Origin of the sequence: Brachyspira hampsonii (assembly GCF_002214805.1) — a bacterium.
Classification (GTDB): domain Bacteria; phylum Spirochaetota; class Brachyspiria; order Brachyspirales; family Brachyspiraceae; genus Brachyspira; species Brachyspira hampsonii.
In genome coordinates this window covers 634385-692055 of the sequence record NZ_CP019914.1, presented here as the reverse complement: position 1 = coordinate 692055, position 57671 = coordinate 634385, and the positions used below count along the sequence as shown (strand labels likewise).

Here is a 57671-nt window from a genome sequence, read left to right as displayed (position 1 = left end):
TTCTCCAAAGCATCATTTTCTTTTTCATTTCTTCCAAGCAGAAGTTTAACATTTTTATTCATTCTTATATGTCTTCCTATAGCTAAATACTGCATAAGCTCTATATTAAGTATATCTTTCCCATTATTAGAAATTAAATCATTATATCTTCTGGCATATCCTTTATCCACTATAGAACATCCGGCACCTGCAGGTATAGGGTAGTCTGTTATGCCAAACTCTTCTGCCAATTTCATCTGTACATTTCTGCTTCTTCCGTATATATCATAAAGATTTTCTCTGTTTATAAGTCCTTCTTCTTCAGCTTTAGTTATAGGTAAAAGTTTAGCAGATAAGGGTCTCAATAATTTTCCTTCAAGTCCGCTTTCTTTTATAGCATTTATCAAGTCCTGAGATTTCTGACTCATAGGTCTTTGTCCTTTTACTTCTCCTGTCGCTATAAAATCAAATCCTTCATCTTCCATTATTTTTTTAGCAGTTTTAAGCATTAATATATGACAGTCTAAACATGGGTTAATTGCACTTCCATAGCCGTATTTAGGATTTAAAAACATATCTAAATAAACATCTTTCAATGATACAAATCTTATTGGTATATTAAGAAAATCTGCAGCTTTTTTAGCAGGATCTTCACTATATATTTCAAGTAATTCTTCTTTTATGACAGAATATTCCAATCCCGTAACAAATCTTAAAGCAAGCACATCAATATTTTCTCTTTTTAATATGGCTCCTACAAGTGTACTATCTAAGCCTCCGGATAACAGTAAAATAGCTTTTGCCTTTTTATCGCTCATCAAATTTTCCTTTATTATAAATTTAATTATTATTTAATTTTTATAATATACTAAAATGATTTTATTTTGTCAATGTTTTATTTAATAATTAAAATTATTTAAAAGTTATTTTATCAACTTTTCCCGCCGCAAAAGCTGCAAATACTGTAATATATGCATTTTTATATTTACACAAAATAAATAGTAAAAAAATTCACTATATTAGATTTTTTTCAAAAGCACCTGACAGGATTGTATATGAAATTTTCATTATTTATCAATTATAAAAATAATGTTTTCTATGTTGTATAATTTGCTATTTTAGTACATAAATATGTAGTCTTTTATATGCTGACACCATATATCTACTTCGTCGGCACTCAATTAATAAATAAAATTAGTTTTGAAACAATTATAATAGATTATTAAAAACAAATTAATATTATATAGTAAAATTTTATTTACAAATACTTGAAGTTTTATTTATATTATATTATAATATATATTCATTATTGCTAAAGCTAAACTAGCTTAAAAATAGCTTACAAGTTTTTTTGTTAGCTATTAGCTGCTCGTTTATATATTTAAAAATTTAATATGTATTTTTTATAAGCAATAATAGAAAATAATTTTATTAAGGATAATACTTTCAGTACTTACTCTTTTTATACAAATATTTTAATACTTCCCTCTATAAAATCGTATTATTTTCTTTTCAATTTTTTAAATCTAATAAATATTTTTTTATTTTTAAGGATAAATTAAAATGGATATAATAATAATAATAGTGTTAATACTTTTAAATGGTATTTTTGCCATGTCAGAAATAGCAGTAATTTCTGCAAGAAAATCTTCATTAATGAAAGACAGCAAAGAAGGAAATAAAGGTGCAAAAACAGCATTAACTTTAGCAGATAATCCCGATAAATTTTTATCTACAATACAAATAGGTATAACTTTAATAGGTATATTAACAGGTATTTACTCAGGCGATACTGTTGCTAAAGAGCTTGCCAATTTACTTATCAAAATAAATGTTCCTTCATCTTATTCTTCTGTAATAGCTCAGGTATTAGTGGTGGCATTAGTAACATATCTTACATTAATATTCGGAGAACTAGTACCTAAAAGAATAGGAATGGTAATGCCTGAAAGAATAGCAAAAGTTGTTGCGGCTCCTATGACAATACTTTCTAAGATAGGTGCTCCATTTGTATGGGTGTTATCCAATAGTGCATTATTAGTTTCGAGAGTTTTAGGAATAAAAGATGATAAAACTCCTATAACTGAAGAAGAAATAAAATCTATGATAGAAGAGGGAAGACAAGGCGGAGAAGTTAAGGAGATAGAACAGGATATTATAGAGAGAGCTTTCTTTTTGGGAGACAGAAAAATAGAGTCTATAATGACGCATAGAAATGATATAGTATTTTTAGATGTTAATATGAGTAACGAAGAGATAAAAAAAATAGTATCAAAACATTCTTTTTCTGCTTATCCTGTTGCAGATAAAAATTTGGATAATATTTTGGGGGTTGTAAGGGTAACTGATATATTTGATAAACTCAATACATCAAAAGCTAAAATAGAAAAATTTGTGAAGAAAGCCAATTATTTTCATAATAATATGGAAGTTTATTTGGTTCTTGAAGATATGAAAAAGAATAATACAAAAATAGGGCTTGTATCAGATGAGTTTGGAAATATAGATGGAATGATTACTCAAAGCGATATATTTGAGGCTTTAGTAGGTTCTGTAACCGAGGGAAAAGACAGTAAAGATATTAGAAAAAGAAAGAATGGCGGTTGGTTTGTAGACGGGCAATGTCCAATGTATGATTTCTTAGAGTATTTTGAAATAGAAGATGAAAATGCTTCCAATCATTATAATACTATAAGCGGTTTAATATTAGAATTATTACAGCATGTGCCTAGAGAGGGCGAATCTTTAGAATGGAAAAATTTAAATTTAGAAATAGTTGATATGGACGGTGCCAGAATAGACAAGGTTATAGTAAATAAAATAGAAAATACTGATAAAGATAATAACTTGGAAAATAAATAGTATTAGAAATATTGAATAAAAATATTTGCTCGAGACTGGACTTGAACCAGCACGGTGTTACCCGACAGCACCTCAAGCTGTTGTGTCTACCTATTCCACCACCCGAGCTTAAATATTAAATATTAACGAAGACAATTATATATTAAATTGTTATTTTGTCAAATATTTTCAATTTTGTATTTAAAAAAATATTTTTTAATATATATTTATATTATTGTTTTATTTTATTATATAAGGAATATAAATGAAATACATATCAAATTTACATACACATACTATATACTGCGACGGTAAAAATACGGTTGAAGAAAATATACAATATGCTATAGATAAAGAATTAATCAGTTTAGGTTTTTCAGGGCATTCTCATTTTTATATAGATGATACTTCTATGTCTGAAGAAAATACTATTAAATATTTAAATAATATAAAAAAAGCAAAAGATATTTATAAAGATAAAATACAGATTTATTTGGGAATAGAAGGCGATTATTATTCAAATTTAAATAAGGATACTGATAAAGAAATGGGACTTGATTATAGAATAGGTTCTGTACATTATATTGATGATAGTCATAATTCGTACTTTCCTATAGATATGTCAAGAGATACTTTTAATGAAACTATAAATCATTTTGGCAGTATTAAAGAAGTTATTTTTAGATATTATGATAATGTTATAAAGATGATAGAAAATCAGAAACCTGATATTATAGGGCATTTAGATTTGGTAAAAAAATATAATTTGAATAAAGAATATTTTACAGAAGAAGAAGATTGGTATATAGAAAAGACAGATGAAGTTATAGATGTTATTGAAAAGAGTAAATCTATAGTCGAAATAAATACTAAACTAATGAACAAAAATAATTTGAATGCACATTATCCTAATAAAAGAATTATAAAAAAATTATTAGAGAAGAATATACCTATTACTATAAATTCAGATGCTCATCAATGTAATAATATAGATAATTTTTATTTTGAAACTGCTGATGAACTAAATAAACTCGGTGTGAAATCTATAAAAATGTTAATAGATAATGAGTTTAAAGATATTGATATAAGTAAATTAGGGGAGAATATATAATAATAATTTATATAAGTAACTATTTAGATACTAGATTCGTTAAAGCTTTAACTTAGTTTAATTATAAAAGTCATAGTAGATAAAATTCTTATTAAATTATTGATATCATCACCGCACGGTAAACAAAATTTTTAATATAAAATAATTAAAAATTAAAATTTAAATTATAAATATATATATTTATTTAACGTGCGTTAAATAAATCAAAAAGCATAATAAAATTTGGGTGGGCATGCTTTTATAAATTGACTAAAAAAATTAATAAAAACTTTTATATGCATTTAAAATTAAAAAGTATAATGGGTGGGTTTTTAAAAAGAACTTTATATATTGAAATCTATTTACATACCCCGCCCTTTATTATTTAAAGCTTTAATTGAAATTCTAATTTAAATAATTTCACAGTTTAATTAGAAAAAGCACACCTGCCCAAGTCTTTTTTTGATTCGTAAATTTTTATTAATTTCCAATACCAAGCCTTTTAACGGCTTCAGATATATGATCTATGCCTATTATCTTTATATCACCCGGATTTTTAATTTCTTTTACAGCTCTCTTAGATATGTATACTTCCTTAAGAGAGAATTTCTGCATCTCTTTTATCCTTCTTTCTATAAATCTAACCGGTCTTACTTCTCCAGAAAGCCCCAATTCTCCAATATAAGCAGTAGTTCTCTGAATTGATATTCCGGACATACTAGAAGCTATTGCCATTGCTATCGCTAAATCGCTTGCAGTTTCTTTGACATTGAGTCCGTTTGCTATGTTTATGTATACATCTTGATTTGAAAGATTTAAATGTGCTCTTTTTTCTAATATCGCTATTATTATTAGGAGTCTGTACTGATCATAACCTATGGTAAGCCTTCTAGGATATCCAAATGCACTGCTTCCTACTAATGCCTCTTGCTCTACGCAAAATACTCTGCTTCCTTCTATGACAGGAGTTATAACATTTCCAGCAAATACTGATTCATTAACTCCTCTTGTGAATACTCTTGAAGGATCTTTAGCTTCCATTAATCCTTTTTCTGCCATCTCAAATATTCCAACCTCATCAACAGCACCGTAACGATTTTTCACCGCTCTTAATATTCTGTATATTCCTTTATCATCGCCCTCAAAATATAATACGCAGTCTACAATATGTTCTAGTATTTTAGGTCCTGCTATAGTACCTTCTTTTGTGATATGACCTACTAAAAATATTGTTATATTTTTTAATTTTGCAGTCTGCATCAAAGCCCAAGCACAGTTTTTTATTTGTGCTGGTGAGCCTGCTATGCTATTTGTAGAAGGACTGTATATTGTCTGTATAGAGTCTATTATAGCAAGAGATGGAGTGTCATCTAATAAAGTATTTATTATATTATCGCAATTCGATTCTGAAGATATTAAAAAGTCAGAATCTTCTAATGTTAGTCTGTCTGCTCTTAATTTTATTTGTTCAAGAGATTCTTCGCCTGTGAAATAATAAACCTTTTCATTTTTAGCAATATTAGATGCAGTTTGAAGTAGTAGGGTAGATTTACCTATTCCCGGCTCTCCGCCTATTAATATAACGCTTCCCTGTACTATTCCTCCGCCTAATACTCTGTTAAGTTCATCTATATTTGTTGATATTCTAGTTCTATCATTAGTTTTTATTTTTTTTAGCGGAGTCAATGATGCCTTATCAGTATTAGCTGATGTTGAAGTTCTTTCTCTTATGGATTTATTAGTGTCCTGAGACGGCTCTGTAAAAGGTTTTAAGCTATTCCAAGAACCGCATGAAGGACATTTCCCCATCCAATTAATTGTGCTTTCTCCACAATTATCGCATACGAATATAGTGTTATTTTTTTTAGCCATATTTTTGTTAATTTTATTCATTTTGTTTATAAAAACTGCTAGTATTATTATATATACTATCAGTTTTTATCATAATTTTTTATCTGTCGTCGATGAGAATAGATATCTCACAAAGTAATCATTTAACACATTAATATCTTTTGTTTTTTTCATAATTTTATTATAACAAAAGAGTGTAAATTGTCAAAGCGAAAAATAATTATAAAGCGTTAAAATTATTCTGATTTGCTGTTAAACTTCTCAAAAATTTTCTGTCTTCTTTTCTTGTCGGAACTCCATAACATAAGCCCAAATACTATAACTGCAGCAGGAAGCATAACTATATTTATTACTCTTACAAAAAGCTTAACGGTTTCAGGCACTTGATAAGGAGGATTAAATACTGCCCCTTTTCTTCTTATGCTCATTAGTCCGCTGTCTCCTGCCATATAATCAACTAAATTCATTAGGAATATTTTATTAGCAGTATAAGCACTGTTTTTAGCCATTTCATAAGAACCAACAACTATAACTCTTCCGCTTGTAGTAGAGTTTATTCTGTTTATACCGCTGTTAATATTATTTTGAGCATTTGTTGAAGAAGGTATATCTTTTCCAGCAAATGCACTATTCATTTTTCCTTCAAAAGAAGCTGCTAAAAGTCTTTTTGATAATCTGCTTGAATCCTGAGGCATTCCTGTCATAGAAGATGCAAAGTTTTCTGTTTCAACCCAGCTTTTATCACTAGTATAAATCAGAGGTGTTATTTTTATATCTGTATTATTTGTATTTGTTATAATTTCTGATGATATCGGTGTAAGGAGAAGATTAATACTCTTAGTTATATCATTTTTGGCATTTATATTTTCAGAAGCTATCAAAGGTATATAATACATTTTTTGTTCCGGCATACCTTGCTGTAATTGAGCCTTATATGCATTATCATCAAATATCATATTTTCTGCTACAGTAAATCCGTAATTATTAAGTATTTCATTAAGTCTGTTTGTAACAGGTATAAGTTTAGGACCGTACATCTGAGCAGCCGGATCATCTTGATTTATTTGTACACCGTTTAGCATAAATAATACAGGCTTTCCTCTCATAATAAACTGATCCAATTTATATAATTCATAATCGCTGAATGCAGTTTTACTTCCTGCTATAATCAATGCATCTATACTAGAAGGTATATCATTCAATGCGATATCAACAGCTTCAAAATTATAATTCCCTTGTATTTCTGATACATACTCACTTACACTATCATAAGCATCATTAGGATTTCCTCCGAATTGAGGCGGTATTGTTATATAATTAGCTTCTTCATGTCCTTGTACATATCCTATAGTTGCTTTAAGTCCAAGCATACTGTCTATATTTTTTGAAATTTCATTTTTTATTTCATCGAAAGCTCCATACAATATGTATGATGTTGAAAGCTGTCTTATATCATCTCCATTTTCTAAAACTAATGAAAAATAAGCACTCCCTTTATTTGCCACTATATTTCCATTAGGATCTTTTATATCGTCCCATTCTATTTTTTTAACATTAAGTTTTTTTAATAATTCTTCATTTTCAGGGCTAGGGTTGGACATATCTACATTTATAAATCTTACTTTATTCATTAAATCTATATTAGCATCAGCAACAGCCTTCATAATAGAGTCTGGTATAAGTTCAAATGCCCCTATAGGAAGAAGATCGTATATCTCTTTTGATGATACATAATAAACATTCAAATTATTTTCTAATCTTGCTAATCTGTCATTTTTATCCATCATTTTTCTTATTGTTGTATCTATATTGTATTCCAAACCTTCAGTGGATTGTACGAATGGTATTGTTTCTATGGAATCCCCATATATGAAAGAAAGTCCCATATATGCCACTTTAGTTTGAGTTTGATCTTTTTCTAATACGCTTATTTGAGTAGGGTTTATTCTGTACTGATTGGCTAAATCTGAATGTTTTGATGCATCTATCACTTCAAAGCTAATATTTTTTCCGCCTGCTGCTTTATATCCTTCAAATAAATCTTTTATATACTTTTCATAGGTAGAAAATGGCGGCGGTAAATTGGGTGTAACAAAAAATTTTACACTCATAGGCTCTTTTAAATTTTTAACTAAATTTTTACTTTCTTTACTCAAAGAATAAACTTTGTCTTTGGTTAAATCTATCATTGGAGTAAATTGATTCGCTATTGCATTTATTAATATTATAATTACAACTATTAATGAAAATGTTATTATTCTGTCTTTTTTCTTTGTCATATATTACCTGCATATAAAAATGATAAAATTATAATATTCTGACTGCATTTATAAATCAGAAATAATGAAAATTTTCTGTACATTATATATTTAATAATGCTATTTGTCAAAATATATAACTTATAAACCAAAAAAAATATTTTTCGTAATAATTTTTAAATCACCGCTTGACATTTTTTATTTGTATGCTATAATAATTTTCACTTGCCTAGTTAGCTCAGTTGGTAGAGCAAAGGACTGAAAATCCTTGTGTCTAGGGTTCGATTCCCTGACTAGGCACATCCCCCCCAAATATAATAAATCTATTAAAATACTATTTAACTTCTTAATAAATAATAATGGCAAATAATATGAATATAGAAAAAGAAATGAGTAATTATATTAATCCGCTTTATGAGGATAATCATATAATAGCAGCAGTAAAGCCCCCTAATATACCTACACAAGGCGATATAACAGGTGATGTTTCTTTTTTTGAGAATGTTAAAGATTATATAAAAATAAAGTACAATAAAAAAGGAAATGTATTTTTAGGACTTGTGCATAGATTGGACAGACCTGTGTCAGGAGTAATAGTATTTGCCAAAACTTCAAAGGCTGCTTCAAGATTAAGCGAAGCTATAAGAGATAGAAAATTTGAAAAGACTTATTATGCCGTTGTTAATGGTATACTATTGGAAAAAGAAGGTAAGCTTGAAAATTATCTCATTAAGAAAACGAATAAATTGGGTAATATAGCTCAGGTTGTTTTTGAAAATACAAAAAATGCCAAAATAGCCAAATTAAGATATAATGTTGTAAAAGAGGATATAATAAAAAATTTAAGTTTGTTAAAAATAGAATTAGAAACAGGCAGATTCCATCAGATAAGAGTTCAGCTTGCTAATATAGGTCATGCTATATACGGCGATAGGAAGTACAGAAGTTATATAAAGTATGATAGAAATGATGTACCTTTGGCTTTATTTGCTAAAAGTCTTAAATTTCCTCATCCAACGAAAGATGAAGAAATATATGTTGAAGCGGATTTACCATTATATAATCCTTGGAATATATTTAATTAATGAAAAAAAAATATATTTTCTACTTGACAAAAAATTAATAATATAGTATTATATACAAACATTTGAAAGAATGTGAAAATAATCGGGCCAATAGCTCAGTCGGTAGAGCATCGCCCTTTTAAGGCGGTTGTCGAAGGTTCGAACCCTTCTTGGCTCATATTAAGCTGAAGTTCTTTAAATATATGCCGGTGTGGTGAAGAGGTTTAACACACAGGATTTTCATTCCTGCACTCGCGGGTTCGAAACCCGTCACCGGTTCATTGTTGCCGTACTGATAATTAGTACGGCTTTTTTGTTTTTTATTAGCAATAATAAGAAAATAATAATTCTAAAATACTAGAAAACCTAATATAAAAATTATAAGCGTATAGTAAATTCATTTGCTATAGATTTTTAACGAACAATTTTTATTAGCAATAATAATAAATAATAATTTTAAAATACTAGAAAGCCTAATATAAAAATTGTGAGCATATAGCAAATTCATTTGCTATACATTTTTAGCGAACAATTTTTATTAGCAATAATAATAAATAATAATTTTAAAATAATAAAGCAGAATATTTTAAATATTCTGCTTTATTTTATATTACTTAGTATTAATTATTATACATAAGCTCTTTTTTAGTAAGCACCTGCCTTAAACCATCTTTAGCCTGAGAATTACCGCCGTCATAGCTTAAAGCATTTCTATAACTTTCTTCGGCATTATCAAGTTCATTCATTCTGTAATAACATTTACCTAAAACTAAGTTAATGTCAAACATATCCCTTTTTGATTCCGCCAAGTTTAAAGCTTCATTATAGGCGTATATAGCTTCATTATATTGAAGTCTTCTATAAGAAAATGCTCCGTAAAGCATGTAATTTTCAACACCAGGAGACATCTCTACTAATTGTCTGTAATAGGCTGAAGCATCATTATAAGATCGTATTTCTTCCATCATTGTTGCCAATGTTATCCAAGCATTTTCTCTTACTAATGTAGTATTGTTTTCATCATTAGCAGCTATGAGTAATGATTCTTTTGATTTTTCATAATTTTTTGTTTTATAATAAAGCATTCCTGCTCTGTATATACTTTCTCTGTCTTTAGGGTATTTAGAAAGAGTATAATTATAATAATTTAGTGCCTCATTATTATTACCTATGCTTTCATAATAAATAGCTAATGTTCTGCTAGGGAAGGCATTTCCTACATCTTCAGCTATAGATTCTTTTAATAATCTTATTCCTTTATCGGAGTTTCCATAATATAATTCCAATTCTCCGAGTCTAGGCATAAATATTGCATTATTAGTTTCTATCTTGTATATTTCCTGATAGTATTTTAAAGATGACATAAAATCTTTTTGTCTGTATGTTATATCTCCAAGTCTTTCCAATGCAGTTTTATATAAATCATCTTCATTGTTAGCCATTATGATTTTTTTATAATTTGATTCTGCTTCTTTTAACATGCTTCCTTTGTAGTAGGCATTAGCAAGCAGCCCTATAGCTTCATAAGTATTGGTATAATCTTTCATTTTTACCAATTTTAAATAATATTTTATAGCCCTGTCATAAGCATTTTCTTTTTCATATAATTCACCCAATGCAAGTATCGTATCCACATCATTAGGATTCTGTTCTAATATCTGCTCATATACTTTTTTTATACCATCATAATCTTCAACCTGCTCATATATTTTTACAAGTCTTTTTATAGAATCAGGCTTTGTATCTGAATTAACTAAACTTTTCAAATACATTTCTATAGCACTGTCAGTATCTCCTGATATTACATATATGTCTCCTAATATTGTAGCCGCTTTATCAGCATATTCGCCTTTGCTTCTTCTAACTAATTTAGTTAAAGTATCATAAGCAACACTTTGGAAACCTTCATTAAGTGCTATTAATCCTACATAAAATAAAGCCTCATCATTTTCTTCTAAATTTAAAACTCTCTCATAATATCCTTTAGCCAAACGAGGGAGATCTCTTTCCATATAAAATCTTCCCAATGTGAGAAGACTAGGTATGTAATTGCTGTTTATTGATAATGAAGTTTCTAAAGATACTAAAGCTTCATCATACATTTCTTTTTTAAGATATGATATTCCTAAATTATGTTTTAACTGCTCATCTAAATATAATGAATTTGTCATAGTATTAAATATTTTTATAGCATTATCATAATCTTTTGTTTCATTATATATTTTTCCTAGAAGTATATTAGCTTCATATTCTTTTTTAGGATCTATTGTGTTTCTTATTTCTTTTTTCAATATAGATTTGGCTTTATTATAATCTTTATTATTATAATATTCTTTAGCCAAAGTATAATCATCTACGATTTGAGAATTTAATCTTACTTTTCCCTGTATTATTGCTACATTTAAAGATATTATAGCTATTAAACCTAATGCCCCTATAGATAATATAAAAACTATCATTTGAATGTTTTTATATTTGGCCAATCTTTTATTGTATGTCTTTTTCTTGTATACCATCTAAAATCCCATTTACAAATTTATAAGAATCTTTATCACTAAAAATTTTAGAAATTTCTACAGCCTCATCTATTACTACAGATTTAGGTATATCTTTCAAAAATATTAGTGAGTATATTGACATTCTAATAATTGATTTATCTACATATTGTATTCTTTTTATATCCCAATTATTAGAATATTTTTCTATTAAATTATCTATTCTTTCTAGATTATTTATAGTTCCTTCTACCAAAGTTTTAGTGAATGCGAATATATTTTCAGGTATTTTTTTATCATAATCAAAATTAAGAATTTCATCTATATTTTCTTTTCTATCATTAATTTCATAGGAATATAAAGACATAACAGCATATATTCTAGCCTGTCTTCTTGCTCCGTAAGATGATAAATCCAAATCTTTGATATTTTCTTTATTTTTAGATTTTATTATCATTTTTTTCTTAACAGCTTTTCTAGGGAGAGCTTCAGTATTTTCAGTATCATTGTTATTATTTATATCTTTTTCTTCAGACATACACAAACCTGTTGATAATATTTCTTTTTTATATTTTCGGAATATATATCATAAAAATAATTTGCATATAAAAAAGGCTATGATTTATAATCATAGCCTAAAAATATAATAATTATAAATTATAATACATCTAATTCTTTTTTTATTTTAGCATACACTTCTTCAGGAGTGCCTATACTTTCTATTTTTATTATTTTTGCTTTATCTTTATAATACTCTAATACAGGCTTGCTCTGATTTTCAAACACTTTTAACCTATTTTTAATTGTTTCTTCATTATCATCAGCACGGCCTCTTTTCAATAGTCTGTCTATGATTACTTCTTCTGAAACATATATATCTATTACAGCAGATATTTTATAGTTAAGACTTTCTAATATATTTGACAATTCTTTAGCTTGTTCTATAGTTCTAGGGAATCCGTCAAGCATAAATCCGTTTTTACAGTCATCTTTTTTTATTCTGTCTTTAAGCATATCAATTACTAAACTATCAGGTACCAATTCCCCTTTATCCATATATGATTTAGCTGTTTTTCCTAATTCAGTACCATTTGCAATATTATCTCTTAACATATCCCCTGTGGCAATATGTGATATATGATATTCTTTTTCTATTAAGGCAGATTGAGTTCCCTTTCCAACTCCGGGAGCTCCTATAAAAATTATATTAAGCATATTATAACTCCTAAAATTATATATTATTAGTAGTATAGTAAATAATAATGTTTTGTCAAATGTAATTGAAAATTTTATTAATTTTTATATATTTGCTGCTACCACCGCCATGCATACATAAAATTAACTCCGCTGTAATCAGCATTAAATGAAAGTTCCTCAACGGCAAAATTACTCTCATTTATCCAAAGCATATAATATACTCCGGCAGTTAAAGCAAAAGCCCCTGTTATTACCATTCCGGCTATATATATATTCATAGCAGTATTATAATTATTTAAATTTACAGGCGGTCTATTAACTTCGTTTTTATATTGATTATAATAATTAACCATAGTAGAATCTAATACTTCTCCGGCATATATATATGTTCCAACGGTGAATATTGCACTTGCTATAGTCAGTCCTAAAAATATTTTTGTATTTCTTTCATAATTTTTAAATATTCTATCCGCCAAAGTAGGCTCATGATATTTTTTCATATTAGGTGTAAGAACTAGAGAATTAGTACTATTTACCGTAAATGTTCCATAATAATCTATGTAATTTGTGTTTGTTATTTTTATAGAATATGTTCCGAAACCGAAATATCTATTTATTACATTAGTAGGTGTTTCTTTTATTCCATTAATAATTACAGAACTTTCTTCTTCTCCGGGTATATTTATCTGTACCCTTGCTCTTTTACTTAATTCTTTTAATTTGAAATTAAGAAGTATGTTTTCATTAGGTTTTTCAAATGAAAGCATAGTATCTATAGTTTCATAATATTCTTTTTTTATTGTGAATCTATGATTATTAGTTGTTAATGCCGGCACATATAATGTTTGTCCGCTTTTTCCTATCAATACATCATCAACATATACAAAAGCATCTTCCGGACTTACATCTATTGCTATAACTCCTGTTTTATCAATATAACTTATTCTATTGGCTATATCTAAGGCATAATTAGGTATTTGCTCATCAATTTTTGCCTCCGGTATTGTTATAGAATAGGATGTTATTTTTCTATCCTTAATATATGCTATGTATGTTACAATATTTATATTTGGTCTATCGTATTTTACCGATCCGAATACAGCTATATCAGAATCTCTTGTAAATATATATTTTTTTATATCATCTCCGAAATATTCATAATAAGTTTTACCTATATCTACTTTTTGAATAAAATCATTGGTGCCTTTTAATATTACATTGCTTCCATTATGTTCAAATATCATTTCATTAGTTTCTAGGAAAAAGCCTTCAGTTTCAGGTGTGATTAATTGAACATTGCTTCTGACATCTCCCCAATTAGTATAAGTTGTAGTTTCATAATTTGTAATAATAGCTATATTGCTTCCTTCATTTCGGCTGGTATAAGTTATGTTTGTAAATTGAAATACTTTGTAATCGTAGGCTCTTTCAAAATCTACAGGTGTAATTGTATAATTAGTTTCTGACTGAAGTCTTAATGTTTTATTGTATTCTATTTGATTTGCAACTGCATCAGCTACTGCAAAACATAAATAGTTATAATTTGTATTATCCCCTAAATTAGTATATATAAATACATCTATTTTTACATTTTCTTTAGTAGTATAGTAAGGTTTCACTTTTTCTATTGTAATGGGTTTTCCGCCGAAAGGATATAGTGGAATATATAGTAAAATAGCTGCGATTATTAATGTTATAATTTTTTTTATATGCATACCTAAAATTCATTTTTTATTTTATCGGTCATTTTATATCAAAAAACATCTTTTATCAATATTTTTTATTTTTTTATTAACTGATAATAAAAAATAATTAATAGCTATTGTAATTATAATTATTATAATACTAGTTTTCACTTTATAGTGTAATTTATATGTTTTGTAATGTAATTTTTATTTATATATAATGTTATATTTGATGATTTTTTTTTATTTATTTATTAATAATTAAATAAAATATCTTGACAATTTTTATTGTTTCGTATATATTTAATTAGTTAAAAAATTACTATTTACAATAATTACGGAGCGTCATTATGGATATATCTAAAAGAATTCAGAGATTAAAGGTTTCCCCTGTTAGAAAATTGAACCCTTATGCTGAAGATGCTGTGAAAAGAGGTATAAAAATATATCATCTTAATGTAGGTCAGCCTGATATTGAAACACCAAAAATATTTTTTGAAGCGGTTTCTAAATTTCGTGAAAAAACTCTTAAATATGAACATTCAAGAGGTATGAAGCCTCTTATAAATAAAATTCAAGCATACTATGATAAATTAGGTGTTCATTATGAAGAAGAAGATATAGTAATTACTAGCGGAGGTTCTGAGGCTATATCTTTTGCTATGCTTGCTATATTTGATGAGGGTGATGAAATATTAGTATCTGAACCTTTATATGCTAATTATAAAAGCTTTTATGATATTTATGATATAAAATATAATGCTGTAAGAACTTATGCTGAAGACGGTTTCCATCTTCCTAGCCGTGAAGAGATAGAAAAACATATTACTCCTAAAACTAAAGCATTTATGCTTGCCAATCCTTCTAACCCTACAGGGGTTGTATATACTAAAAGAGAATTAGATGATATTGCTTATATTGCTAAGAAATATGATTTATATATTATAAGCGATGAAGTATATAGAGAATTTGTTTATGGAGATAGAAAAGCAATAAGTTTCAGTACTTATAAAGATTTAGAAGATCATGTTATTATAATTGACTCTATATCAAAAAGATTCTCAGCATGCGGAGCTAGGGTAGGCTGTCTTATAAGTAAAAATAAAAAGTTAATGACTGCTATATTTAGAGAATGTCAGGCTAGATTATGTCTTCCTACATTGGATATGATAGGTGCTGCAGCTTTATATGATTTGCCTGATGATTATTTTGATGAAGCTTTAAAAGAATACGATTATAGAAGAAAAATTATATTTGAAGAGCTTGCTACTATGGAGGGCGTTGTTACTCATGAGCCTGAGGGGGCTTTTTATGTTCTTGCCAAACTTCCTGTAAAAAATGCTGAAAACTTTATTATATGGCTTTTAAAAGATTTTAATATAAATAATGAGACTGTAATGTTTGCACCCGCGGAAGGCTTTTATGTTACTGAAGGATTAGGAAAAAATGAGGTTAGAATTTCCTATGCTTTAGATTCTCAAGATTTAAAGAAATCAATGCATATACTTAGAGAAGCGTTGATTAAATATAGGGAAATAGATAAATAATAGTCTTATAAATATTAAGAGAATTAAAAGGGGCTGTAATTTATCTTATGGCTCCTTTATTTTTTTATATAGCATATATTAAAATATTACTTATTGTTAGTAAATAATTTTTTATATCATTAAAATTTATTTACTATGTATATAACAAATTGGAGTTTATCATGTATCTATCTAAAAGAGTACAGCAGCTTAAAGCTTCTCCTATAAGAAGGTTAAATGTTTATGCTGAGGAAGCTGCTAAAAGAGGAATAAAAATACATCATCTTAATATAGGGCAGCCTGATATAGAGACTCCCAAGGTATTTTTTGATGCCATCGCTAACTGCAATATGAAAACGGTTAAATATGAACATTCAAGAGGAACAAAAGAGTTAATCAGAAAAATTCAAGCATATTATGAAAGATTGGGACTTCATTATGAAGAAGATGAAATAATAATAACTAATGGCGGAAGTGAGGCGATACTTCTTAGTTTGATTGCCATATTTGATGAAGGCGATGAAATGTTGGTATCAGAACCTTATTATGCTAATTACAATAGCTTTTATGATATACTTAATATAAAAAGAAATATTATTAGAACTTATGCTGAAGATGGATTTCATTTGCCTAGCCGAGAGATAATAGAAAAAAGTATTACAAAAAAAACTAAGGGGTATTTATTTTCAAATCCTTCAAATCCTACTGGGGTTGTATCTACAAAAAGAGAATTAGATGATATAGCATATTTGGCTAAAAAACATGATTTTTTTGTTATAAGTGATGAAGTATATAGAGAATTTGTTTATGGGGATAAAAAGGCTATAAGTTTCGGCAGTTATAATGATATAGCTGAGAATGTTATTATAATAGATTCTATATCAAAAAGATTTTCTGCATGCGGGGCTAGGATAGGGTGTATAATTAGTAAGAATAAGGAGTTTATGGAGGCTATTTTTAAAGAATGTCAGGCTAGATTATCAGTACCTACGCTTGAAATGATAGGGGCATCTGCTTTATATGATTTGCCTGCTGATTATTTTGAATCTTCAAGAAAAGAATATGATAACAGAAGAAAGATTCTTTTTGAGGAGCTTACAAAAATGGACGGTGTGTTTATGAGAGAGCCTGAAGGGGCTTTTTATGTTCTTGCTAAACTTCCTGTTAAAGATGCTGAGGATTTTGCTATTTGGCTTCTTAAAGATTTCAATATTGATAATGAAACTGTTATGTTTGCTCCGGCAGAAGGTTTTTATGCTACTGCTGGATTGGGAAAGAGTGAGGTAAGAATGTGTTATGTGCTTGATTCAAAAGATTTAAAAAAGGCTATGAAGATTCTAAAAGAAGGTTTGATTAAATATAAAAGAGAAGTAGAAAAGTAAATAATTATTTTATTATTAAAAATGATGGGCTGTAATTAATTTTATAGCCCATCTTTATAATTATTAAATTTTTTCTATATCAGAATATTTATTTACTATATCAGCAGCTTTTTCTATATTATCTATACTATCTTTATTTATTAAGAATTCCCGCCCTATATTTAAGCATATCCAATCTAGTCTTGCTCTTTCATTTAAATCTTCAATACCTGAAATATCTTTATTTTTAGCAAGTCCCAAAGTTCTTCTTATAAATACGCATCCTGCAAAACCTATGGAGTCTTTAAATATTTTATTTAATACAGTTTTTATATATTCTTCAGAATGTTTTTCTCCTTCAGGATAATTCCAATATAGAGGCTTTGTTTCTTTTAAATGTTTTTTCCATAATATTTCAAATTTGTCTAAAGTTCCTGTAAGCATATATTTGGCGGTATCAAAAAGCCATTTTCTAAATTCTTTTGACTTTGTTCCCAATCTTTTTTGATGATATTCCTGAGATATATATGCTATAAAGAAATTAGCCATAGCCTTTCCTATATCAAAACCAATAGGTCCGTAAAATGCAAACTCAGGATCTATAACATAAGTTTCTTCTTCATTACCCATAAAACTTCCTAAGTGAAAATCACCATGAAGCAAAGCCTCCGCTCTAGTCATAAATGCATATTTCATCTCAGCAGCAGCTATTTTTAATTTGGAATCTCTTTGAAATTTTTTGACTTCATCTAAATTCAATTTTTCATGATAAATATTAGTTTCATTTTCTTCAAAAGGATGAGTAAAAACAAAATCTTCAGTTAAGCTGCATAATTCAGGGTTCATATATTCAGCAACAAGATTCTTTTTTGTTTTAGTATCCAAATAATAGTCTGAAGTATAAAATAGAGTTTTTGAAAGAAAATCTGTTAAATGTTCGGCTGCTTTTGGAAATTTTTTTCCATTTATTATTTCTCCTCTAAGAACTTTATGTTTATTTAAGTTCTGCATTATTACAACGCACATATCTTCAGAAAAATAATGTACTTTAGGCACTAAATTAGGACATAATTTATGCTGTTCTTTGAGTGCTTTAATTTCTATTTTCATTCTATCTTTTTCCAAAGGATAGCTTTCACCAACACATCTTAAAAAAGGAACTGACTGTTTTAATATTACGGTTTCCTTATCATTTTTTTTATTTGTTATGCTGTAAACATAATTTAAATTACCGTCTCCAATTTCTTTTATTTCTAAATCATCAAAACTTGAAAATATATTTTTTAATTCGTCTATAGTTTTTACATAATCTATTATTGTATTAATATTTAATTGTTCATAAGCCATATTGCTGCCTCCAATTAATTAAAAGCATTTTTTAAATTTTCTATATAAGGAGCTTTAATTATACCTTTTTCCGTGATAAAGCCTGTTATAAGTTCATGAGGTGTAACATCGAAAGCAGGATTTCTTACTTTTATATTTAAAGGTGCTGTTTGAATACCGGCAAAATTTATAATTTCTTTTGCATCTCTTTCTTCTATGACTATGTCGTCGCCTGTTTTTGTATTCAAATCAAAAGTAGTGGAAGGACAAGCTATATAAAAAGGTATATTAAAGTGTTTTGCTAATATTGCTACTCCCATAGTGCCTATTTTATTTGCAGCATCTCCATTTTCAGCTACTCTGTCGCATCCTACTATTACTAAATCAATAAGACCTTTAGACATTATAAAAGCCGCCATATTATCGCATATCAAAGTAACATCTATTCCAGCTTCTTGCAATTCAAAACTCGTTAATCTAGCCCCTTGAAGCAATGGTCTTGTTTCATCAGCATATACTCTTATTTTTTTACCTTTTTGATGAGCTATATACATAGGGGCAAGGGCGGTACCTATTCCGCTTACAGCTAATCTTCCGGCATTACAGTGAGTAAGTATTCCGGAATTTTCTTTTAAAAGCTCATTTCCATATTCTCCTATTTTCTGGCATATATCTACATCTTCAGAATTTATTTTTTTAGCTTCTGTTTCTAGTATATTGTACAACTCTAATGATGTTTTATTATTTTTATCTTTTATTGTATTTAGCATTCTATTTAAAGCATAGCTTAAATTGACAGCGGTAGGTCTTGATGAGTTCAAATATTCTGCTCTTTTTTGAACAAAGTTTATAAAATCATTAGCTTGTAAATTAGTTTTATTTTTTAAATCTATGAGTAAAGAATAAGCAGCCGCCACTCCTATAGCAGGGGCACCTCTTACTTTTAATTCTTTTATAGCATTATAAGCTTCCTCTTCATTAGATAATTTTATTTCTTTAACCGTTACAGGTATTAATGTTTGATCTAATATATACAGTTCATCTCCTGTCCATCTTACAGTTGGTATATTATTATGCATAAAACTTCTCCGATTATTTTACTAAAATAAGTATAATAAAATGATCAGCAAAATTCAATAAATTATTATAAAATAATTATTTTAAGAATAGTATTATTATTCGTAATATTATATAGTGAAATCTTTAGGATCATCAAAATATTTTATTAAACTAAACATCATTAAACTTTTCATGGTAGGTTTAATAGATTCATCTAAATTTGTCATAAATAATTTTACTTTTAGAGATTGAAGATTTTTATAAAGCTTAAGTATTTTAGCTATTCCCGCACTGTTAATTTCTTTAACATTTTTCATATCTAATACTACTACAGGCATTCTTATATTGCATGCTTCATTAGAATCTTCTGTAAAAGATTTTATTTCTTCGGGAGCAGATAGGTTAGCTTCCATAACTATAGATATGTATTCATTATTAAATTCTATAGCCAAAGCAATACCTCATTTTAAGATAAATATTCGTAAAAAGAATGTGGGCAGGGAGGGATTCGCACCCCCGTAGACTCACGTCGGCAGATTTACAGTCTGCTGCCATTGACTGCTCGGCCACCTACCCATATTAATTTGAAAACGTAAAAACATAATAGCATATATAAATAAAAATGTCAATAGCTGATATTAATATTTTTTTCAATATATAAAAATATTAAGTATCTTTTTATTATAGAATGATGTATAATTTTTGTATATCGTTTCTATAAATGGAGATAAAATGAAGAAAATTGGTTTTGTATTAATTATTAATATAATGATGATTTTATTATCCTGCAGTTCTTCTCAATATAAATTGGAAAAGAAATCAGGCGGCAATAATACTTTTGAAACCGCTCAGAAAATTAATAAAGATGGTATAATAGGACAGCTGGAAGGCGATAATACGGATTATTATTATTTTACTTTTGACGGAAAGGCAAGCATTATAGATTTTTATGTTTCAAATTCTACATATTCTCCTGTTATAATGACTATATATGATTATAATACTAATATTATAAAAGTAATAAATGAACCTGATGAAATACCATATACTGATACAAATTCTATTAAAAATGATATTGATACTAATGAAACAGTAATAAGCAATAATAATCAAAATAAAAAAGAAGAAGAAATGATATATACTACTCAAGTTATGAAAAATATATATTTTGAAACTTCTCAAAATAATACTGAAGAAAATAAGTATTACATATCAATATCTCCTAAAGACACTGTAAAAGAAAATCTTGATTACATGTTTATAATTAAAAAAAGAGATTATAAAGAAAGCGATGAGAAAGAGCCTAATGATAAAATTTCTGCATCTCAGATTATAGATGTTAATAGTGAAAACAGACTATATACAATAGAAGGATACTATAGCCAAATTTATAATCCTACCTTAAAAACAGGTGATTTGAAAAATATGGAAGTAGATGCCTATAAAATAACTAATAGTTCTTTTAATACATATTCAATTTCCATAGAACTTTCAGGAGTTCCTGCCATAGATGCAAGCATAAGATTATATGATCAGAAAGGAAATTGGATAACCATGAAAGATATTAACAATACAGGAGATGGGGAAATAGTTGATAAACTTATACTTTATCCTTATATGTCATATTATTTTATATTGGCTTCTACTAATGATGTTAATAATATACCATACAGAGTAAGCATTATAGCTAAGCCTTATGATAAATATACAGAACATGAACCTAATAATAAATATTCAGAGGCTCAAACTATAGAGTTTAATCAAACATACAAAGGAGCTATAGATTATTCTTATGACAGAGATTATTACAGTTTCAGCATACCTATTAAGTCAAGTGTTAAACTTTCTTATTTTCTGATAGATTCTCAGGCTATTAATATAAGTATTTCTAATGATATATTGGGTAAAATTGTTACTATGCCGCAGACAGATGATGAGTATGAGATAAGTTTATCTCAGGGAAGGTATTATCTTATATTTGAAAGAGATTTGACTAAAGAAGGCTGGAAGAAAGGAATTTCAAAGGCTAGAAACTATGAATTTAATATGAGCATATCAAATGAGATAAGCGGTGATTATAATTACGGATATGATTTCTATAATAATACAAATACTTATGAAACAGATTATTATAATTATAGTAATAATTATTTAAATGATAATAATATTCCTGAAGAACAGTTTGAAGAGAATTTGGAAAGTAATTTCAATAATACTAATAATGTTATAATTATAAGACCGGAAGATTATAATTCTGAATATTATTATTACAGTAATGAAGAAGAAACCAACAATGCTGAAAATACTAATGAAAATATATACAGGTATAATGATGATTATTATTATGATAATAGTCAGGATAATACATATTATTATGAAGATAACACATATTATGAAGATAGTACATATTATAATAATAATGGCTTTTAAATATTCATTTGCTATTGATAAAGAATATGTTTTATAATATACTACCTTTTAAGTGTAAAATTGTTTTATAAACATGTAAAATATATTGTTATAGAAGATTTATTATGAAGAATTTTTTTAAGAAAAAAGAAAAAACTGAAACATCATCAGAACAAGAAAATAATCAGAAAAAAAGAAGATTTAAAAAGAGATATATACCTCTAATACTTCTTTTTTTGATTGTTATAGGTATTGCAGGAGCTAGAATATATTTTAATAATGAAAGAATGAAAAATCTTATTGAAAATATAGTGTATTCTGCTACTGATAGAAAATTGGAAATAGGTGATTTCAAATACGGATTATTATTTCCAAAAATAGAGATGAGCAATGTCATTCTTTATAATTCAGCTAATTTTAATAATGAGGAAAATATAAAGATAGATAATTTTAGATTAAAATTTTCTCTTTTTTCTTTATTCTTTTTGAAGCTTCATGTTCAGGATTTAACTATAGATAATTTATATGTTTATATGTTTACAGATGAAAGCGGAAATTGGAATTTGCCGGATATGCCTCCGTCTGAGCCTAAAGTAGAAGATACTAATAAAGAGCCTTTCGATTTCAGCAAACTTGATTTTTTAAAATTAAAAGCTGATGTAGAAAATATCAGAATAAATAATTTAGCATTTAAAGCAGACAGTAAATCATTTTTAACTAATGTACCTAATAATGGACTTATAGCGAGTTTAAGTAATTATAATCTTCATTTAGATTTGCATACAAAAAGATTCTCATTGTCTCAAGTAATGGGAATATCTGCACCGGAGGCTTTAAAAGATATTTATTTAAAAAGTTTCATAAGCAATAGTTTGGCTTATAATGACAGCAGTATTTTCTTTAATGATAATCCTTTATTTAATTTAGATGTTTCCTATCCTAAGAATGAAGATGGTACAGAAAATAAAGATGAAATAATAATAACATTCGATTTTGAAATAGATGATCCTAATTTCAGCTATAACGGCAAAAAACGAGATGATATGCAGTTTGCGGCACATTTTCTTGCTAGATACAATATAAGAAATCAGAGTGTATCTATAGAGAATTTATCTTCAGAGCTTTTAAATGATGAGATATTAAAAGTTATAGCATCTGCCAATCAAATATTCAGCGGAAATATAGGTGTTAATTTAGATACTTTATATGCAAGACTTAATTTAGATAAAATAAATAGTTTAGCATCTATGTTTGTACCTTCTTTAGGTATTAGTATGAGCGGTATGGTTAATGTTGATGCTGATAAAAGCAGCGGTAATATAAATAATTTAACTAATACAATAAATTTTGTATTGGATAAAATAAATTTCTCTATGGGAGACACTATAGCAGTTAATAATCTTAATTCAAAAACAAAATTGAATTTTACTTTTAATCCTAATAACATTTCAAATGAAGATATAAAATTGGAGCATAACACTACTATTGATAGAGTAACTGCATTAAAATTGTATAGATTAAATAATACAGATATATCATTAAGACTTTTATCATCTTTGAATGGAGCATTAGGAGTTGTTCCGGCTATTAATGATCCTAATAAAAAAAGCGATACAGTTCTTTATATTGATAATGTATCTTCAAAATATATTAATTCTGATATAAAGGTTAATGGAGCTGTAAAATTCGATGATCCTACAGATTTGAATATAAGTGTAACATCATTGCCTATTGCTAATTTTTCAGGAGGGCTTGCAAGAGGTTCGCTTAATTTAGATGTTCATGTTTTTGGAGAGATGATAAATGATATAAATACTACAGTAAACGGCATCATAAGAAATTTCTCTTATAATTTAAGCGGGGAAGTTTCTTCTACAGCTACAGCTAAACTTAATGTTCTTGCCAATGCAGATCTGATTAGTCAGGATGTTAAGGTTTCAGAGCTTAATTTAGATTTGGATAATTTTCTTAATTTTAGATCCAATCTTGATTTAGAAGGTTTAGGATTAAAAAGAGGTTTTGTTAATATATCAACTTTTAGAATAGCTCCTTATGCTATGAAAAATTGGCTGTCTACTAAATTTGCTGAGATTCTTGACAGTCTGCCTTTTGAAGATGATATAAAAATGACTAGTGCTTTGGGATATGATTTGTCATTAGAGGATAAATTTGCAACAGTTACAAATTTCAGTACATTTTATGTAACAGAAAAGCAATATAAACTTCAAGATGTTACTATGAAAATAGACACCGATGTTAGTTTCGGAGATAATTTATATGCTAATATTAGACAGTTTAATTTGCAAAGTCCTGCTAATAAATTATTAGTGTATGTTGATGGATACTTTACTCCAATTATAAAAAATGCTAATTTAAATTATGAATTAGGTTTAGACACTGATGCCCTTTATCTTCCTTTTGGAATAGAAATAGGCGGATTATTCAATGTTAATGGTAATTTGAGAAATAATATAGCAGATGGTATTTTTAAAACAGATAAATTCTTTGCTAATATGGATTCTCCTGATAAAATGTCAATAGTATTGAGAGGATTAACTTCAAATATAGACTATCATTTTGATTTGACTCCTACAGATAATGAGGTAGTTGCTACAGCCACCAGATATACGCCTCTTATAGAGCAAATTCCAAATGTATTTTTTGAGCAATTAAGAGTATATTTAAAAATACCTCCGTTTATAGATGACAGTATTAGAATAAGAGATTTTTCTTCTTCTGTTAAAGTTCAGGGACATGGACTTACTATACAGGATTTGAAATCATCTTTATATATAGGCGGTGAAAAATTTGATGATAATTTATTTTTAACTTCAATATCAAATAATACAGCACCAAGAAGGGGAGCTATACATTTGCCTTGGCTTAATGTAGATTTGGGAAGCTTCAATACAAGCACTATTAAATATGATATGCGTGTTTTAGCTAGTGATATAAACTTTAAATACCTGCTTGCTCCTGAAAATAGAGAAAAAATTAATGATGAAAAATTATTGGTTAATCTTACAGCGGATATAGCCGGAGTTGGTGTAAGTCCTTTAAATAATATAAAACCTACTACATTTTTTGTAGGTATAAGCAAAATGTCTACAGAGTTTTCTAAATTCTTGATAGAGATGATAAGACCTATTAACCCCGGTATATCTACAGTCGAAAACATAGTACAATTCGGTTATGATCCTAATTCAGTGGAGTTTAGTATATCTGCAAATAAAGTGTTTACTACATTCTATTTTAGAGATCAAAACTTAGATAAGCCTAATCAGCAGAAGCAGCAGCTTATAGCATTTGAAGGCGATAAATTCGGACTTGAGCCTATGCCTTTCTCTGATGTTATTTCATATTTAGAGGGCGGAAATTAATAATATAGAAAATAGAGAGGAGATATTTGTTTTATGAGATTGTATAATATGATATTTGTTTTACTTATTGCGGTATTTATTGCAAGCTGTTCAAAACTTATAGTGGTGCAGGAGCCTGAGATGAGAGTGCTTGGAGGAAAAACTTTAATAGAAGCTCAGGTTTTGGGAAGATACAGACAGATAGATGAAAGTGCATACCAAATATCTACTCTTTCAAGCGATGAAGATTTAAATCTTATAATGGTAAGTACAAATGTTTCTGATGAATTAGCTCAGGGATATAAAGAAGCTTTAATAAGAAGCATGTTCAATCAAGATGAAATAAACTTGTATAAAACTAATTATTATATAGGTGAAAATAACGGCGGATATTTATCTTATATAGCATTTGATGTTTCAAAACCAAAAACTGCATACAGTGATGAGAGAATAAAATATATAAAAGAAATAATGGAAAAAGAAAATACCGACAGAAGAACTATAGCAGAATATTTAATATTATCAGATCCTAAACTAAGTATGGCTAATATCAAAGAAGTTGAAACTGCTTTATATAGAAGAAATGTACAGAAACTTATAGAGAACTCATATTATCAGCTTCCAGACAGCAGCTGGACTGTTTACAGCAATGAGAATACTAATAGCTAAAATATTATAGTTTAATATAATAAAAGAGCAGGCATAAAGATAATACCTGCTCTTTTTTATTTCATATTGTTTTTTATTTACTTTTTATTTTTTTCTGTTTCTATATAAGAAGCAAAATTATTCAATATAGATTTTATATTTTTATACATTTTAGCATCTTCTTGATATTTTAGAGTTTCTTTTGTTTTAGCATCTATTTCTTTTAGATTTGCTAAATAATTATTAAAATATTCATCTATAGTTTTATTGTATTTAGATACCACATTTTCTTCCTCATAAGCTTTAATAACTTTTTTAGAAAGTGTTTTTTTCCAATTTCCTGAGAAAGACATAAAACCTGATAATATAAATACAACACTAGGAAGAAATGATAAAGATACCCCTATAATATTTATTATTTTCATTGAGCTGTTTTTTAATAACTCAAATGAAGGTAAAATACCAATAGCCGCATTTACTAAATTAGTTTTTATTTTATTTGGCTCTTTACTATTAAAATCTTCTTTTGTAAGAGCGAGCATATTATATAATTGTGTATCAAGATTTAAGTTTATACTGTTGCATAATACTTTTATATCATCTTTTTTTCTATATACATTATTATCATCAATAGATTGAATTATTCTGTCTATATTGAGGGTATTTTTATATATTTCATTAAATGATTCTTTAACTGATATTTTTATTTTATTTAAATTAACTTCTAATTTATCATTTTCTTGGAAATCATTTTTGTTGTCTATTATTTCTGTAATGAAATTAATATTTGTTAATATTTTGTTATAGTAAGCATATTTTACATTTTCAGCAAAGTCATCTTTAATCTGCTTAACTAAATTAGTGTTGTTAATTGAAAATGGGAAAAATCTTTTTCTTAGTAAAGAAAAATCTATTTTCTTTATATTATTAGAAGACTCTATGAAATCTTTTAATGCTTTAAATTTTTTATCAATAACACTGTCTAATTCATTTTCATCAAATATATTCGCTTTGGAGAATATTACAGATATATTGCTGAAATCATCTATGAAATTTGCTAAGGCATTTATATTTGTAATATCTTCCTGAGAAAATGCATTTATATCGCATAGATATATAAACATGTTTTGATTATTGTATATTCTTGTATTAAGAAGATTTTCCTTATACTCAATAATTCTAAACAGTTTGGAATCATCATTCAAATAATATTCATCATTATTCGTTTCTTCAGAATAAGGATTCGTGTCAATATTTTTGTCAAATATTGCATTTATAAATGAAGTTTTTCCGGAACTGTATCTCCCATAAACAACAATATCAAAAGTTTCGCTGATTTTATTATAAATATCAGAAGTCAGTTCAGATATTTTATCATTATTCTTTTTATCCGTCGCACTTATTTCTTCATTTAACTTATCTATGATGACTTGTATATTAATAAGATTCTCGTAAAGATATGGATTTTCACTTTCAAAAGAATTCTTCTTATACTTTGTAAGCTCATCAATAGTAAGTCCTGTATTTTCTGCAAGCTTATCCAAAAGGTCAAGAGTTATATTATTTGCATTTCTTTCTAATCTTGAAATATAATCCTGACGCACACCTAACATTTTAGCGAATTGGCTTTGTGTTAGCTTCAAAATTTTTTCTCTAATATCTTTTAAATTAAAATCAATCATATTTTTTCTGTTTTTCTCTGTTATTTTTATTTTTTATTATTATAAACAATATCATTTAGAATTTCAAGGGTTTTTATGTATGATTTGTACGATATGTATTCTTATGTATGTATTTAAAATAAATATAGCATTTTTAATGAAATTTTTAAGTTTAAAAAAGTTAAAAAATCTAATTGTTTAAAGTTATTTTATTTATGTCATTGATAATTAATTAAATTATTCTAATTTAATATAGATATTTTATATATCCTATATAGGTATATACATAACTATTTCATATAGTTTTTAATATGTTTTTATACATAACTAATTGATTTGTTTCTATATTTGTATATAATTGTATTTAGATAATTAAATAAAATTATATAGGATACTATATGGAGAATAATGATTTTATATCTAAAGAATTTGAATGTAGAAATGATATGGTGAAAGATGTCAAAGAGATTTATCCTATTGTAGATTATTTTAAGACTATAGATGATAAGATTGAAATAGAAAATCAGAATGGAAAAAGAGTCAATGCTAAGTCTTTTGTGAGAATATCTGCTATTAATATAAAATATGGAGATAGATTTATACTGTATGTTTACGGAGATGAGAGAGAAAATAATATTAAAAATATAGAGGAGTTTTTGTGCAAAAATAAATTTTATACTTTAGAAAAAATAGAAGAATTAGAAAAAGAAAAAGAAAGATTAAGAAAGGAAGAAGAAGCTGAACATAATAGATATATAGAAAAAGAAATATTATCTTTAACACCTGATGACAAAAAAGAAATAGTAAAAATTAATATAGAAGAAAAAATAAAACTCCTAAAAGAAAAAAGGGATTCTCTGCATTTGGAAAGTCTAAATTCGGATAATAATATTTTGTATATTAAAGATAATGATAAAACTGAAATTGTTGATGTTATTAATAATAATATATACGATATAATAAAGTGTTTATCATCGCATTATGAAATACCCATAAAGGAAAGCAGAACAAAGAATTTTATTTCATATCTAGTAAGTGTAGTAAAAGGAAAAGATATGAAATTTTTTGATATATATATGTTTTTTAATGACATAAAAAAATATTTAGCTAATCAGTTTTATAAATTATTTATAGAAGAAAAACTTATAGGTATAGAAGATTTGCATGAAGAATATGATACTATAATCATTAATAATTTTGTTGATGAAGCTATAAAGACTTTAGATTATGTTCTTGAAGATAAAAGGAAATCAGCAGATTATTCTATTAATATTTATATGATAGATAATATAGCAATGGCAAATATTAATTCAAATAGTAATATGTATAGAGTAATAAATATAGTACAGACTATAGGAAAGATTTATGGAATAAAAGAAAGTATTATAGATAATATTATTGAGAGGATAAGAGGCGATTATGAACCTTCTTTATGTATTAATAATAAATCTAATATAGAAGAATATAGTGATAATCTAAAAGAGTTTAAAGATTATTTGCAAAAAGAATTTGAGAGCATTTATGTTGCTGTAGTTTCAGGAAAAAATAATGATGATTCTAGTATAGATTATCAGAATATAGTTAGACTTGCAAGGAGGATTTGATAAAAATGAAGTTTGCTGTTATAGGAGATTTGCATGGAAAAAATTGCTGGAAAAAACTTATTGAAGGAAGATTTGATAAGTTTGATAAGATAGTTTTTATGGGAGATTACAGCGATGACAGTTGGGTTACTTTTACAGATGAGGAAATAGTTAATAATTTAAAAGATGTAATAGAGTTTAAAAAGAATCATAATGATAAAATTGTTCTTCTTATAGGAAATCATGACTTTCAGTATATAGTGGGATATCCTACAGCTAGCAGATATAGAAAGAGTTATGCTGAAGAAATGCATGAAATATTTAATAATAATTCAGATATTTTTAGTCCTATACATATAGAAAATAATTATATATTTACTCATGCAGGAATTACAAATGGATGGATTGAATATATAAAGCATAAATATGATATAAAAGATATTAATATTGATAATGTTTATGATATAGTGAATATAGTTTATAAAAATGATAAAGATGACTGCAATATAGCTTCTTTCAGGAGGGGAGGAGGCAGTAAATTTGCGGGAATATTATGGGCTGATACAGGAGATTTATATGAGGATGCATGGATAGGATATAATCAGGTTGTAGGACATAATAGAGTAAAAGCGGGAAGTGTCATAAAAAAAGATAATTATGTTGTTTATATGTCAGATCATTTTGATACTGAGCAGGATAAATTATTGGTATTAGATATATAATTTTGTTATATAAGAGGAGTTAATTTATGTTTCCTGATAAGCCGCCTTTTCATTATAGATGCAGAAACTGCGGATATTTTTTTACTTTAGATGAAAAATTGAATGCACCTTCAGAGCTTTCTCTTATATCACTTGATTTTAAAGATATAGAAAAAGATGAAAATGGAGAGAAAATAGTTAAAATTGATTCAGAATCCAAAAAAGAATCTTTCATACAAAAACTTTTTAAAAAACTTTCTCCCAAGTGTCCAAAATGTCCAAAATGCCATGAACATGCTATTGTAAGTATTGATTATATGCTGCATAAGTAATTGACTTTTATTACTATATAAGATATTATTAACATATTATTTTTTTATATTAATATTTTTATGAAAAATATATTTATATTTGCACTATCAATTATTATACTTTTTATATTTGCCTTTACTTTTATAAAGGTTAAAGAGAATTATAATATTAGTTTTGAATATGCAGATAATGTTTATAACATCTCAAATGACAATACGATTTTGCAAAAAAATATAACAGAAAAGCCTTCAAATGATATATTTCATTTAGCCGATATAAACTCTCCTGATATTGCAAAACCTATTTTAAATAAAATAAATGAACATAGTAATTGTATAAGTATTATTATAGATGACAGCGGAAATACTTTAGATAATTCTGAAAGATATTTTTCTTTAGCCAATGAATATAATATAACTTTTGCTGTTCTTCCTGATTCTTATCATAGTACAGATTTTTCTTATGCGGCATATAGTAATAATGTTAATGTTATTTTGCATATACCCATGGAAGGCAGCGATTATTTTGGAGAAAAGACTTTAATAAGAAAGGCAATGAATGAAGATGAAGTATTTAAACTATTAGATTATTCATTTTCAAAGGTGCCTTATGCAAAGGGAATGAATAATCATACAGGTTCGCTTGCAAGCTGTGATGAGAGCATAGTTTCTTATATGCTTAATTATGCTAAGAATAATGATAAATATTTTATAGATTCTTATACGGTGTCCGGCAGTTTGATATATGATATGGCTTTAAAATATGGACTAAAGACAGCTAGGAGATCTGTATTTTTGGATAATGAAAGAGATTATTCTTATATAATGAAGCAATGGAGGGAGTTAATAAAAATGTCTAAAGAGTACGGCATAGCGATTGGAATAGGGCATTATCAAAGCGAAGAAACATTAAAAATTTTAGAAGATAATTTACCGCTTTTAGAATATGACGGAATTATATCTGTGAATATAGCAGATATATTGAATTAAAAAAATTAAATAAAAATTAGGGGAAATGAATAATGATTGCGTATAAAAATAATATATTGATGTGCGAAAATATTGATATTAGGGATATTGCTGAAGTTTATGGTACTCCTTTTTATATTTATTCAAAGAATGATATTTTAAGTAAAATAAGGTTTTTAAAGGAAGTATTTTTACCTTTAAATGATGCTTTGATAGTTTATGCTGTTAAGGCAGAAAATAATTTATCTATATTAAAAATTATGGCTGAAGAGGGTATAGGTGCTGATGTTGTATCTATAGGAGAGACTTTGAAATATATAAAGGCTGGAGGAAAGGCTGAGAATATAGTATTTTCTGGAGTTGCCAAAACAGAGGAAGAGATAAGAAAATCAATAGAGCTTAATATAAAACGTTTTAATATAGAATCCATTCCTGAAGCTGTAAGAATTAATAATATAGCTAAGGAGCTTAAAAAAAGAGTGAAATGTTCTATAAGAGTTAATCCTAATGTTGATGCTCATACTCATGAGAAGATTACTACAGGAGTTACCGGAAATAAATTTGGCATAAGTATAAAAACTATAAAAGAGAATTCTGAATTATTAAAATCTTTGGATAATATAGAAATAGAATCATTATCAATGCATATAGGCTCACAAATGATAGATTCCGATCCTTTTTACAAAGCAATTTCAGTAATGAAAGATTTAATAGGCGAAGTTAATAGTATAGGATTTAATATTACAGATGTTGATATAGGCGGAGGATACGGAGTAAGATATAATAGGGCTAATTCAGGATTTGATTTTGATAAATTTAAATCTAAAAGCATTAGTTTATTGAAAGAAATGAATTTAAGAGTTACAACAGAGCCGGGAAGGTATTTTGTGGCAGAATCAGGTGCTTTAATAATGAAAGTTGAATATATTAAAGAAGAACTTGGAAGAAAATATGTTATATTAAACGGCGGTATGAATGATTATGTAAGGGCAGCTATGTATGATGCTTATAATGAAATATATCCTTTAGTTAAAAAAGATAATATTTCAAATTATGACTTCGTAGGTCCTATATGCGAAAGTTCAGATTTTTTTGCTTATGATAGGAAATGCAGTGTTTTAGAGCAGGGTGATTATGTGGCTTTACTTGATGCCGGAGCTTATGGGTTTAGTATGTCAAGCAATTATAATTCAAGACTTCTTGTACCTCAGGTTATGATTGATGATAAAAAACATTATATCATAAGAAAAAGACAGACTTTTGATGATATGATAAAAGATGAAATAATATAATTTATTTAATATGTCAGAATTATATAAAAATAGTTTTGACATATTAATAATCATTTTTAACATTATAATATCTTTTTATATATTAGTAAGAAATAGTTTTATTTTCATTTGTTTTATTAAATTATAATACATTTTATAATATTTTTTAATTGCACTTAATATTTATTTTGATTTATTTAAATATTAATTGCAGACTGTATTAAAAATACTGTAATAATAATTAATTTTCTTGTAAGCAAAGAAAAATCATAATTACTATAAAAATAGTATTAAAATATTTAGATGAAATTATAAGTATATTAATTTTTATTAAAGATATTCTCTTTTTTGCAGTATCCGCAAAGAAACTCTTTAAACTTATGTACAGTATCTTTGCTCATAGCATGTTCTATTAAGCATGCTTCTTCATCAGCTATTTTTTCATCTACATTTAATACTTTTGTAAGGAAGTAGTAGAATATGGCATGTCTTTCAGCAATATCTTTTCCTATAGCTCTGCCGCTTTCTGTAAGTTCTATATCTCCGTAATGCTCATGTTTTATATGTCCTAATTTTGACAAAGTTTTAATAGCAGTATTAACACTAGCTTTAGAGCGTCCTACTAAATCAGCTATATCTGTTATTCTGATTGCTTCCTTAAAATTTTTTTCTACTTCAAGATTGTAGATAGTTTCTAAATAATTTTCTAATATAGGTGTTATTTCTTGTTTCATATATAAATGATTTTAATATAAAAATATTATAAGTCAATATTTAAATTCCTATTTTTTTACATAATGTAAAATATAGAAGTTTTATATTTCATAATAGATTATTTATTTTAGTATGAATAAAATATTTTGACAAAAAATATTTTTTTATTATATTATATTTATGATATAAAAAGTGTTTTATTTGACAATAAATATTTTAATTTTGGTAGTATTTTATGAATAAAGAACTTATTTACTCAGTAGAAGATGATGATAATATCAGAGATCTTATTAAGTATACTGTTGAAGAAGCAGGATATACTATAGAATGCTTTTCTAACGGTAATGATATGCTTGAGGCATTAAAAAAACAAACTCCTAATTTGGTATTGCTTGATATAATGCTTCCTGACATAGAGGGTACAGAAATATTAAAAATTATTAGAACGGATTATGCCCATCTCCCTATTAAAGTAATAATGCTTACCGCTAAAACTAGCGAAATAAACATTGTTACAGGTTTAAATTTGGGTGCTGATGATTATATGCCTAAACCTTTTTCTGTACTTGAGCTTCTTGCAAGAATTAAGGCAAATTTAAGAAAAAAAGATGTAAGATTAGATGCCGAAGAACTTACTTTTGGTGGTATAAAACTTATTGTTAAGAAGAGAAATGTTTTTGTAGGAGAGAGGCAGGTTATTTTAACACAGAAAGAATTTGATTTACTTAAGCTATTAATGGAAAATGCTAATAATGTAGTTGATAGAGAAACTATGCTTGAAGAAGTATGGGGCGTTGATCACACTATGGAAACAAGGACTATTGATATGCATATAAAATCAATAAGGCAAAAACTTGATTTAACTAAAGAAAACATTATAACCATTAGAGGTATGGGATATAAATTAACAGATGTACAATAATTTTAATAAAAGATGATTAAGAATATATTTTATAAATCATTACTCATTTTGATATTGTCAAGTGCTTTAATGTTTATAGGTATACTGTTTACTGTGCAGTATAATAATATTGTATACAGTCAGGTTATGATAGTAAATATTATTGAGATGCTTGAAAAAGAAATTGATTTATATGATGTACAAACTGAAGATGCTTTTAGAAAATTTGTACTGCAGTCAGATAAAGAAGAGTTAAGGATCAGCATAATATCTACAAATGGGGTTGTAATAGCTGATACTATGACTGATACCTCTAAGAATCCTATGGGTAATCATACTAATAGAAGCGATGTTATAGCAGCATTGCACAGTATAGAAAATAAGCCGGCTTTTTCTATTAATACTTCTATTAGTCAGAAAACTCCTTATATGTATGTATCCAAAAAAATTAAAGCTGATGACAAAAGAGATTATATACTTAGGGTTTCTATTCCTATAGAGTCAGTCAATAAATATTTAATAAGCTTTTTATTTACAGCGGTTATGGTTATAGGGGTAGTTATTATAGTTATGGCTTTGGTGCTTCCTTTAATGAGCCGTAATATTATGATTCCTTTCTATATGATAAAAGAAACACTGGATAATATCTACAATAATAAATCAACAACACCCAAGAATTTAACGGGATATAATGATATAAATGCTATTCTTTATGATATAAATGAATTAGCTGTGAGTTTGAATGAAAATATTACAGGGTATCAGACAGAGAGAGAAAAACTTAATTATGTACTTGAGAATATAGCACAGGGTATTATCGCCGTTAATAAAAATAAAGAAATATTTTTCATTAATCAATATGCTTTAGATTTGCTTGAAATTTCTGATAGTAATATAAAAAAACTTAATGAGATTATAAAAGATGATTATGTAATAGAAAAAATAGACAATGCCATAGAGTTCAGCAGATTTTCAAAATTTGATGTCAAAGAACATACTATGGATATAGAAATAAGTATTATCCCTATAAGAAATAATGAAAATATATCGGCGTTAATAAAATTTGAAGATGTTACGGATATAAGAAAGGTTGAGATAGAAAAGCAGGATTTCTTTATCAATGCTTCTCATGAATTAAAAACACCGCTTACTTCTATAATAGGATATTCTGAACTTCTTATTGCTACAGGCGGAGGAAAGAATCAGGCTGATTTTATTAAAAGGATTAATAATGAAGCTTTAAGAATGAAAGACCTTGTTATTGATATGCTTACATTAAGCAGGATAGAAGCTAATTGGAAAGAAACTATTGATGAAGAAATAGATATTAAAGATATTGTTCTTGATGTGTTTGAAAGCAATAGAATAAAAGCTGAACAGAGAAATATAGATGTACAATTAGATGTGGAATCAGCTGTTATAATGGCTAATAAAGAAAAAATTACTGAAGTTGTTAATAATTTAGTTGATAATGCTATAAAATATACTGATGATGACGGTAAAGTAAAGATATATCTAAAGAAGAATTCTGATAAAGCTATATTTTCAGTGAAGGATACAGGCTGCGGTATAGCTCCGCAATATTTAAATAGAGTTTTTGAGAGGTTTTTCAGAGTTAAAAACAATAAATATTTGAAAGTTCATGGTACAGGTCTTGGACTTACAATAGTAAAAAATATATGCAATTATTACAATGCTGACATACATATTAAAAGTGAAGAGAATGTAGGTACAGAGATGACGGTTGTATTTAATTTATACAAAGAAGAATATGTTAAAAAAATTGAAAAAAAATGAAAAAATAATTGAAAAATACCCTTGTGTAGTATATAATTGTTAGATAATTATAACAAAGGAGTAGTAAATGAAAAATATTACTATAAAAATAAAAGGTATGGGATGCCAAAATTGTGTTAAGGCAGTTACAGAAGAATTAAGTGCTTTAGACGGTATAAGCAAAGTTAATGTAAGTTTAGAAAATGCTTGTGCTGAGGTGGAATATGATGAGGCTAAAGTAAGCACTGATAAAATGTTTGAAGCTATAAAAGAATTGGAATACGAACCTAGTTTATAATGTTTGCTTTTATAGAAGGTAAAGTTCAAATAATATCTGAAGGTGTCATTGCTCTTCTTTGTAATGGTGTGGGCTATGAGATTATAGTATCAAAAAAATTAGATGTAAAAAATGATGATAATATAAGGCTTTATACCAAACTCATACACAGAGAAGATGCTATGATACTTTATGGTTTTTTGACTAGAGAAGAAAAAAATATGTTCACTACTCTTATGTCTGCTTCAGGAGTAGGTCCCAAATTGGCTATGGAAGTTCTTTCTACTTATTCCATAAATGATTTGATGCATATACTTTTTAATAAGGATATAAATTTACTTAAAAAAGTATCAGGTATGGGAGTTAAGAAGGCTGAAAAACTTTTATTTGAGCTTAGGGATAAAATAGAAAAAATAGATATAAATATTTCATCATCTGTTATTAGTAATGATAATGAAAGCGATGTTATAAAGGCTTTGATATCATTAGGTTTTTCAAATAATGAAGCTGTTAAGGCTTTGTCTGCAATAGAAAATAAAGATAATATGACTACAGAAGATTTGATAAGCAATGCTTTAAGGAATCTCAGCACTTTATAATTTTTTATTAAAAATAAAAATAAATAATTGAAAATAACTTATTATAGATATATAATTTATTTAATAGTAATAATTATTATTAAAATGCAGAGGCATAATTAAATGGATATAACTATAAAAAAAGCAGGATTAGAAGATGTTTTTGATATAAGCAAACTTCATGCTATATGCTGGAAAGATACTTATAAAAATATCATACCTGCATCATATCTTAAAAGAATATATTTAGATGATTGGTGCGAGGAGTTTGAGGACGGTATTAATAATAAGACAAGAGAGGCACATTTAGCATATATTGATGGAAAGCCTATAGCGGTTATATCTCATGGGAAAAGCAGATGCAGTATGGAAGGATATGGAGAAATAATATCATTATATGTTCACCCTATATATCAAGGCTCTGGAATAGGGAAATTATTATTAGAGCAGGCGGTAAAATATATGAAAGATTCCGGATATACTAATATATGTCTTTGCGTTTTTGATAAAAATGAAGAAGCTAAAAAATTTTATGAGAAAAACGGATTTAAAGATTCCGGTACAAAAAATACTTTAAAAATAGATGATGAAGATATAGAAGAAAGCGTATATGTTTATGATATTAATTAAAAAAAATATATATAAGCCGTTAATATATAAATATTAGCGGCTTTTATTTTATAATTTATTTTTCAAAAGGGTATTTTATTTTCCAGCTTCTTCTCAAAGTATCCATTATATTCATTACTCTTAAAATATCTTCATGAGGCATTTCCGGGCATTCTAATTTTTTATTATTAATAGCATTGATACAGGAAATTATTTGGTATTCATAGCCTGTTATTTGTTTAGGAACTTTAATAGTTTTTACAGCTTTTCTATCAAGAGAATAAACTGTTATGCTTTCAGGATTATTTATATTTTTTACAACGATATATCCTTTATCTCCATTAATAACACCTTCTCTGTTAGTTAATGCTGACATTGTAGAGTTTAGTATAGCCATTTTATCATCTTCAAAAGTTAATGTAATAGCGTTTTGCTCATCTACTCCTTTTTTAGTTTTTATGCATGAAGAATCTATTTTTTTTATTTTATTGCCAAATACCATCAAAGCAAAATTGATAGTATAAACACCTACATCAAGCAAAGCACCTCCTGCAAGTTCAGGCTCTATTAATCTAGGTACTTTATTTATAACATAACCTAGATTCGCAGTTAATGAAGTTACTTTCCCTATAATTCCGCTTTTTATAGTATCATTGATTATTTGTCTGCTAGGCATATATCTAGTCCAAATAGCTTCAGCAAGTAAAAGTTTTTTCTTTTTAGCAAGTATTAAAACTTCTCTTGCCTGTTTCACATTAACAGTAAAAGCCTTTTCGCATATAACATGTTTATTATTTTCCAAGCATAATTTTATATGTTCATAATGATGAGAATGCGGAGTAGCTATATATACCAAATCTACATTTTCATCTTTTAGCATTTCCTCATAAGATCCGTAAAATTTCTTAAATCCGTATTTTTTGGCAAAAGCCTTGCTTCTTTTTATATCTCTTGCACTTACCGCATAAGATTGTGCTTCTTTAATTTTTGAAATAGTTTGAGCCATTTTTTCAGCAATATGTCCTGCTCCTACAAAACCTATATTGATTTTTTTCATTATGTTACCCCTTATAAATTATTTTAATATATTTAAATAATATTAGAATTTCATTTATTGTCAATAGAGTTGTTAAAAAACTAATTTTATTTATAATTGAGAGGACTATCCTCTGAACTCCGTACCACAGCTTATTTTGCATACAAACTCGCCTTTACTTTTGAAATAAGTCTATTAATTGAAAATTATATACTTGAATTTTTATATTTTTATAATATATTATAATCCATTATGGAAGAGAATATAAACGAAACAAAGCAAGAAAATAATAATAATATAAACACAAATGCTTCAGCCAAAGAAGAAACAGAAAGCAGTAAGCCGGATTATAAAGAGTTTACAGTTTCATTATCTAGTATAGATTATGAAGGACCTTTATCTATACTTTTTGATATGCTTAAAAGAAGCGAGAAAAGTATATATGAGGTGTCTATACTTGAAATTATAGATCAGTTTGTAGAATATTTGAAAGCTCAGGCTGCTTTAAATTTGGATTCTACGGGGGACTTTTTGGTTGTTGCTTCAGAGTTTCATCTTTATAAATCAAAAATGCTTCTTCCTCATGATATGGACGATGATAAGTTTACAGACAGACTTAAATTTGAAATAGTTGAGCAGATGCTGGAATTTCAAAGATATAAAATGGTTTCAGAAGAACTTGATAAAATGCAAGATACATCGGATTCTTTATTTGAAAGGAAAGATACTGAAAGAGTGAAATTCTTTAAAACTGTGAATGCTGATGACAATGAAATAGCTTGGAAGGATATTACACTTTATGATTTAGTTTATGCATTCACAAAGGTGCAGTTTGTACCGGAAACAGATTTAGCTGTTCTTTCCGGTATGTCTAATTTCCATATAGATAATGCTATTGATATGATAAGAATAAAATTATCTGAAACGGCATTTTTTCCTTTCATTACTTTATTTAAAGACGGAGTTACTAAAAGGCAGCTTGTTACATTCTTTTTGGCTATGCTTGAACTTGTTAAAGAAAAAGAAATTCTTCTTAAGCAAGAGATGAAGTTCAGAGAGATTTATGTATTTAAAAGAGATGAGCGTTTTATATCTAAAGAAAATAGCGATAGTGAAGAAGAAAATAATAATTCCAAAGAAGCCCCTAATAATAAAGAAAGTGCAAAAGAAGTTACTGGAAATACTGAAAATAATTCTTAAGGAAATGATGATAATAATTAAGTTATGAGTAAATATAAACCAAATAATAAAATAGAATTAAGAAGTTTAATAGAAAACAATAATATTTATTTAGGTGATATTGATACTTCTTTAATAACTGATATGTCTCATTTATTTTCAAAAACTAATAGAAAAGATTATTCAGGCATAGAGAATTGGAATACAGAAAATGTTATTAATACTGAGTCTATGTTTCAAATATTGAAAAATTTTAACAGTAATATAAATAATTGGAATGTTTCAAAAGTTGAAAGTATGAAAAGAATGTTTTCAGGCTTCAGTCAGTTTAATCAGCCTTTAGATAAATGGGATACTTCAAAAGTAAATAATATGGAAGGCATGTTTTTTGCTTGTAGAGAATTTAATCAGGATATTAAAAGCTGGAACACATCCAATGTTACAAATATGGCTAATATGTTTTGTTTATGTGAAAAGTTTAATCAGCCTTTAGATAAATGGAATGTTTCTAAAGTTGAAAATATGATTTCTATGTTTGCTGGTGCTTATAATTTTAATAAGTCTTTAAATGATTGGGATACTTCTAATGTAAAATATATGTTTTCTATGTTTAATGGGGCAGGAAGTTTTAACAAGCCTTTAAATAAATGGAATACTGTAAAATTAGAAAGTATGTCTTATATATTTTATAAGGCATTAATGTTTAATCAGGATTTATCCAATTGGAATTTAGATAATGTATCAGATTTAGATTTTGCATTTGAAGAAACTTCACTAAAAAATAATAATAAAATACCTATACAATTTATAGTTGCTGAATATGTAACAGCAAAGAATAAATCATCAAAAATTACACAGTTTGAGATAATAAAAAATAACGTGAAAGAAGCATATAAAAGCATTATTAATTATAACAATAAAATATATGCTGATTTTAGAATAATGCTTGAAAATGAATTTTATACAGAATTATCAGAATTAAAAGCTAATAATGATGAAGTATTAAATTTGAGCAGTATAGAAGATATAGAGAATTGGGTAAATTATGATAAAAAGAATAATAAAAAATTAAAATTCATTGATGATATAATAAAAGAAAAAGAAATAAAAGTTTTTAGTAAAGATAAGTCAAAAATTATAGACATGAAAATAATAAAGTATATTTGTTTAGAGTATTATAATTTAAAAAAATATATTTATAAAATACAAACACTTGATAATATAATTAATTTTCTTGATGAAGATAGTTTTAAAAATTGTATAAGAGAAATATATATTAATTCTCAAAAAGATGTTTCTGTTTTAGTTTGCGGTGTATATGCTGATGATAATATGTTAATTGAGATGTACAATAGAGAAAATAGTTCTTTATTGTTTATGAGGATTTTAGCATTGCATACAGACAGTAAATTCGCTTTAAGTTTATTATATAATGTTTTTGCTAGGAATAAAAAGGCTTCAATTAAAAAAGAGGCTATTAGTTTATTAAATTCTATTTCTGAAAAAATGAATTTAGAATTATATGAATTAGGTTTTAAAGTAGTATATGATTTCGGATTTGATAAAAGGGGAGAGAAAATCATAGAAGTAAATGATAATAAATATAAAATCTCTCTTAAAAATAATAATTCAGTAGAATTGTTTGATATTAATAATAAAAAAGAATTAAAATCAATACCGAAATACTTTCCTGAAAATATAAAAGAAGAAATAAAGCATATTAGAAAAGAGATTCCAAATATATTGAAAAGTCAGAATTACAATTTAATAAAAATTTTAATAAGCGGTAAGAAATATAATTATAAATTTTGGAAAGATATTTTTATTGATAATCCTATAATGAATAAATATGCTGTTAGTTTGATATGGAATTTATATGATAAAAATATGAATTTTAAAAATTCTTTTAGATATTTAGGCGACAGCAGTTATACTGATTGCAATGATAATAATGTTGTTATAGATGAAAATTGTTATATTAATTTATCCAGCGTATTTGAATTAACTAAAGAAGATATTTCAAAATGGAAAATGCATTTAAATGATTATGAGATATTTCAGCCTATAAATAAGTTTCCACTTATCAATATAGATACTTCAGATTTCAATAAAGTAATAGAAAAGCTTCAAAACATAGAAATAGTTTATTCCAGTTTGAAAGCATTTGCAAGTAGATATTCTATGAATGTTATTTATGAATTTTCAGAGAGTATATTTTATTTTGAAGATTTTAAAAAAGATAAATTTACTATTCAAATTAAATTTGATGAATATATTAGTAATGGAGATATTGTTAAAATTAATATATCATTTACTAATAGTGAAAATAAAACAGTTGAAAATAGATTCATATATTATTGGCTTGTTTTGATGATAACAGATTTTAAAAAAGAAAAACTTTTTTATTAAATATTAGGATTTTAATTGTGTATAAACCAAATAATAAAATAGAATTAAGAAGTTTAATAGAAAATAATAATATTTATTTAGGAGATATAGACACTTCATTAATAACTGATATGTCTATGCTTTTTGATAAGCCTAATTATGCATGTTTTGAAGGTTCTTATAGTGAATATGAAAGTTATAATATAAGGTCTGATTTTACAGGAATAGAAAAGTGGGATACTTCTAATGTTGTTAATATGAGATCTATGTTTCATAATATAAAAAATTTCAATATAAATATTAATGATTGGAATGTTTCTAAAGTTATTGATTTATCTTATATGTTTTATGGTGCAGAAAATTTTAATCAGCCTTTAAATAAATGGAATGTTTCTAATGCCAAATATATGACTTGTATGTTTAAAAATGCTTTGAATTTTAATCAGGATTTTAATGCTTGGAATATAAATAAGGATACGGATATCAAAGATATGTTTTTTAATACAAAAATTGATTCAAAACCTATTTGGTATATTTTATAAAAATTATTTTTTATATTTTTATTAATATGTTATAATTATATTAGAGGTTGATTTAATGGCTAAATCTTTTAATGGTGTTTTAAGTAAAAAAAATGTTTCTTTAAAAAAATTTAATACTTTCAGAGTCAATGCTAAGGCTTTGGAATTTTATATACCTGAAACTATTGATGGTTTTATAGATTTGATTAAATATCTTAATGATAATAATAAAAGGTATATGATTTTAGGAGGCGGAAGCAATATACTATTTTTGGACAAGGTTATAGAGTTTCCTATTATTTATACCGGATTTTTCTCTCGCATAGAGCATACATCTCATAATATTTTAGCATATTCAGGAGCTAAAGTTTTTGATGTTGTTAAATATGCTTATAAAAATGCCTTTACAGGTTTAGAGTTTTTATACGGACTTCCGGGTACTATAGGCGGTGCTACTTATATGAATGCCAGATGTTATGAGCATTCTGTATCTGAGTTTATAGATAGTGTGGGAATAATAGATGATAATATAGAATATATGCATATTGGTATTGATGATTGTAAGTATGCTTATAAAAAAAGTGTTTTTCAGGATAAAAACTATATAATTGTTGATGTGAGATTTAAATTGAATAAGGGCTCAAAAAAATTAATTAAGCCTGAAATGAAAAAATTTTATAAAGACAGAAAAAATAAGAATCAATTTAAATATCCTTCTGCCGGAAGTACATTTTTAAATGATTATGAAACTAATATGATAGCGGGTAAGGTTATAGATTCTATTAATATGAGAAATGTTAGGGTAGGCGGAGCTATGGTTTCACCTTATCATGCCAATTTTATAATTAATTACAATAATGCTACAGGAAGAGATATTTTAAATCTTATGAGAAAGGTAAGAGAAGAAGTTTATAATCATAAAGGTATTACTTTAAATGCTGAAGTTAAAATCATATCTAATGATGAAAATGAAAAATTTTAAAAGTTAATATAAAATTATGCCTTATTTTCTTTATGTACTAATTTTTTTATATACGGTATAAATTCTATTTTTTTGTCAATAAGGCTTCCTATAAAAGAGATAGATTTACCCATTGTAAAAGCTGCAAGCACAGTACCTATTCCAAGTCCTTTTATATGACCTAGAAAAATGAATGTTATTAATGCTGTTGTTAGAAGAGAACTTACATCAAATATTATTTTTATTTTAGAATAAGGTACTTTTATTATATTTGATAATTCTCTTGGAAATAGATCTGTGGGTATTATAGGAAGTCCGCATCTATTAGATAGAGCTATGCCAAAACTAAGTATGATATAGCTTATTATAAAATATATAATTCTGTATGTTAAACTCAAAGGCAAATGATTTATCCATAAACTATGTATATCTATAAATTTACCGAAAAAGAATCCTACTGCAAAACTAAATAAATATTCTCCTACAAATTTTTTTCTTAAGATCATAAGTACTAATACAAGTAAAGTTTGGAAAATATAAGTAAAAGTGCCAAGCGATATATTTTTTATAACTTCAGAAAATGCATAAGGAACACTTGATATAGCAGATATACCGGAACCTGAGTAAAGCATCAAAACCACACCGAAACTATTCATAATGACAACTAAAATTAAAGCTAGTTCTCCGCTTACTATAATATGTTTATTTTGATTATTTAATGAAATGTTATTCTCTGCTATCATACTATAACCTCTTGGAAAATACTCAATATTAATTTTTAGATGCAAATATTATATAGCTAATTATATATTAATCAAGGAATTTTTTATAAATTATGATACAATTTTTTGAATTAAAAAAATCTCTGCACGCACGGTTAATGGAATTTATAATATAATAAAAATTAGAATTCATAATTAATATATATTTATAGTTTTTCTCTGCGTGCGTTTAACAGATTATAAAGTAAAAATAAATTTGGGAGGGCTTTATAATTTACAGTAAATATTTTAAAGAAATAAAAAGTAAAAATAACTAATAAAAGTTTTAAATATAGAGGGCGGGAAATGTAATTAAGTTTAAAAGATTATTTACATATCCCACCCTTTATTTTCTATAATTTTACCTTGATATTATAGTATTTAACATATTTAGGATTGATTTAGTAATTTACAGCACCCACCCAAGTCTTTTTTAATTTAAAAAATCTCTGCACGCACGGTTAATGGAATTTATAATATAATAAAAATTAGAATTCATAATTAATATATATTTATAATTTTACTCTGCGTGCGTTTAATAAACTATAAACTTAAATAGCACTTGGTAGGGCTTTATAATTACAGTAAATATTTTAAAGAAATAAAAAGTAAAAATAACTAATAAAAGTTTTAAATATAGAGGGCGGGAAATGTAATTAAGTTAAAAAAATTATTTACATATCCCACCCTTTATTTTCTATAATTTTACCTTGATATTATAGTGTTTAACATATTTATGATTGATTCAGTAATTTACAGCACCCACCCAAGTCTTTTTTAATTTAAAAAATCTCTGCACGCACGGTTAATCAAATTTATAATATAATAAAAATTAGAATTCATAATCAATAGACTTGTTTCAAAAGTACTTGACAATATTATATATGAAATTTTTATAATTTTATATATAATAAAAACAATGTTTTACATGTTGTATAACTTATTATTTTAGTATATAAATATACAGTTCTTCGCTGCCGACACCACAGGTGGACTTCGTCGACACGTAAAGCGGCGGGTTTTGCCTGCTTCTCGCCTGCTTACGGCACACAGATTGATGCGTACTTCGTATGGGTCATCACCGAGTAGGGACACGCAGAGCGGGGACAAATCCATAGTTATAAAAATAAAAATACTAAAAATCGAAATAGTATAAATATTTCTTAATTTAGTTTTGAAACAAGTCTATTATTAGAATTTACTATTCTATCTGCTACTAAACTATCCACGCTATTAACATTTATATTAGTAATTAATAAGTTCTTTTTTATATTTAATGACATCATCTAAAGGTACATTACCGCCTAAAAATTTGTAAATAGCATCATTTAGTTCATCTTTACTAACCCTAGTATGATCAATTACTGATCTTGCATATGTAATTGCAGCTATACCAGTGGCATACTTAAATATAGACTTATCACATTCAGCACTTCTCCAAACATAAAAATCATAACGTACTAAAGCTGTACCTTCTAACATAATTACAAATAGTCTCTTCTCTTCTTCAGTTACTGCTATAGATGTAAACATATCAGTTAAAGTATTTGTTATACATTTACTTATAATATCTTTTGAACTTTTATCTCCAATAAACAATATCTGCTCAACCAAATCATTAACTGCCTTAGATATATTTCCATCTTGATAATTAACTCTATATTCTCTAGAAAAATCTCCCATATGATCGGCAATTATTTGTATCTGTCCATCTAATTGCTTATTTTTAAATAAATCTTTTAATTTGTTTTCCAAGGTATCAAGCTTTAAATTTGCTAAAGTTACTAATTGAGTAACTTCTTCCTCAGCTTTCTTCTTCGCCTCCTCTTGTCCTGAAAACTTATTTATAAAATCTCTTATTTCAGTCATATACATTCTCCTTATTTATATTTTTATTTAGTTATAATAAGTAATAATAGAAATAAATAAATATCATATAATATACTAAATTTCCAATTTTAATGTATTATAATTTCTTTTAAATAGTAAAAGGTGATACCTTAAAAGATACCGCCCTTAAAATTTTATTATAATAAGTTAAAATATTAAATTATTTAGCCTCTATAACAACTTTATGCTGTCCGTCATAACCAAATACTTCTGGATTGTACATCTCTTCAGCTTTAGTAGCAGGAAGCAAATATTCACCCGGTGTAGCTGCTCTAACTACATATTTGTATACATACTCTCCCTTATCAAGTATATCAGCAAATAATAATATTTTGTCATTATAGTTTTCTGTATGATTGAATCCGCCCCACCAGCTTGTACCTTGATTGCCTGTAATGTTTTTCACTTCGCTGCTTTCTGTAGCAAATGAAGAGTTTAATATTCTCATACCTGAAGCAATAGGAGTGTCAACTACAACAAAATGTCTCTCATAAGGAACTGTAAGTTTCACCACAACAACATATTCTTCGCCTTGTTTGAATCTATCTTTTGTAAGGTCTAATACTTTACCGTCTTTAGTTTGATACTCTCTTACAACTTTTATTCCGGCATCTCTATTAACTGCTAAATCACGAGGTGCATAAGTAAGTCTTACTCCGTAATAAAGTCTTCCCTCTCCGTTTCTTTTAATATTTGCTAAAGCACTTCTAGTGTTTGAATTGCTTAATCTGTCATTTATAAACTCATCTAATGCATAATTTTTTGTTAGGCTAGGCTGAGTTCTTGAACTGAATGTTTCTGCAAGTATAGTTTGTCCCTGATATATAAACTCTGCTTTGAAATTAGGACTAACATTTTCGTATTTTTTATAATACATATTCATAGCAGCAAATACTGAAACATTATCCTGAGTATTTAAATATCTGCCGTTTTTTCTTGACTGAACAAGCCAGCGAACCACTTTTTCATTAATAGCATTATCATATCCTGTTTCTATTAATGCATATAAAGCAACAGAAGTATCTCTCACTGATGAAGAGTGTATCCAATAAAGATTGGAATATCTTTCCTCAAGCTCATAATGTGCAGTAGTAGGGTCTTCTTTAATAGTATTAAGTATATACTGCCTTACATTAGTAAATGCATTATTGTCGTATTTGTTATAATACATAGCCCTCATTAACTGAACCTGTCCATAGAAAGGAATATTATTAACTTCTGGGTATATTCTATCTATTATAGCTTTTACATCATTAGTATTGTATCCGCCCTCAGCAAGAACTGCAGCAATATAAGCTATAGAAGATAAATTAATGTATTCATCATTCCAGAAGCTAGGTTTTTCAGCATTTCCGCTTTTAGCATAATTGTTTATATATTCCAATGCCAACTGCAAAGAGTTTTCATCAACAGCGTATCCTTCTTTTTTAGCCTTAATCATAGCATCAGCAGCATAAGCAGTAAGCCATGGAGATATCCAAGTTTTGCTAGGCCAGTATGAGAATCCTCCGTTAAGACTTTGATATGTCGGCATAGTTTTCAAGAAATCAGTTACTGTCTTATCTAATTCTGCCTCTGATATATCAGTAAGTTTCATGTCTACTAATAATCTTTTACTTGTTATTATAGGATAAACTCTTGACAACTGCTGCTCTAAACAAAGATATGGATAATTAATAAGATAATTAATTCCTCCAGAAAGCTCACTAAATGCACTAGGCGACATATAAACTTCCAAACTTCCAGCACCTTTATACGCTTCTGTAATATTAGGTACTCTTATCATCAAGTCGGTATTATTGTTTGTAGTGCTTGAAAATACTGCAACTGATTCTGTAGTCATAGGTACATTAACTTCAAATGATTTCTCTACAGCATCAGTATATTCTCCGCCTTTAGCAAGTATTGTAACTTTAGCTTCTCCTCTGTTTGTAGCTATAATATCAAATCTTACATCAGCATTTCCGCCTTTAGGAACTGTTATTTTTTGAACATCATTTTCTATCATAGCATTAGAAGCAGCAGCCTGAACTTCTATTTCCAAATCTTTATCAGAATAGTTATAAACCAAAGTACCAGCTTTTAATTTATCTTCAACATAAGCAAACTCTGGAAGTGTAGGCATAAGCATAATATTTTTCTTAACTACAACAACATCATCAGAAGCACCGAAATAACCGTCTTTATTTATAGCAGAAGCCATTATTCTAAATGATGTAATATTATCTGGTAAATTAAATGTAACTGTAGCTTTACCCTCAGCATCAGTTTTTACTCTTCCTTGATAGAATGCAGTAGTAAGGAAATTTTTTCTTATGCTGAATACGTCCATACCCATAGCTTCAGCTTTAGCCATAAGTGAAGCATTAGCTCTCATACCATCTCCGCCCGGTGTATCTCCTTTCTCTCCGTAGTTACGCTGACCTATTAAATGTATTCTTGTATCGGCACTTGCAACACTCAAAGGTCTTTTTCCGTAGAATGTATTAAACCAATTAGGAGTTTTGTATCCTATTAAATTTAATACTCCCACATCAACAACGCTTAACATTATTTCTGTTTCCATAGGTTTGCTTTCTTTTGTTTCAACATACAAATCAACTGTCATCTCATCGCGAGGCTCTAAGCTGTCAGCAGATTTTGTTATTTTTACATTAAGCTCTTTTTCACGCGGAGAAACTGAAAGTCCTGCATAACCTATTTTAAATGACGGCTTACCTTCATCAGTGGCATAATTAGTATAAGCCTCATTTTCAACTCTTCCTTTAACAAGTGAAACACCTACATAAACATTAGGTAAATATTCTGGTTTTATAGGTACTTCTATTAAAGCAGTAGAGCCTTCTATATTTGTTACAAAAGAATCTATTACATATTCTCTTTCAACTGTTACCAAAGCAGTAGCAGATTCATAAGGAGATTTTACCATTATTCTAGCTGTTTCATAAGGTTTATATTCTTCTTTTTCTGTGATAAGCTCTAGCAAATCATCATCAAACATAGCCCAAGGAGCATAATCTTTACCTATAACATACATATACTCATCAGAAGCAACTTCTCTGTTTTTAGAATCTTTTGCTCTTGCCAATACTATATAAAGTCCAGAGTTTGTAGGAGTAAAACTAAAAGCAACAGGGTCTTTAGATGTTGTAACTGTAGTAGTTTCAACAACATCATCAATTTGTTTAGATTCCCATTCAAATCTTCCGCCTGTTATAGCCTTTTTCACAGATTCCCAATGTCTTCTTATAACCTGTACTTCTATTTTTTTGCCTTCAAGTCTATTGCCTTCTGGGTCTGCTGCTATAAACTCTAATTGCGTAGGCTTGTCAGTTTCCAAGAAATAGCCTTGTCTTTTTATACCTATATAATAATCACTTCCATGAACCAATACGCTTTTAGTTGTGCTTACTCTTTGAGAATCCTCGCCTGATACGGTTGATTCTATAGTAACATAAGCTGCATGTATTGAACGGCTTGCATCTACAGTAGGAGCATAAGCATATTCTCCGTTTTCATCTAATGAAGCTGTGCCGTTTGCTATCATAGAATAATAATTATTATAATACTCATCTTCAAACCAGCTTAATTTTGTAAATCTGAATCCTGCATTATTAGGCGGAGTAAAGAAAGTTTCATTCATAGATATATTATAATCTACCTGATTTGATATCATAGGCTCACCGAATAAATACCAGCCAGACATTTTTATAGGCATAGTATCGCCTAAATAATAATTTTTATCTTCAACCCATAATCTGCTTTCATATTCTAAAGGTTTAAACTCTTCTACTCTAAAACTTTGTGATAAACTGTATGAAGTATTTTCTTCTCTGTCATTATTAGAATCGCTTTTAAACTCGGCATTTACATTATAATAACCTGTAGGAGCATCGGCTGGAAGTGTAAAATCTATCAAATAAGAACCATATTCATTTAAAGTAATTGTTCCTTTATGTATCTCTTCACCTCTTGAATTGTTGATTGTAAATGTTCCGTTTTTCAAATCATTAGGTATCTGCCAACTGCCTATTTTATTTTCCCTTATAACACCTTTTATATGTACCTCTTCTCCTGGTTTATAAATACCTCTTTCTGTAAACATAGAGCCGTTATAATCTTTAGTAGGAGGAGCATCATTATAGCTAATATCCATTCTCCAAGGTGAAACGCCAGTACCCCAATCACTATTTATAAAAGATACATCATCTCCTTTTGTAACTATAGCCCATTGTCTTGGTGATGACCATCTGCTTACTCTGTTTATACCTAAAGTTCTAAATCCTTTAGTAGTGGCTATTCCGTTTTCATCGGTAATTGCTTTTTCTAATACTCTGTTAAAGTCATCTCTTATTTCTACAGTAGCTCCTTCAATAGGCATTCCTGTTTTTAAATCTGTTACGAATATTGTATTTGAATCACCTGAGAATTTTCCTGTTACTCCCATAGATGTAATTTGTATCTGTGAAGATGATGAATAGTCATACTGACTTTGATATCCAGTCTTACTTTTAAACTCTATTGATAAAAGTCCGTACTGTTTATTATTCATATAGTTTGTTAAATAAAGTGCTGTTGTGATGTATCTGTTTCTTTCAACATCTGGAGTGTATTGTGTAGTATTATTATATCCTAATAAGTTTTTATATTGATTTGTATAATTTCTAAACTCTGCACTTTCATCATATCTGTATACTTCTCTATTTACAAACAAGAAAGGTATAATATTTTCTTTATCAACATATCTACTTTGTATATTAATAGTATTAGGATTCATTACCTGTACTGGAAGTTTTATTCCTTCATAAGATTCTACAACTCCCATTCCAGAAGGTATAGAAAGGCTTGGATTATAGTCTGTAACATTTAATGTAATGTTTTGTTCTTCTCCTAAAGTTTGACCGTAAGCATCTTTAAGACTTCCGTTTATTTTTATATTGTATGTAATATTAGGATTAAATCTGAGTGAATAAAGTGAAAAACTTTTAGAGCTCCAAGAGTTTTGCTGAATATCCTCTTCTGTAGGAAGCTGAATTGCTGGAGTGATTTCAATATTTCTTATCAAGTCAGCCCATTCAACTCTTGTAGAAAAATTAATTCTAGGAGCTTCTGGAGAATATGATGCCGTTACTGTCTGCTCACTATCTCCATTGAAATAGAATTCATCATGTGTAGAAAAAGTAAAACTATCATTATCTGCAGTTCCTAAATTTCCATTAATTGCAGCAAGCCCCTCTTCTATATACACTGTTATTTTATCGTTCTTATCTAAAACACTTTTAGGCTTTATAACTAATACCTGTTCAAGTTTGTATTCATTAGTTTCCCATTCTCTTAAATCTTCTAATCTTGCATATCTAACATCAAAATCTATATTCTTGTAGGTATTGCTTGAAATTAATTCTATATTTTCTTTGGCACTTTCAAGATATATAGGCATATTATAATAAACAACTATATTAACATCAGTAGCCAAATCTGACTGTCTGTCATAAGGAGAGCTTTTCTGCATTATAGGTCTTAAAGTATTAAAAGTCCAAGTATAATCATTTTCTAATACTTCTCCCGTAAGTTCGCTTTTTATTCCTTTTTTAAGCGTAACTTCAATAGCTGTATTATCCGGCAAAGGCTCGCTAGGATAAAATGCTAAAGTATTAATAGAAAGCCATCTATAACTTCCCTTAACATCTACATTAAAACTGAAATATTCATTAGTTACTTCTTTTATAGACTGCAAAGCAACCATCTGCTGATTGAATGTTACAGTTATTGCCTCATAGTTATATCTGCTAGTATTTTCTCCTATTGGACTTGTTCTATCAATAGCAACTGCTGCAAACATACTTACCCCCATTATAAATAACATAATAGCAGAATAATAAATAGTTTTCAATTTTAACATATTTAACATAAACTTCTCCGACAAACTATATTTTTAATTTTATAAAGTTATATCATATATAAATTAAAAGTAAACTACAAAAGTAAAAATATTTTATACATATTATACTCTAATATTTTTTATTTACTATAAAATTACATATCAGTATATAAAACTAAAAAAATATAAAAAAGTGCTATTTATTAAATAATTTTCTTACTATAACTAATATTAAGTTCTTTATTCATTTTTGATAATTCAATAATAGTTTTGGCAAAATATGTGCTGTCATTTAAACAAGGGCATAGTATAAAATCTTTAATATCATATTTATTTAATGCCTCTTTTCTGTATTCTATATCTATTTCATAAATAGTTTCAGAATTATCTATAGTAAATGCTAAAGGATATATTATTAATTTTTCACCTCTGTATTTTTTTACCATGTCTATTGTAGTGGGAGAAAGCCATTCTAGTTTTCCTATTTTTGACTGATAAGAAAGTACAATATCTTTAAAATGTAATCCTTCTTTATAAAGTTTATCTTTTAGTATTTCTGCATTACAATTGCATTCATATTTATAAGGATCTCCTTTATCAATATACATTTTAGGTATAGAATGAGCAGAAAATATTAATATGTATTCTTCACTATTTTTATCTTTTATAGAGTCTTTTATTAATTCTACTATAGCATTATTATAATATTCATTGTCATAGTATCTGTCTATTATATTTATTTTGGGATTATATTTTAATTTTTTCATAGCCTTATAAATACTTTCTAATGATGATTTTACAGTAACTTCTGAATACTGAGGATACATACTAAATAATGTGATTTCTGTAACATTATTATGTTTTAGTTCTTTTAATACATCATAAGATAAAGGATTACTATAATTCATAGCATATTTATAATCTTTTGAACTGTCCAATTCATTAAGTTTATTGACTAGTTTTTCTGTATATTCATTTATTGGAGATTTTCCTCCTATTGCTTCATAGTGTTTTATTACATTGGGCTTAATCTTATTTACTATCTTTTTTGCTATAATGCTTCTCATAAAACTATTTTTTATATTTAATATATGATAATCATTAAACATATTGATTAAAAATGTGTCTACATCTTTTATGCTGTTAGCTCCTCCCATATTAAAAAGTATAACTGTTTCTTTTTTATCATTGTTCATAATATATAATCCTTATTAATAATATTTATTATTAAGTATATATTTTTATTAATTATTAGTCAATACTTGTTAAAATTTTTTATTATTTAATATTTTTTATCAATATTTTATAATAATTTTCATAAATAGACTTGAAATAAAATATATTATTTAATATAATATATTTATTGATAATAAATACTATTAAGGAGTTTTTAATATGTCAGACAAAAAATTAACAACTGAATTCGGTGCTCCGGTTGAAAATAATCAGCATTCTATTACAGCAGGTGCTAGAGGACCTATGCTTTTACAAGATGTATGGTTTATGGAAAAGATGGCACATTTTGACAGAGAAGTTATACCTGAAAGAAGAATGCATGCTAAAGGTTCAGGTGCTTATGGTACATTCACTGTAACTCATGATATTACACAATATACCAAAGCAAAAATATTTTCTGAAGTTGGAAAGAAAACTGATTTATTTGTAAGATTTTCTACAGTGGCAGGTGAGAGAGGTGCGGCAGATGCTGAGAGAGATATAAGAGGTTTTGCTATTAAATTTTATACTGAAGAAGGAAACTGGGATTTAGTTGGAAATAACACTCCTGTATTTTATTTCAGAGATCCTTTAAAATTTCCGGATCTAAACCATGCTGTAAAGAGAGATCCTAAAACTAATATGAGAAGTGCTCAGAATAAATGGGATTTTCTCACTTCTTTACCTGAAGCCATTCACCAAATAACTATAGATATGAGCGACAGAGGCATACCTTATAGTTACAGATACATGCATGGTTTCAGCAGTCATGCTTATAGTTTCATAAACAAAGAAGGTAAGAGATATTGGGTAAAATTCCATTTCAAAACTCAGCAGGGTATTAAAAATTTAACAGATGCTGAAGCCGAAGCGATAATAGCAAAAGACAGAGAAAGTTCTCAGAAAGATTTATTTGAAGCTATAGAAAGAGGAGATTTTCCTAGATGGAATATGAAAATTCAAATAATGACTGAAGAGCAGGCTAATGCAAGCAAAAGAAATCCATTTGATTTAACAAAAACTTGGTCTCAAAAAGAATATCCTTTAATTGATGTTGGAGTTTTAGAATTAAATAGAAACCCTGAAAATTATTTTGCTGAGGTAGAGCAATCAGCATTTAGTCCTTCTACAATAGTTCCGGGTATAGGATTCTCACCAGACAGAATGCTTCAAGGAAGATTATTTTCATATACTGATACACAAAGATATAGGCTTGGAGTTAACTATTCAAGCATACCTGTAAATGCTCCAAAATTTAAACCTAACACTTATCATAGAGACGGATATATGCGTGTAGAGTCTAATGGTTCTAAAGTGGAATATGAGCCAAACTCTCAGGGAGAATGGAAGGAGCAGAGGGAATATGCTGAACCTCCTCTAAAAATTTACGGTGATGCATACAGATATGATCACAGAGAAGATGATGATGATTATTACACTGATGCAAGAGCTTTATTCAATCTTATGACAGATGCTCAAAAACAAGTATTATTTGAAAATACTGCAAGAGATATGAACGGAGTTACTAAGGAAGTACAATTAAGACATATAAAAAATTGTATGAATGTTGATAAGGCTTATGGACTTGGGGTTGCTAAGGCATTGGGCTTTGATGAGAAAAACATAAAATAAATAAATATAAAACTTTGCATATATAAATAAATATAAAATAAATTATCAAATTTTAATCCATGCAGCTAATATCTATATTATAAAGGTATTAGCTGTATTTTTATAAAATGTTTACTTAATTTAAATTATATTATAGAATATAAAAATAATATAAAAAATGTTTTAAGGGTTTATTATGACTTTATCTTTTACTAAAATGCATGGAATAGGAAATGATTATATTTATGTGGATTGCTTTAAAGAGAAATTTACTCCAGAAGATGCTTCTAAATATTCTCCAATACTAAGTAATAGGCATTATTCTATAGGAGCAGATGGAATTATACTTATAATGCCTAGTGATAAAGCTGATGCTAAAATGAGAATGTTTAATGCTGACGGAAGCGAATCTGAGATGTGCGGTAATGGTATAAGATGCGTAGCTAAATATGTTTATGATAAGGGCATAAGTAAAAATAATCCTCTAAAAATAGAAACATTAAGAGGAATATTGGATGCTGAATTATTTATAAAGAATGATGAAGTTGATAAAGTTGAAATTAATATGAGTTCTCCTATATTTGAGGGGCTTAAAATACCTACAACTATAGATAAAAATCCTATTATTGATGAGCATATAACATTTAATGGTAAAACATACTATTTTACTGCTGTATCTATGGGAAATCCTCATGCTGTGATATTTATAGATGATATTGATAATTTGGATATAAATTCTATAGGAAGCTATATAGAAAATAATAGTATATTCCCTAATAGAACTAATGTTGAATTTGTAGAGATAATAAATAGGGGAGAGGTGAAGCAGAGAACTTGGGAGAGAGGAAGCGGTGAAACTTTAGCATGCGGTACAGGTGCTTCAGCTGTATGTGCTGCCGGATTTATAAGCAAAAGAACTGATAGTATTATACTTAATCATCTTTTAGGCGGTGATTTAATATTAAGATATGAGAATAATACAGTATTTATGAAAGGTGAGGCAAGATATTCTTTTGAAGGAATTGTTATATTATGATTTTTTATATAGTGTAATTATATATGTAAAAAAATATATTTTTTAACTGACATTTTTTAAAAAAATGTTAATATTTAAAATATAGTTTGTGTTTTTTGATATTAGATAATTAATAGGATATTAAATCTAACAGGAGGTTTATGAAAAGAGCAGTTATAATATTAGTCTTATTTCTTTGTAATCTCAATTTGGAGACGCATAGTTTCAATATCAATGATTATTCTTTTCCTTCCAATGATTGGGTAACATTGATTAAAGATGTATCTAATCATTATAGTCAGGATTTTTGGTTTATAAAAGATGTTTTTGATGTTTGCAGTAACTATGATGTTGATCCTTTATTAATGGTTGCTTTAATTAAAGTGGAAAGCAGTTTCATACCTACAGCACTTTCAAGAAAGAATGCTTATGGATACTGCCAAATAACTCCTATTGCAAATAAAGATGTTGATCCTAGTTTAAATAGATATAATCCAAGAGATAATATTGTACTTGGCGTAAGGTTTATAAATAAAATTTTAGATAAATTTGACGGAGATATAGTGAAGTCTCTTAGATATTATAATGCCGGAAATGCATATGATGTATATGGAGAATCGTATGCTGAGAAGATAAAATATGAATATAATACTATGGTTAGTCTTTATGTGAAAGATGAAAGTTCTTATGGTGCTATATACAGAAAAGAGGCCTTTTAAAGCCCCTTATCTATTACTAGTTATGTATATTCTTAATTATCTTTTTAAGTTTACAACAGTAGCGAGTAAGTTATCACTAGTTTGTACTGCTTTTGAGTTCATCTCATAAGCTCTTTGTGCAACTATCATATCAACCATTTCATCAACAACTTTAACATTTGACATTTCAACGAAGCCTTGATGTATTCTAGGAAATCCGTTAGCACCAGGTTCGCCTTCAAAAGCAGGTCCGCTTGCTATGGTTTCTTTATACAAGTTATCGCCTATAGAAAGAAGTCCGGGCTGATTGATGAATCTATGAAGTGTAATTTGTCCTATTTCTACAGGGTCATTTTCATCTCCTATTTTTACAGATACAACACCTTCTCTTGATATGCTTATCTGTTCTACCAAAAAGTTTTCAGGGAATACTATTTCTGGGACTAATCTGTATCCGTTTGAAGTAACCATTTGACCGTTAGCATCAATTTTGAAAGATCCGTCTCTAGTATATGAAACGCTTCCGTCTGGCATTAATACTTGAAAGAAACCTTCTCCTTCCAATGCCAAGTCAAGTTTATTTCCTGTTGCCTGTAGAGAGCCTTGATCAAACATTTTTTGTGTAGAAGCACTTTTTACACCTAGTCCTGTTTGAAGTCCTACAGGTCTTACTGTATCTTCTGTGGCTGGTGTGCCTTGTATTTTTAAGTTTTGATATATTAAATCTTCAAAATCAGCTCTTACTTTTTTATATCCTATAGTGTTAACATTGGCAAGGTTATTTGCGATAGTATCAGTTTTAAATTGCATACCGTTCATACCGCTTGCTGCTGTCCATAAAGAACGTACCATATAATACACTCCATTATCTTATAAATTTATTATATTATATATTCGGTAATTACAAAAATTGCTTTATAGAATTTATATAAAAAATATTATGTTAAGTTGTTTAATCTGTTTTGATAGTAAAATGTTAAAGATAACATTATATCTTAATATAATTAAAAAATGAA

The 57671-nt window shown here is 27.3% G+C and carries 43 protein-coding genes and 5 tRNA genes (1 of these 48 cut by a window edge); 28 read left to right on the top strand and 20 right to left on the bottom strand.

Features of this window, described 5'->3' with window-relative positions; all coding sequences use genetic code 11:
* A protein-coding gene (locus tag BHAMNSH16_RS02775) for a thiamine biosynthesis protein (protein WP_008730821.1) crosses the window boundary here: on the bottom strand, positions 1–797 show its 5' portion. 268 nt of this gene lie to the left of the window's left edge; 797 of the gene's 1065 nt are visible here — the first part of the coding sequence; its start codon is at positions 795–797; its stop codon lies off the left edge, out of view.
* A 745-nt stretch (positions 798–1542) separates the two neighbouring features.
* Between BHAMNSH16_RS02775 and BHAMNSH16_RS02770 the strand changes: the two genes are divergently transcribed.
* The gene (locus BHAMNSH16_RS02770; RefSeq protein WP_069731732.1) at positions 1543–2841 is read left to right on the top strand and encodes a hemolysin family protein; all 1299 of its coding nucleotides are present in this window, start codon (positions 1543–1545) and stop codon (positions 2839–2841) included.
* Between the two features lie 26 nt (positions 2842–2867).
* Here BHAMNSH16_RS02770 and BHAMNSH16_RS02765 read toward each other — a convergent pair.
* Positions 2868–2949, bottom strand: a tRNA-Leu gene (locus tag BHAMNSH16_RS02765).
* A gap of 136 nt (positions 2950–3085) precedes the next feature.
* Between BHAMNSH16_RS02765 and BHAMNSH16_RS02760 the strand changes: the two genes are divergently transcribed.
* Positions 3086–3931, top strand: a complete 846-nt coding sequence (locus BHAMNSH16_RS02760) for a histidinol-phosphatase (protein WP_069731731.1) — start codon at positions 3086–3088, stop codon at positions 3929–3931.
* 459 nt (positions 3932–4390) lie between these two features.
* Here the strand turns inward: BHAMNSH16_RS02760 and radA are convergent, their stop codons facing one another.
* Together radA and BHAMNSH16_RS02750 are read right to left on the bottom strand one after the other, a co-directional pair.
* Entirely contained in the window at positions 4391–5782 is a 1392-nt protein-coding gene (gene radA / locus BHAMNSH16_RS02755; protein WP_039954969.1) for a DNA repair protein RadA, read from the bottom strand.
* Between the two features lie 215 nt (positions 5783–5997).
* Positions 5998–8040 (bottom strand): GldG family protein, encoded by a 2043-nt coding sequence (locus BHAMNSH16_RS02750; RefSeq protein ID WP_008731645.1) that lies wholly within the window; start codon positions 8038–8040, stop codon positions 5998–6000.
* 206 nt (positions 8041–8246) lie between these two features.
* Here BHAMNSH16_RS02750 and BHAMNSH16_RS02745 point away from each other — a divergent pair.
* The 4 genes from BHAMNSH16_RS02745 (at position 8247) to BHAMNSH16_RS02730 (ending at position 9362) form a co-directional block, all read left to right on the top strand.
* Positions 8247–8319: transfer RNA gene (locus BHAMNSH16_RS02745), tRNA-Phe, on the top strand.
* A 71-nt stretch (positions 8320–8390) separates the two neighbouring features.
* Positions 8391–9104: an RluA family pseudouridine synthase gene (locus BHAMNSH16_RS02740; protein WP_008731648.1), complete on the top strand. Its 714-nt coding sequence runs from the start codon at positions 8391–8393 to the stop codon at positions 9102–9104.
* A gap of 84 nt (positions 9105–9188) precedes the next feature.
* Positions 9189–9261, top strand: a tRNA-Lys gene (locus BHAMNSH16_RS02735).
* A gap of 27 nt (positions 9262–9288) precedes the next feature.
* Positions 9289–9362, top strand: a tRNA-Glu gene (locus BHAMNSH16_RS02730).
* A 341-nt stretch (positions 9363–9703) separates the two neighbouring features.
* On the opposite strand, the gene BHAMNSH16_RS02725 is transcribed toward BHAMNSH16_RS02730, so the two are convergent.
* The 4 genes from BHAMNSH16_RS02725 to BHAMNSH16_RS02710 form a co-directional block, all read right to left on the bottom strand.
* Positions 9704–11599: a tetratricopeptide repeat protein gene (locus BHAMNSH16_RS02725; protein WP_008731649.1), complete on the bottom strand. Its 1896-nt coding sequence runs from the start codon at positions 11597–11599 to the stop codon at positions 9704–9706.
* The gene (gene nusB, locus BHAMNSH16_RS02720; RefSeq protein WP_069731730.1) at positions 11571–12116 is read right to left on the bottom strand and encodes a transcription antitermination factor NusB; all 546 of its coding nucleotides are present in this window, start codon (positions 12114–12116) and stop codon (positions 11571–11573) included. Before nusB ends, BHAMNSH16_RS02725 begins: the two co-directional genes overlap by 29 nt.
* A 119-nt stretch (positions 12117–12235) precedes the next feature.
* Entirely contained in the window at positions 12236–12793 is a 558-nt protein-coding gene (locus BHAMNSH16_RS02715) for an adenylate kinase (RefSeq protein ID WP_008731651.1), read from the bottom strand.
* A gap of 98 nt (positions 12794–12891) precedes the next feature.
* Positions 12892–14490: a PEGA domain-containing protein gene (locus tag BHAMNSH16_RS02710; protein ID WP_008731652.1), complete on the bottom strand. Its 1599-nt coding sequence runs from the start codon at positions 14488–14490 to the stop codon at positions 12892–12894.
* A 320-nt stretch (positions 14491–14810) separates the two neighbouring features.
* Between BHAMNSH16_RS02710 and BHAMNSH16_RS02705 the strand changes: the two genes are divergently transcribed.
* Both BHAMNSH16_RS02705 and BHAMNSH16_RS02700 read left to right on the top strand, forming a co-directional pair.
* Positions 14811–16007, top strand: a complete 1197-nt coding sequence (locus BHAMNSH16_RS02705) for a pyridoxal phosphate-dependent aminotransferase (protein ID WP_008731653.1) — start codon at positions 14811–14813, stop codon at positions 16005–16007.
* 161 nt (positions 16008–16168) lie between these two features.
* The gene (locus BHAMNSH16_RS02700) at positions 16169–17368 is read left to right on the top strand and encodes a pyridoxal phosphate-dependent aminotransferase (protein WP_069731729.1); all 1200 of its coding nucleotides are present in this window, start codon (positions 16169–16171) and stop codon (positions 17366–17368) included.
* Between the two features lie 63 nt (positions 17369–17431).
* On the opposite strand, the gene mtnK is transcribed toward BHAMNSH16_RS02700, so the two are convergent.
* The 4 genes from mtnK to BHAMNSH16_RS02680 form a co-directional block, all read right to left on the bottom strand.
* Positions 17432–18694, bottom strand: a complete 1263-nt coding sequence (gene mtnK / locus BHAMNSH16_RS02695; protein WP_008731654.1) for an S-methyl-5-thioribose kinase — start codon at positions 18692–18694, stop codon at positions 17432–17434.
* 14 nt (positions 18695–18708) lie between these two features.
* Entirely contained in the window at positions 18709–19752 is a 1044-nt protein-coding gene (gene mtnA / locus BHAMNSH16_RS02690) for an S-methyl-5-thioribose-1-phosphate isomerase (RefSeq protein ID WP_008731655.1), read from the bottom strand.
* Between the two features lie 108 nt (positions 19753–19860).
* Positions 19861–20184 carry an STAS domain-containing protein gene (locus BHAMNSH16_RS02685; RefSeq protein ID WP_008731656.1) on the bottom strand — a complete coding sequence of 108 codons (324 nt, stop codon included), beginning with the start codon at positions 20182–20184 and terminating at the stop codon, positions 19861–19863.
* Positions 20185–20225: 41 nt separating this feature from the next.
* Positions 20226–20308 (bottom strand) — tRNA-Tyr (locus BHAMNSH16_RS02680).
* A 156-nt stretch (positions 20309–20464) separates the two neighbouring features.
* Here BHAMNSH16_RS02680 and BHAMNSH16_RS02675 point away from each other — a divergent pair.
* From BHAMNSH16_RS02675 to BHAMNSH16_RS02665, 3 genes are all read left to right on the top strand, one after another.
* Positions 20465–22162: a peptidase gene (locus BHAMNSH16_RS02675; RefSeq protein WP_069731728.1), complete on the top strand. Its 1698-nt coding sequence runs from the start codon at positions 20465–20467 to the stop codon at positions 22160–22162.
* A 104-nt stretch (positions 22163–22266) separates the two neighbouring features.
* Positions 22267–25521: an AsmA family protein gene (locus BHAMNSH16_RS02670; RefSeq protein WP_008732076.1), complete on the top strand. Its 3255-nt coding sequence runs from the start codon at positions 22267–22269 to the stop codon at positions 25519–25521.
* Positions 25522–25554: 33 nt separating this feature from the next.
* Entirely contained in the window at positions 25555–26169 is a 615-nt protein-coding gene (locus BHAMNSH16_RS02665) for a hypothetical protein (protein WP_008732077.1), read from the top strand.
* Between the two features lie 77 nt (positions 26170–26246).
* Here the strand turns inward: BHAMNSH16_RS02665 and BHAMNSH16_RS02660 are convergent, their stop codons facing one another.
* Positions 26247–27830, bottom strand: coding sequence for a helix-turn-helix domain-containing protein (locus BHAMNSH16_RS02660; protein ID WP_069731727.1), 1584 nt, complete (start codon positions 27828–27830; stop codon positions 26247–26249).
* Between the two features lie 377 nt (positions 27831–28207).
* Between BHAMNSH16_RS02660 and BHAMNSH16_RS02655 the strand changes: the two genes are divergently transcribed.
* From BHAMNSH16_RS02655 to lysA, 5 genes are read left to right on the top strand one after another with little or no spacing between them, the layout of a single operon-like run.
* The gene (locus BHAMNSH16_RS02655) at positions 28208–29413 is read left to right on the top strand and encodes an HPr family phosphocarrier protein (protein WP_069731726.1); all 1206 of its coding nucleotides are present in this window, start codon (positions 28208–28210) and stop codon (positions 29411–29413) included.
* Between the two features lie 5 nt (positions 29414–29418).
* Complete coding sequence (locus BHAMNSH16_RS02650) at positions 29419–30114, top strand: metallophosphoesterase (RefSeq protein ID WP_069731725.1); 696 nt, start codon at positions 29419–29421, stop codon at positions 30112–30114.
* Between the two features lie 26 nt (positions 30115–30140).
* Complete coding sequence (locus BHAMNSH16_RS02645) at positions 30141–30425, top strand: hypothetical protein (protein ID WP_069731724.1); 285 nt, start codon at positions 30141–30143, stop codon at positions 30423–30425.
* A 60-nt stretch (positions 30426–30485) separates the two neighbouring features.
* Positions 30486–31394: a divergent polysaccharide deacetylase family protein gene (locus BHAMNSH16_RS02640; RefSeq protein ID WP_069731723.1), complete on the top strand. Its 909-nt coding sequence runs from the start codon at positions 30486–30488 to the stop codon at positions 31392–31394.
* 32 nt (positions 31395–31426) lie between these two features.
* Positions 31427–32665, top strand: a complete 1239-nt coding sequence (gene lysA / locus BHAMNSH16_RS02635) for a diaminopimelate decarboxylase (protein WP_008731240.1) — start codon at positions 31427–31429, stop codon at positions 32663–32665.
* A 299-nt stretch (positions 32666–32964) separates the two neighbouring features.
* On the opposite strand, the gene BHAMNSH16_RS02630 is transcribed toward lysA, so the two are convergent.
* On the bottom strand, positions 32965–33378 hold the full coding sequence (locus BHAMNSH16_RS02630; RefSeq protein ID WP_008731242.1) for a metal-dependent transcriptional regulator: 414 nt from the start codon (positions 33376–33378) through the stop codon (positions 32965–32967).
* Positions 33379–33593: 215 nt separating this feature from the next.
* On the opposite strand from BHAMNSH16_RS02630, the gene BHAMNSH16_RS02625 reads away from it, so the two are divergent.
* The 5 genes from BHAMNSH16_RS02625 (at position 33594) to BHAMNSH16_RS02605 (ending at position 37520) form a co-directional block, all read left to right on the top strand.
* Positions 33594–34280 (top strand): response regulator transcription factor, encoded by a 687-nt coding sequence (locus tag BHAMNSH16_RS02625; protein ID WP_008731220.1) that lies wholly within the window; start codon positions 33594–33596, stop codon positions 34278–34280.
* A gap of 12 nt (positions 34281–34292) precedes the next feature.
* Complete coding sequence (locus tag BHAMNSH16_RS02620) at positions 34293–36056, top strand: sensor histidine kinase (RefSeq protein WP_039954890.1); 1764 nt, start codon at positions 34293–34295, stop codon at positions 36054–36056.
* Between the two features lie 67 nt (positions 36057–36123).
* Positions 36124–36333 (top strand): heavy-metal-associated domain-containing protein, encoded by a 210-nt coding sequence (locus BHAMNSH16_RS02615; protein ID WP_008731222.1) that lies wholly within the window; start codon positions 36124–36126, stop codon positions 36331–36333.
* Positions 36333–36911, top strand: coding sequence for a Holliday junction branch migration protein RuvA (gene ruvA / locus BHAMNSH16_RS02610; RefSeq protein ID WP_008731223.1), 579 nt, complete (start codon positions 36333–36335; stop codon positions 36909–36911). The genes BHAMNSH16_RS02615 and ruvA overlap by 1 nt, the downstream gene beginning before the upstream one ends.
* Positions 36912–37013: 102 nt before the next feature.
* Positions 37014–37520, top strand: coding sequence for a GNAT family N-acetyltransferase (locus BHAMNSH16_RS02605; protein WP_069731722.1), 507 nt, complete (start codon positions 37014–37016; stop codon positions 37518–37520).
* Between the two features lie 55 nt (positions 37521–37575).
* On the opposite strand, the gene BHAMNSH16_RS02600 is transcribed toward BHAMNSH16_RS02605, so the two are convergent.
* Positions 37576–38556, bottom strand: a complete 981-nt coding sequence (locus BHAMNSH16_RS02600; RefSeq protein ID WP_069731721.1) for a Gfo/Idh/MocA family protein — start codon at positions 38554–38556, stop codon at positions 37576–37578.
* A 231-nt stretch (positions 38557–38787) separates the two neighbouring features.
* On the opposite strand from BHAMNSH16_RS02600, the gene BHAMNSH16_RS02595 reads away from it, so the two are divergent.
* The 4 genes from BHAMNSH16_RS02595 to murB are packed head-to-tail and all read left to right on the top strand — an operon-like array spanning position 38788 to position 43605.
* Positions 38788–39735 (top strand): segregation and condensation protein A, encoded by a 948-nt coding sequence (locus BHAMNSH16_RS02595; RefSeq protein ID WP_008731225.1) that lies wholly within the window; start codon positions 38788–38790, stop codon positions 39733–39735.
* Positions 39736–39759: 24 nt separating this feature from the next.
* Positions 39760–42123, top strand: coding sequence for a BspA family leucine-rich repeat surface protein (locus BHAMNSH16_RS02590; RefSeq protein WP_069731720.1), 2364 nt, complete (start codon positions 39760–39762; stop codon positions 42121–42123).
* 17 nt (positions 42124–42140) lie between these two features.
* Positions 42141–42644, top strand: coding sequence for a BspA family leucine-rich repeat surface protein (locus BHAMNSH16_RS02585; protein WP_069731719.1), 504 nt, complete (start codon positions 42141–42143; stop codon positions 42642–42644).
* A 55-nt stretch (positions 42645–42699) separates the two neighbouring features.
* The gene (gene murB, locus BHAMNSH16_RS02580; protein WP_069731718.1) at positions 42700–43605 is read left to right on the top strand and encodes a UDP-N-acetylmuramate dehydrogenase; all 906 of its coding nucleotides are present in this window, start codon (positions 42700–42702) and stop codon (positions 43603–43605) included.
* 14 nt (positions 43606–43619) lie between these two features.
* On the opposite strand, the gene BHAMNSH16_RS02575 is transcribed toward murB, so the two are convergent.
* The 4 genes from BHAMNSH16_RS02575 to hemH form a co-directional block, all read right to left on the bottom strand.
* Positions 43620–44327 (bottom strand): DUF6198 family protein, encoded by a 708-nt coding sequence (locus BHAMNSH16_RS02575; RefSeq protein ID WP_069731717.1) that lies wholly within the window; start codon positions 44325–44327, stop codon positions 43620–43622.
* Positions 44328–45590: 1263 nt separating this feature from the next.
* Positions 45591–46214: a hypothetical protein gene (locus tag BHAMNSH16_RS02570; protein ID WP_008728712.1), complete on the bottom strand. Its 624-nt coding sequence runs from the start codon at positions 46212–46214 to the stop codon at positions 45591–45593.
* Between the two features lie 181 nt (positions 46215–46395).
* On the bottom strand, positions 46396–52146 hold the full coding sequence (locus tag BHAMNSH16_RS02565) for an Ig-like domain-containing alpha-2-macroglobulin family protein (RefSeq protein ID WP_069731716.1): 5751 nt from the start codon (positions 52144–52146) through the stop codon (positions 46396–46398).
* A gap of 173 nt (positions 52147–52319) precedes the next feature.
* Positions 52320–53312: a ferrochelatase gene (gene hemH / locus BHAMNSH16_RS02560; RefSeq protein ID WP_069731715.1), complete on the bottom strand. Its 993-nt coding sequence runs from the start codon at positions 53310–53312 to the stop codon at positions 52320–52322.
* A gap of 199 nt (positions 53313–53511) precedes the next feature.
* On the opposite strand from hemH, the gene BHAMNSH16_RS02555 reads away from it, so the two are divergent.
* The 3 genes from BHAMNSH16_RS02555 (at position 53512) to BHAMNSH16_RS02545 (ending at position 56676) form a co-directional block, all read left to right on the top strand.
* On the top strand, positions 53512–54963 hold the full coding sequence (locus BHAMNSH16_RS02555) for a catalase (RefSeq protein WP_008726981.1): 1452 nt from the start codon (positions 53512–53514) through the stop codon (positions 54961–54963).
* A gap of 175 nt (positions 54964–55138) precedes the next feature.
* Complete coding sequence (gene dapF / locus BHAMNSH16_RS02550; protein WP_008726980.1) at positions 55139–55978, top strand: diaminopimelate epimerase; 840 nt, start codon at positions 55139–55141, stop codon at positions 55976–55978.
* A gap of 140 nt (positions 55979–56118) precedes the next feature.
* Entirely contained in the window at positions 56119–56676 is a 558-nt protein-coding gene (locus BHAMNSH16_RS02545) for a lytic transglycosylase domain-containing protein (protein WP_008726978.1), read from the top strand.
* A 36-nt stretch (positions 56677–56712) separates the two neighbouring features.
* Here the strand turns inward: BHAMNSH16_RS02545 and flgG are convergent, their stop codons facing one another.
* Positions 56713–57507 (bottom strand): flagellar basal-body rod protein FlgG, encoded by a 795-nt coding sequence (gene flgG, locus BHAMNSH16_RS02540; protein WP_008726144.1) that lies wholly within the window; start codon positions 57505–57507, stop codon positions 56713–56715.
* Between the last annotated feature and the right edge of the window lie 164 nt (positions 57508–57671).

Coding starts and splice junctions, on each gene's coding strand:
- BHAMNSH16_RS02600 (WP_069731721.1), bottom strand. CDS start 38,556: ATGAAAAAAATCAATATAGGTTTTGTAGGAGCAGGACATATTGCTGAA.
- BHAMNSH16_RS02750 (WP_008731645.1), bottom strand. CDS start 8,040: ATGACAAAGAAAAAAGACAGAATAATAACATTTTCATTAATAGTTGTA.
- BHAMNSH16_RS02655 (WP_069731726.1), top strand. CDS start 28,208: ATGGAGAATAATGATTTTATATCTAAAGAATTTGAATGTAGAAATGAT.
- mtnA (WP_008731655.1), bottom strand. CDS start 19,752: ATGCATAATAATATACCAACTGTAAGATGGACAGGAGATGAACTGTAT.
- BHAMNSH16_RS02665 (WP_008732077.1), top strand. CDS start 25,555: ATGAGATTGTATAATATGATATTTGTTTTACTTATTGCGGTATTTATT.
- BHAMNSH16_RS02570 (WP_008728712.1), bottom strand. CDS start 46,214: ATGACTGAAATAAGAGATTTTATAAATAAGTTTTCAGGACAAGAGGAG.
- BHAMNSH16_RS02770 (WP_069731732.1), top strand. CDS start 1,543: ATGGATATAATAATAATAATAGTGTTAATACTTTTAAATGGTATTTTT.
- BHAMNSH16_RS02645 (WP_069731724.1), top strand. CDS start 30,141: ATGTTTCCTGATAAGCCGCCTTTTCATTATAGATGCAGAAACTGCGGA.
- BHAMNSH16_RS02615 (WP_008731222.1), top strand. CDS start 36,124: ATGAAAAATATTACTATAAAAATAAAAGGTATGGGATGCCAAAATTGT.
- BHAMNSH16_RS02590 (WP_069731720.1), top strand. CDS start 39,760: ATGAGTAAATATAAACCAAATAATAAAATAGAATTAAGAAGTTTAATA.
- BHAMNSH16_RS02705 (WP_008731653.1), top strand. CDS start 14,811: ATGGATATATCTAAAAGAATTCAGAGATTAAAGGTTTCCCCTGTTAGA.
- BHAMNSH16_RS02630 (WP_008731242.1), bottom strand. CDS start 33,378: ATGAAACAAGAAATAACACCTATATTAGAAAATTATTTAGAAACTATC.
- BHAMNSH16_RS02595 (WP_008731225.1), top strand. CDS start 38,788: ATGGAAGAGAATATAAACGAAACAAAGCAAGAAAATAATAATAATATA.
- mtnK (WP_008731654.1), bottom strand. CDS start 18,694: ATGGCTTATGAACAATTAAATATTAATACAATAATAGATTATGTAAAA.
- flgG (WP_008726144.1), bottom strand. CDS start 57,507: ATGGTACGTTCTTTATGGACAGCAGCAAGCGGTATGAACGGTATGCAA.
- BHAMNSH16_RS02740 (WP_008731648.1), top strand. CDS start 8,391: ATGAATATAGAAAAAGAAATGAGTAATTATATTAATCCGCTTTATGAG.
- BHAMNSH16_RS02555 (WP_008726981.1), top strand. CDS start 53,512: ATGTCAGACAAAAAATTAACAACTGAATTCGGTGCTCCGGTTGAAAAT.
- BHAMNSH16_RS02675 (WP_069731728.1), top strand. CDS start 20,465: ATGAAGAAAATTGGTTTTGTATTAATTATTAATATAATGATGATTTTA.
- BHAMNSH16_RS02620 (WP_039954890.1), top strand. CDS start 34,293: ATGATTAAGAATATATTTTATAAATCATTACTCATTTTGATATTGTCA.
- BHAMNSH16_RS02660 (WP_069731727.1), bottom strand. CDS start 27,830: ATGATTGATTTTAATTTAAAAGATATTAGAGAAAAAATTTTGAAGCTA.
- BHAMNSH16_RS02565 (WP_069731716.1), bottom strand. CDS start 52,146: ATGTTAAATATGTTAAAATTGAAAACTATTTATTATTCTGCTATTATG.
- BHAMNSH16_RS02670 (WP_008732076.1), top strand. CDS start 22,267: ATGAAGAATTTTTTTAAGAAAAAAGAAAAAACTGAAACATCATCAGAA.
- nusB (WP_069731730.1), bottom strand. CDS start 12,116: ATGTCTGAAGAAAAAGATATAAATAATAACAATGATACTGAAAATACT.
- murB (WP_069731718.1), top strand. CDS start 42,700: ATGGCTAAATCTTTTAATGGTGTTTTAAGTAAAAAAAATGTTTCTTTA.
- BHAMNSH16_RS02575 (WP_069731717.1), bottom strand. CDS start 44,327: ATGATAGCAGAGAATAACATTTCATTAAATAATCAAAATAAACATATT.
- BHAMNSH16_RS02725 (WP_008731649.1), bottom strand. CDS start 11,599: ATGGTATACAAGAAAAAGACATACAATAAAAGATTGGCCAAATATAAA.
- BHAMNSH16_RS02710 (WP_008731652.1), bottom strand. CDS start 14,490: ATGCATATAAAAAAAATTATAACATTAATAATCGCAGCTATTTTACTA.
- BHAMNSH16_RS02715 (WP_008731651.1), bottom strand. CDS start 12,793: ATGCTTAATATAATTTTTATAGGAGCTCCCGGAGTTGGAAAGGGAACT.
- BHAMNSH16_RS02640 (WP_069731723.1), top strand. CDS start 30,486: ATGAAAAATATATTTATATTTGCACTATCAATTATTATACTTTTTATA.
- lysA (WP_008731240.1), top strand. CDS start 31,427: ATGATTGCGTATAAAAATAATATATTGATGTGCGAAAATATTGATATT.
- ruvA (WP_008731223.1), top strand. CDS start 36,333: ATGTTTGCTTTTATAGAAGGTAAAGTTCAAATAATATCTGAAGGTGTC.
- BHAMNSH16_RS02545 (WP_008726978.1), top strand. CDS start 56,119: ATGAAAAGAGCAGTTATAATATTAGTCTTATTTCTTTGTAATCTCAAT.
- hemH (WP_069731715.1), bottom strand. CDS start 53,312: ATGAACAATGATAAAAAAGAAACAGTTATACTTTTTAATATGGGAGGA.
- BHAMNSH16_RS02650 (WP_069731725.1), top strand. CDS start 29,419: ATGAAGTTTGCTGTTATAGGAGATTTGCATGGAAAAAATTGCTGGAAA.
- BHAMNSH16_RS02625 (WP_008731220.1), top strand. CDS start 33,594: ATGAATAAAGAACTTATTTACTCAGTAGAAGATGATGATAATATCAGA.
- BHAMNSH16_RS02760 (WP_069731731.1), top strand. CDS start 3,086: ATGAAATACATATCAAATTTACATACACATACTATATACTGCGACGGT.
- radA (WP_039954969.1), bottom strand. CDS start 5,782: ATGGCTAAAAAAAATAACACTATATTCGTATGCGATAATTGTGGAGAA.
- BHAMNSH16_RS02700 (WP_069731729.1), top strand. CDS start 16,169: ATGTATCTATCTAAAAGAGTACAGCAGCTTAAAGCTTCTCCTATAAGA.
- dapF (WP_008726980.1), top strand. CDS start 55,139: ATGACTTTATCTTTTACTAAAATGCATGGAATAGGAAATGATTATATT.
- BHAMNSH16_RS02605 (WP_069731722.1), top strand. CDS start 37,014: ATGGATATAACTATAAAAAAAGCAGGATTAGAAGATGTTTTTGATATA.